The 45,113-nt window shown below is 71.0% G+C and carries 40 protein-coding genes and 1 tRNA gene; 21 read left to right on the plus strand and 20 right to left on the minus strand.

From position 1 onward, the window contains the following. On the plus strand, positions 1 to 503 hold a 503-nt coding region (locus V3T34_RS07210), incomplete at its 5' end, for a DNA translocase FtsK (protein ID WP_305079793.1). Between the two features lie 22 nt (positions 504 to 525). Here the strand turns inward: V3T34_RS07210 and V3T34_RS07215 are convergent. Together V3T34_RS07215 and V3T34_RS07220 are read right to left on the minus strand one after the other, a co-directional pair. Continuing rightward, positions 526 to 1,647: an NADH:flavin oxidoreductase/NADH oxidase gene (locus V3T34_RS07215; RefSeq protein WP_060847328.1), complete on the minus strand. Its 1,122-nt coding sequence runs from the start codon at positions 1,645 to 1,647 to the stop codon at positions 526 to 528. Positions 1,648 to 1,759: 112 nt separating this feature from the next. Further along, complete coding sequence (locus V3T34_RS07220) at positions 1,760 to 2,155, minus strand: hypothetical protein (RefSeq protein ID WP_305079794.1); 396 nt, start codon at positions 2,153 to 2,155, stop codon at positions 1,760 to 1,762. A gap of 337 nt (positions 2,156 to 2,492) precedes the next feature. Here V3T34_RS07220 and V3T34_RS07225 point away from each other — a divergent pair, with 337 nt between their 5' ends. After that, positions 2,493 to 3,740, plus strand: coding sequence for a sensor domain-containing phosphodiesterase (locus V3T34_RS07225; protein ID WP_305079795.1), 1,248 nt, complete (start codon positions 2,493 to 2,495; stop codon positions 3,738 to 3,740). Between the two features lie 42 nt (positions 3,741 to 3,782). Here the strand turns inward: V3T34_RS07225 and V3T34_RS07230 are convergent, their stop codons facing one another. Further along, the gene (locus tag V3T34_RS07230) at positions 3,783 to 5,693 is read right to left on the minus strand and encodes a propionyl-CoA synthetase (RefSeq protein ID WP_305079170.1); all 1,911 of its coding nucleotides are present in this window, start codon (positions 5,691 to 5,693) and stop codon (positions 3,783 to 3,785) included. Positions 5,694 to 5,849: 156 nt separating this feature from the next. Here V3T34_RS07230 and V3T34_RS07235 point away from each other — a divergent pair, with 156 nt between their 5' ends. Continuing rightward, positions 5,850 to 7,481, plus strand: a complete 1,632-nt coding sequence (locus V3T34_RS07235; RefSeq protein ID WP_305079171.1) for an acyl-CoA synthetase — start codon at positions 5,850 to 5,852, stop codon at positions 7,479 to 7,481. Between the two features lie 480 nt (positions 7,482 to 7,961). On the opposite strand, the gene V3T34_RS07240 is transcribed toward V3T34_RS07235, so the two are convergent. Next, on the minus strand, positions 7,962 to 8,147 hold the full coding sequence (locus tag V3T34_RS07240; RefSeq protein WP_048427332.1) for a YdcH family protein: 186 nt from the start codon (positions 8,145 to 8,147) through the stop codon (positions 7,962 to 7,964). A gap of 214 nt (positions 8,148 to 8,361) precedes the next feature. On the opposite strand from V3T34_RS07240, the gene V3T34_RS07245 reads away from it, so the two are divergent. The 4 genes from V3T34_RS07245 to V3T34_RS07260 all read left to right on the plus strand — a co-directional run bounded on the left by V3T34_RS07245 (position 8,362) and on the right by V3T34_RS07260 (position 11,469). Next, positions 8,362 to 8,580: a YdcH family protein gene (locus V3T34_RS07245; RefSeq protein WP_305079172.1), complete on the plus strand. Its 219-nt coding sequence runs from the start codon at positions 8,362 to 8,364 to the stop codon at positions 8,578 to 8,580. Positions 8,581 to 8,732: 152 nt separating this feature from the next. Next, complete coding sequence (gene purE / locus V3T34_RS07250; protein ID WP_060847323.1) at positions 8,733 to 9,230, plus strand: 5-(carboxyamino)imidazole ribonucleotide mutase; 498 nt, start codon at positions 8,733 to 8,735, stop codon at positions 9,228 to 9,230. Next, on the plus strand, positions 9,227 to 10,327 hold the full coding sequence (locus V3T34_RS07255) for a 5-(carboxyamino)imidazole ribonucleotide synthase (RefSeq protein ID WP_305079173.1): 1,101 nt from the start codon (positions 9,227 to 9,229) through the stop codon (positions 10,325 to 10,327). Before purE ends, V3T34_RS07255 begins: the two co-directional genes overlap by 4 nt. A gap of 260 nt (positions 10,328 to 10,587) precedes the next feature. Beyond that, positions 10,588 to 11,469, plus strand: coding sequence for a tetratricopeptide repeat protein (locus tag V3T34_RS07260; protein WP_091752683.1), 882 nt, complete (start codon positions 10,588 to 10,590; stop codon positions 11,467 to 11,469). 244 nt (positions 11,470 to 11,713) lie between these two features. Here V3T34_RS07260 and V3T34_RS07265 read toward each other — a convergent pair whose 3' ends face one another. From V3T34_RS07265 to V3T34_RS07280, 4 genes are all read right to left on the minus strand, one after another. Then, positions 11,714 to 12,160, minus strand: a complete 447-nt coding sequence (locus V3T34_RS07265) for a GNAT family N-acetyltransferase (protein ID WP_305079174.1) — start codon at positions 12,158 to 12,160, stop codon at positions 11,714 to 11,716. 104 nt (positions 12,161 to 12,264) lie between these two features. Beyond that, positions 12,265 to 13,263: a class II fructose-bisphosphatase gene (glpX, locus tag V3T34_RS07270; RefSeq protein ID WP_091752685.1), complete on the minus strand. Its 999-nt coding sequence runs from the start codon at positions 13,261 to 13,263 to the stop codon at positions 12,265 to 12,267. 154 nt (positions 13,264 to 13,417) lie between these two features. Beyond that, complete coding sequence (locus V3T34_RS07275) at positions 13,418 to 14,740, minus strand: homoserine dehydrogenase (RefSeq protein ID WP_305079175.1); 1,323 nt, start codon at positions 14,738 to 14,740, stop codon at positions 13,418 to 13,420. A 132-nt stretch (positions 14,741 to 14,872) separates the two neighbouring features. Then, complete coding sequence (locus V3T34_RS07280) at positions 14,873 to 15,556, minus strand: hypothetical protein (protein WP_305079176.1); 684 nt, start codon at positions 15,554 to 15,556, stop codon at positions 14,873 to 14,875. 106 nt (positions 15,557 to 15,662) lie between these two features. Here V3T34_RS07280 and xth point away from each other — a divergent pair, with 106 nt between their 5' ends. Beyond that, positions 15,663 to 16,460, plus strand: coding sequence for an exodeoxyribonuclease III (gene xth / locus V3T34_RS07285; protein WP_305079177.1), 798 nt, complete (start codon positions 15,663 to 15,665; stop codon positions 16,458 to 16,460). Between the two features lie 14 nt (positions 16,461 to 16,474). Here xth and V3T34_RS07290 read toward each other — a convergent pair whose 3' ends face one another. The 3 genes from V3T34_RS07290 to V3T34_RS07300 all read right to left on the minus strand — a co-directional run bounded on the left by V3T34_RS07290 (position 16,475) and on the right by V3T34_RS07300 (position 17,688). Continuing rightward, complete coding sequence (locus tag V3T34_RS07290) at positions 16,475 to 16,666, minus strand: helix-turn-helix domain-containing protein (RefSeq protein ID WP_331369138.1); 192 nt, start codon at positions 16,664 to 16,666, stop codon at positions 16,475 to 16,477. A gap of 21 nt (positions 16,667 to 16,687) precedes the next feature. Further along, entirely contained in the window at positions 16,688 to 17,239 is a 552-nt protein-coding gene (locus V3T34_RS07295) for a Crp/Fnr family transcriptional regulator (RefSeq protein WP_305079178.1), read from the minus strand. Positions 17,240 to 17,313: 74 nt separating this feature from the next. Next, the gene (locus V3T34_RS07300; RefSeq protein WP_305079179.1) at positions 17,314 to 17,688 is read right to left on the minus strand and encodes a response regulator; all 375 of its coding nucleotides are present in this window, start codon (positions 17,686 to 17,688) and stop codon (positions 17,314 to 17,316) included. 345 nt (positions 17,689 to 18,033) lie between these two features. Between V3T34_RS07300 and V3T34_RS07305 the strand changes: the two genes are divergently transcribed. Further along, entirely contained in the window at positions 18,034 to 18,504 is a 471-nt protein-coding gene (locus V3T34_RS07305) for a cyclic nucleotide-binding domain-containing protein (protein ID WP_305079180.1), read from the plus strand. Beyond that, the gene (locus tag V3T34_RS07310) at positions 18,504 to 18,758 is read left to right on the plus strand and encodes a DUF6894 family protein (protein ID WP_060847313.1); all 255 of its coding nucleotides are present in this window, start codon (positions 18,504 to 18,506) and stop codon (positions 18,756 to 18,758) included. The genes V3T34_RS07305 and V3T34_RS07310 overlap by 1 nt, the downstream gene beginning before the upstream one ends. On the opposite strand, the gene V3T34_RS07315 is transcribed toward V3T34_RS07310, so the two are convergent. The 5 genes from V3T34_RS07315 to V3T34_RS07335 form a co-directional block, all read right to left on the minus strand. Further along, positions 18,739 to 18,999 (minus strand): hypothetical protein, encoded by a 261-nt coding sequence (locus V3T34_RS07315; protein ID WP_060847312.1) that lies wholly within the window; start codon positions 18,997 to 18,999, stop codon positions 18,739 to 18,741. The two genes, V3T34_RS07310 and V3T34_RS07315, sit on opposite strands and share 20 nt — an antisense overlap. Before the next feature lie 52 nt (positions 19,000 to 19,051). Further along, positions 19,052 to 19,339, minus strand: coding sequence for a hypothetical protein (locus tag V3T34_RS07320; RefSeq protein ID WP_305079181.1), 288 nt, complete (start codon positions 19,337 to 19,339; stop codon positions 19,052 to 19,054). A gap of 159 nt (positions 19,340 to 19,498) precedes the next feature. Further along, the gene (locus V3T34_RS07325) at positions 19,499 to 20,380 is read right to left on the minus strand and encodes a transglutaminase family protein (protein ID WP_060847310.1); all 882 of its coding nucleotides are present in this window, start codon (positions 20,378 to 20,380) and stop codon (positions 19,499 to 19,501) included. Between the two features lie 52 nt (positions 20,381 to 20,432). Further along, positions 20,433 to 23,105 carry a circularly permuted type 2 ATP-grasp protein gene (locus V3T34_RS07330; RefSeq protein WP_305079182.1) on the minus strand — a complete coding sequence of 891 codons (2,673 nt, stop codon included), beginning with the start codon at positions 23,103 to 23,105 and terminating at the stop codon, positions 20,433 to 20,435. After that, the gene (locus V3T34_RS07335; protein WP_305079183.1) at positions 23,102 to 26,347 is read right to left on the minus strand and encodes a transglutaminase family protein; all 3,246 of its coding nucleotides are present in this window, start codon (positions 26,345 to 26,347) and stop codon (positions 23,102 to 23,104) included. The genes V3T34_RS07330 and V3T34_RS07335 overlap by 4 nt, the downstream gene beginning before the upstream one ends. Before the next feature lie 276 nt (positions 26,348 to 26,623). Here V3T34_RS07335 and V3T34_RS07340 point away from each other — a divergent pair, with 276 nt between their 5' ends. The 3 genes from V3T34_RS07340 to V3T34_RS07350 all read left to right on the plus strand — a co-directional run bounded on the left by V3T34_RS07340 (position 26,624) and on the right by V3T34_RS07350 (position 30,907). Continuing rightward, on the plus strand, positions 26,624 to 27,784 hold the full coding sequence (locus V3T34_RS07340; protein WP_305079184.1) for a zinc-binding metallopeptidase family protein: 1,161 nt from the start codon (positions 26,624 to 26,626) through the stop codon (positions 27,782 to 27,784). A gap of 551 nt (positions 27,785 to 28,335) precedes the next feature. Beyond that, complete coding sequence (ilvD, locus tag V3T34_RS07345) at positions 28,336 to 30,069, plus strand: dihydroxy-acid dehydratase (protein WP_060847307.1); 1,734 nt, start codon at positions 28,336 to 28,338, stop codon at positions 30,067 to 30,069. Beyond that, entirely contained in the window at positions 30,056 to 30,907 is an 852-nt protein-coding gene (locus V3T34_RS07350) for a tetratricopeptide repeat protein (protein ID WP_082742522.1), read from the plus strand. The genes ilvD and V3T34_RS07350 overlap by 14 nt, the downstream gene beginning before the upstream one ends. A 53-nt stretch (positions 30,908 to 30,960) precedes the next feature. Here the strand turns inward: V3T34_RS07350 and V3T34_RS07355 are convergent, their stop codons facing one another. Beyond that, on the minus strand, positions 30,961 to 31,584 hold the full coding sequence (locus tag V3T34_RS07355) for a glutathione S-transferase family protein (protein ID WP_060847306.1): 624 nt from the start codon (positions 31,582 to 31,584) through the stop codon (positions 30,961 to 30,963). 144 nt (positions 31,585 to 31,728) lie between these two features. Here V3T34_RS07355 and V3T34_RS07360 point away from each other — a divergent pair, with 144 nt between their 5' ends. Both V3T34_RS07360 and V3T34_RS07365 read left to right on the plus strand, forming a co-directional pair. Next, complete coding sequence (locus tag V3T34_RS07360) at positions 31,729 to 32,040, plus strand: hypothetical protein (RefSeq protein ID WP_305079185.1); 312 nt, start codon at positions 31,729 to 31,731, stop codon at positions 32,038 to 32,040. Positions 32,041 to 32,150: 110 nt separating this feature from the next. Next, positions 32,151 to 32,504, plus strand: coding sequence for a hypothetical protein (locus V3T34_RS07365; RefSeq protein WP_091890737.1), 354 nt, complete (start codon positions 32,151 to 32,153; stop codon positions 32,502 to 32,504). Between the two features lie 401 nt (positions 32,505 to 32,905). On the opposite strand, the gene V3T34_RS07370 is transcribed toward V3T34_RS07365, so the two are convergent. Both V3T34_RS07370 and V3T34_RS07375 read right to left on the minus strand, forming a co-directional pair. Next, on the minus strand, positions 32,906 to 33,691 hold the full coding sequence (locus V3T34_RS07370) for an AprI/Inh family metalloprotease inhibitor (protein ID WP_305079186.1): 786 nt from the start codon (positions 33,689 to 33,691) through the stop codon (positions 32,906 to 32,908). Between the two features lie 19 nt (positions 33,692 to 33,710). Next, on the minus strand, positions 33,711 to 34,667 hold the full coding sequence (locus V3T34_RS07375; protein WP_244538599.1) for a 2-hydroxyacid dehydrogenase: 957 nt from the start codon (positions 34,665 to 34,667) through the stop codon (positions 33,711 to 33,713). Between the two features lie 273 nt (positions 34,668 to 34,940). Between V3T34_RS07375 and V3T34_RS07380 the strand changes: the two genes are divergently transcribed. The 6 genes from V3T34_RS07380 to V3T34_RS07405 all read left to right on the plus strand — a co-directional run bounded on the left by V3T34_RS07380 (position 34,941) and on the right by V3T34_RS07405 (position 41,659). Then, on the plus strand, positions 34,941 to 36,032 hold the full coding sequence (locus V3T34_RS07380) for an ABC transporter ATP-binding protein (RefSeq protein ID WP_060847301.1): 1,092 nt from the start codon (positions 34,941 to 34,943) through the stop codon (positions 36,030 to 36,032). 89 nt (positions 36,033 to 36,121) lie between these two features. Next, positions 36,122 to 37,432, plus strand: a complete 1,311-nt coding sequence (locus V3T34_RS07385; RefSeq protein WP_060847300.1) for an ABC transporter substrate-binding protein — start codon at positions 36,122 to 36,124, stop codon at positions 37,430 to 37,432. A gap of 361 nt (positions 37,433 to 37,793) precedes the next feature. Continuing rightward, entirely contained in the window at positions 37,794 to 38,738 is a 945-nt protein-coding gene (locus V3T34_RS07390; protein WP_060847299.1) for a carbohydrate ABC transporter permease, read from the plus strand. Between the two features lie 19 nt (positions 38,739 to 38,757). Beyond that, positions 38,758 to 39,648: a carbohydrate ABC transporter permease gene (locus V3T34_RS07395; RefSeq protein ID WP_060847298.1), complete on the plus strand. Its 891-nt coding sequence runs from the start codon at positions 38,758 to 38,760 to the stop codon at positions 39,646 to 39,648. 415 nt (positions 39,649 to 40,063) lie between these two features. After that, positions 40,064 to 41,479, plus strand: coding sequence for a 3-isopropylmalate dehydratase large subunit (gene leuC, locus V3T34_RS07400; RefSeq protein WP_091890724.1), 1,416 nt, complete (start codon positions 40,064 to 40,066; stop codon positions 41,477 to 41,479). 95 nt (positions 41,480 to 41,574) lie between these two features. Beyond that, a tRNA-Leu gene (locus V3T34_RS07405) sits at positions 41,575 to 41,659 on the plus strand. A gap of 158 nt (positions 41,660 to 41,817) precedes the next feature. Here the strand turns inward: V3T34_RS07405 and V3T34_RS07410 are convergent. After that, complete coding sequence (locus V3T34_RS07410; protein ID WP_305079187.1) at positions 41,818 to 44,712, minus strand: patatin-like phospholipase family protein; 2,895 nt, start codon at positions 44,710 to 44,712, stop codon at positions 41,818 to 41,820. Positions 44,713 to 45,113 lie beyond the last annotated feature (401 nt).

The following is a 45,113-nucleotide window of genomic DNA, read 5'->3' on the forward strand; positions in this document are numbered from 1 at the left end:
GCACGATCAAGGCGAACTTCCCGACCCGGATCTCCTTCCAGGTGACGAGCAAGATCGATTCGCGCACGATCCTGGGCGAGATGGGCGCCGAGCAGCTGCTGGGCCAGGGCGACATGCTGTTCATGGCGGGCGGCGGGCGCACGACCCGCGTGCACGGCCCGTTCTGCTCGGACGACGAGGTCGAGCAGGTGGTCGCCCACCTCAAGCGCCAGGGCCGGCCCTCGTATCTGGAGGCGGTGACCGCCGAGGAGGGCGAGGAGGAGCCGGACGCGCCGGTCATGGACCAGGGCGGCTTCGGCGAGCCGGGCGCCGATCTCTACGACCAGGCGGTGGCGGTGGTGCTGCGGGACAAGAAGGCGTCGACGAGCTACATCCAGCGCCGCCTGCAGATCGGCTACAACCGCGCCGCTTCGCTGATGGAGCGGATGGAGCGCGAGGGCATCGTCGGCCCCGCCAACCATGCCGGCAAGCGCGAGATCCTGCTGGAGGAGCAGGACGGCTGAGGCCGCCCTGCCGGAGCCCGCCTCAGCGCTGGCCGAAGCTCGCCTCCTTGAACAGGTCCTTCAGGTGGTGGGGCTGCGAGCGCCAGTACTGCTTGGGCGCCCGGACCCGGGCGCCGAGTTCCGCGGCGGCGTGCCAGGGCCAGCGCGGATCGTAGAGCAGCGCGCGGGCGAGCGAGACCGCGTCCGCCTTGCCCTCGACCAGGATCGCCTCGGCCTGGCGCGGCTCGGTGATCAGGCCGACCGCGATGGTGACAAGGTCGGTCGCCGCCCGCACCCGCTCGGCGAAGGGCACCTGGTAGCCCGGGCCGATCGCGATCTTCTGGCGGGGCGAGACGCCGCCGGTCGAGACGTGGATGGCGGCGGCGCCCCGCGCCTTCAGGGCCTGCGTGAACGCGATGGTCTGCTCGACCTCCCAGCCCTCCTCGACCCAGTCGGTCGCCGAGACCCGGGCCCAGACCGGGTTGCCCGCGGGAAACGCCTCGCGCACCGCGTCGAACACCTCGAGGGGAAAGCGCATCCGGTTCTCGAGGCTGCCGCCGTACTCGTCGCTGCGCCGGTTGGCGAGCGGCGACAGGAACTGGTGCAGCAGGTAGCCGTGCGCGGCATGGATCTCCGCCGCCTCGATGCCGAGGCGCGCAGCCCGTCGGGCGGTGGCCGCGAACCCGTCGCGGATGCGCTTCATGTCCTCCCGGTCGAGCATGCGCGGCGCGACCTCGCCCTCGGCATGGGCGAGGGGCGAGGGCGCCTCGGTCAGCCAGCCATGGGGAGAATCCGGCGCCACCTGCTGGCCGCCGCGCCACGGCGCCTCGCTCGACGCCTTGCGGCCGGCATGGGCGATCTGGATGCAGATCGGCACCGGCGCGTAGTCGCGCACCGCGTCGAGGACTTTCGCCAGCGCCCGCTCGGTGCCGTCGTCCCACAGGCCGAGGTCGCCGTGGGTGATCCGCGCCTCCGGCGAGACCGCGGTCGCCTCCAGTGTCAGGAGCCCGGAGCCCGACATCGCGAGCTGGCCGAGATGCATCATGTGCCAGTCGGTGGCCTCGCCGTCGCGGGCCGAATACTGGCACATCGGCGCGACGATGATGCGGTTCTCGAGCTCGAGGCCGTCGAGGCGCAGGGGCTGGAACAGGGCGGGGCTGCTCATGCGGGGTCTCCGGGTGGGGATGGCCGCAATGTGGCGCGCCCCACCCGCGCGAACCAGCGCAGGCGCTGCAGGGCGCCTGCGCGTTAGCGCCTGATCGAGAAAGGCCGGTCGGTCACCAGCCCCGGCCGAGGCTCATGGCGATCCGGCTCGGACGGGTTCCGACCAGGGCGGCGGCCAAGCGCTTGCGCGCCCGGGTCGCGGCGCCGCGCGCGGCCGCGCGCGAGCGCAGCGAGGTGTCCTCGATCTCGGCCAGCCGCTCGCCCGCGCTCACCACGCGCTCGACCGCCTGCAGGGTCCTCGGGTCGGCCTCGGTGAGGGCGCAGATGTCCGACAGGCTGCTGCGGAGCGCGTGCATCGCCTCGCGCGGGTCGGCCCCCCGGGCGAGGTCGAGGATGCCCTGCTCGATGCGCTCCAGGAGTACCTTCAGCGGCTCCGGCACCACGGCGGCGACCGCGACCGGTCCGGCGCCCTGGCACGACGGCTCCCCGTAGATCCCCGAAACGAGCATGGCGACTCCTCTACGCGCGGAGACCGGCCGCAGATCACACGCCATGGTGCCAAACCCGTCGAGGCAATTCAACCACTTGTGCGAGCCCAACGGCTCGGTTAGATATCCAAGTTCTTACTACAATCCATTGCACCAAGATCGAGCCTCAGGCCAAAGATGTCGAACTGTATCTTTCCTGATCCTCGGCCATTCCATTGCAACATTTCCGCCGATACCCGCCCTCGAAGACATGTACTGTTCGGGCCGTCCTCACCCTGAGGACGCATCTAGAATATTCGCAAATACATATAATATACCATCGAGCGCATCACCGAAACTGACGAAGCCGGACTGAACGATGCCCCTGCGTCCCATTTTCGGCGATCATCCCGGCAACACCGGCGACCAGGTCCTGTCCCTGCTCCGGGCGGTCCGCCGCCACCTGGCGATGGATGTCGGCTTCATCTCGGAATTCGTCGCGGGCGATCGGATAATCCGCTTCTCGGATGTCGGGGGACCGGCCCCGAATCCCGTCATGGTCGGCACCTCGGCGCCGCTGGAGCAGAGCTTCTGCTACTACGTCGCCAAGGGCCTGATGCCCGGGCTGATGCCGAACGCGGCGGACGATCCCGTCGCCGCCGCCATGCCGGTCACCCGCGACATGCCGGTCGGCGCGCATCTGAGCGTCCCGCTCCGCCATGCCGACGGCGAGGCCTTCGGGACGCTGTGCTGCTTCAGCTACGCGCCGGATCGCAGCCTCACCGCCCGCGACCTCGGCCTGCTGCGCCTGTGCGCCGAGATGGTGGAGGCGATCCTGGCCCGCGACCACGGCGCTGCGCGCGAACGCGACGCCAAACGCCGGCGCATCGCCGCCCTGCTCGAGTCGGACGCGATCGAGATGGCGTTCCAGCCGATCTACCGCACCCAGGACGGGAGCCTCGCCGCCTTCGAGGCGCTGGCCCGCTTCCCGTCGCCGCCCGGCCAGGGCCCCGACATCTGGTTCGCCGACGCGGCGGAGGTCGGCCTCGGGGAGGAGCTCGAACACCTCGCCCTGCGCAAGGCCCTGGCGGCATTCCCGGCCCTTCCCGCCGGGATCAAGCTGTCGGTGAACCTGTCGCCCTCGGCCCTCGCCTCGCACCGGCTCGTCGAGGCGCTGGGCGACGTTCCCTCGGAGCGGCTGGTGATCGAGCTGACGGAGCACGCGGCGGTGGCGTCCTACGAGGAGCTGCGCGCGGTGCTCGATCCGCTGCGCGCCCGCGGCCTTTTCCTGGCGATCGACGACGTCGGGGCCGGCCACGCCACGCTGCGGCACGTCCTCGACCTCGCCCCCGAGATCATCAAGCTCGACATGAGCCTGATCCGCCACATCGACACCCATTCCGGCCGCCGCGCGCTGACCGAGGCGCTCACCGGCTACGGCCGGCGCATCGGCTGCGAGATCGTCGCCGAGGGGGTGGAGACCGAGGCCGAGTACGCGGTGCTGCGGGGCATCGGCGTGACGCGGGTGCAGGGCTTCCTGACCGGCCGGCCGATGACGCTCCAGGCCGCCGCCGCGCTCCCGCCGTTCGGAACGGTCGCCCGCCGGGAGGCCGCGGCGACCGGCTGACCGGGCCGGATCGGGGCGTCGCGGATCGCGCGCGCGATCCGCTCAGCCGAGGCCCCGCTCCCGCAGCGAGGCGCCGATCTCGTCGAGCACGGCGGGATCCTCGATGGTCGGCGGCATCGTCCAGGCGTCACCGTCGGCGATCTTCTTCATCGTGCCGCGCAGGATCTTGCCCGAACGGGTCTTGGGCAGGCGCCCGACCGTGAGGGCGAGGCGGAAGGCGGCGACCGGGCCGATGCGCTCGCGCACCAGCGCCACCAGCTCGCGCTCGATGACGTCCGGCGCCTTCGCGACGCCGGCCTTCAGCACCACGAAGCCGCACGGCGCCTCGCCCTTGAGGGCGTCCTTGATGCCGATCACCGCGCATTCGGCGACCGCCGGATGGGACGCCAGCACCTCCTCCATGCCGCCGGTCGAGAGGCGGTGGCCGGCGACGTTGATGATGTCGTCGGTGCGGCCCATGACGTAGACGTAGCCGTCGCGGTCGAGGAAGCCGGCATCCGAGGTGTTGTAGTAGCCCGGATAGGTCGCGAGGTAGCTCTCGCGGAAGCGCTCGTCCTGCCGCCACAGGGTCGGCAGCGCACCGGGGGGCAGCGGCAGCCTGATGGCGATCGTCCCCATCGTGTCGGCGGGCACCGGCTTGCCGGATTCGTCGAGCACCTGCACGTCCCAGCCCGGCATCGGCACCGTCGGGCTGCCGTGCTTGACCGGCAGGGCCCCGAGCCCCACCGGGTTGGCGGCGATCGGCCAGCCGGTCTCGGTCTGCCACCAATGGTCCACCACCGGCACGCCGAGGATCCGCTCGGCCCACGCCACGGTGTCGGGGTCGGCCCGCTCGCCGGCGAGGAACAGGGTGCGGAAGCGCGAGAGGTCGTGGCCCTGCATCAGGCGGGCCTCCGGATCCTCCTTCTTCACCGCCCTCAGCGCCGTCGGCGCGGTGAACAGCGCCACCGCCCCGGTCTCGGCGATCACGCGCCAGAACGCCCCGGCATCGGGCGTGCCGACCGGCTTGCCCTCGTACAGCACCGTGGTGCAGCCGTGCAGCAGCGGCCCGTAGACGATGTAGGAATGGCCCACCACCCAGCCGACGTCGGAGGCGCACCAGTAGGTCTCGCCGGGGGCGACGCCGTAGAGGTTCGGCATCGACCAGGCCAGCGCCACGAGGTAGCCGCCGGTGTCGCGCACCACGCCCTTGGGCTTGCCGGTGGTGCCCGAGGTGTAGAGCACGTAGAGCGGATCGGTGGCGGCGACCGGCACGCAAGGCGCGGCGCGGCCCGCGGTCCTGGCCTGCGCCACGGCCTCGGCCCAATCCCGGTCGCGCGCCTCGACCATCTCGGCGACGGCTTGCGGCCGCTGCAGGATCAGGCAGGACTCGGGTTTGTGCGAGGAGAGCCGGCAGGCCTCGTCGAGGAGCGGCTTGTAGGCGACGACCCGGGCCGGCTCGATGCCGCAGGAGGCGGCGAGCACCACCTTGGGGGCGGCGTCCTCGATGCGGGCGGCGAGCTCGCGGGCGGCGAACCCCCCGAACACCACCGAGTGCACCGCGCCGATGCGGGCGCAGGCCAGCATCGCGAACAGCGCTTCGGGCACCATCGGCATGTAGAGCACCACCCGGTCGCCGCGCCCGACGCCGAGATCCTGCAGCACGGCGGCGAGCGACGCGACCTCGTCGAGAAGCTCCGCGTAGGTGATCCGGCGCTTCGTCCCGGTGACGGGGGAATCGTACAGGATCGCCGCCTGCTCGCCGCGGCCGGCCGCGACGTGGCGGTCGACCGCGTTGTGGCAGGCATTGACCTCGGCGCCCACGAACCAGCGGCCGTAGGGTCCTTCCCCGGGGGAGAAGACCCGGGAGGGGGGCGTCACCCAGTCGATCGCCTGCGCGGCGTCGCCCCAGAACGCCTCCGGGTCGCGCTGCCAGGCGGCATAGGTCTCCGGGTAGCGGCTCGGGCTGGCCATGGCGTCGTCCTCCGGTGCCGACCGTCTCGGGGCGGTCGTGCGCCTGGGATAGAGCAGCGGCCGCGGCCTCCGGAAGTCGAACTTTCGTAAGGACCGAGATGGATTGATCGCGCCGTCCTCGCGGGTACTGTGGCCGGACAGGCAGCAGGACGACCCATGACCGGCGCGACGATCTACGATCACGGCCTCGACCGGAACCCGGCGAACCACCAGCCGCTTACGCCGCTCACCTTCCTGGAGCGGGCCGCCGCGGTCTTCCCGGACCGCACCGCGGTGATCCACGGGGGCCTGCGCCGCAGCTACCGCGACCTCTACGCCCGCTGCCGGCGCCTCGCCTCGGCCTTGAGCGCCCACGGCATCGGGCGCGGCGACACGGTGGCGGTGATGCTCGCCAACACCCCGGCGATGATCGAGTGCCATTACGGGGTCCCGATGGCCGGAGCGGTGCTCAACACCCTCAACACGAGGCTCGACGCGGCGATCATCGGCTTCTGCCTCGATCACGGCGAGGCCAAGGTGGTGATCACCGACCGGGAATTCGCCCGCACCATGGGCCCGGCCCTGGCCCAGGCCGGGGTGACGCCGCTCGTCATCGATTACGACGACCCGGAATACGACGGCCCGGGCGAGCGGCTCGGCACGATCGAGTACGAGGACTTTCTGGCCGGGGGCGATCCCGCCCATGCCTGGACGATGCCGGGCGACGAGTGGGACGCCATCAGCCTCAACTACACGTCGGGCACCACCGGCGACCCGAAGGGCGTGGTCTACCACCATCGCGGCGCCTCGCTGCTCGCGGTCGGCAACGTGGTGGCGGGCAATCTCGGCCGGCACCCGGTCTATCTCTGGACCCTGCCGATGTTCCACTGCAACGGCTGGTGCTTCCCCTGGACCCTGTCGGTCGTGGCCGGCACTCATGTCTGCCTGCGGCAGGTCCGGGCCAAGGCGATGTACGACGCCATCGCCGATCACGGGGTGACGCATCTGTGCGGCGCGCCGATCGTGATGTCGCTCCTCATCAACGCGCCGGCGGCCGAGCGCCGCGACCTGCCGCGCCGGGTCTCGTTCCTCACCGCCGCCGCGCCGCCGCCGGAGGCGGTGCTCGCCGGGATGGCGGAGGCCGGGTTCGACGTCACCCACGTCTACGGGCTGACCGAGACCTACGGCCCCGCGGTGGTGAACGAGTGGCACGCCGACTGGGATGCCTTGAGCAAGGACGAGCAGGCCGCCCGCAAGGCGCGCCAGGGCGTGCGCTACCCGCCGCTCGAGGCCCTGGACGTGCTCGATCCCGAGACGATGGAGCCGGTGCCCGCCGACGGCGAGACGCTCGGCGAGGTGATGTTCCGCGGCAACGTGGTGATGCGCGGCTACCTGAAGAACCCGAGCGCCACCGAGGCCGCCTTCAAGGGCGGCTGGTTCCACTCGGGCGACCTCGGGGTGAAGCACCCGGACGGCTACATCCAGCTCAAGGACCGCTCGAAGGACATCATCATCTCAGGGGGAGAGAACATCTCGTCGATCGAGGTCGAGGAGGCTTTGTTCAAGCACCCGGCGGTGGCGGCCGCCGCGGTAGTGGCCAAGCCCGACGAGAAATGGGGCGAGACGCCGTGCGCCTTCGTCGAGCTGAAAGGCTCCGAGACGGTCTCGGCCGAGGAGCTGATCGGCTGGTGCCGCCGCTCGCTCGCCGGGTTCAAGGTGCCCCGGCACGTCGTCTTCACGGAACTGCCGAAGACCTCGACCGGCAAGGTGCAGAAGTTCGTGCTGCGGGAGATGGCGAAGGCCCTGTGACGGGACCCCGGCGATTCGGGCCGGACGCCGGGCATCCAGGCTTCGCGCCATTCAAGCCCGCTCGGCCCGAATTGGAGACGACCTCCTGACCTCGACCTCATCCTGAGGTGTCAGTTCATCGCAGATGAACTGACCTCGAAGGAGGGCTCCAGAAGTCTCGCGATCCCTGCAGCCCTTCTTCGAGGTCAGCCGGTCACGGATCGACCAACGCCTCGGGATGAGGATGGGAATCGGATCGAAGATCGTCGCCCTGTGAGCCCGGTTCGTCGAACGGGCACCGGGGGCCTCGGCGCGAGGTACCGGCGGACGGGCTTCTCCATAAAGTAAACGACCGCCGAAACGGCGCCGGCGGGACCCACCCCGCGTCGCGCAGTCTGCGCTATCCATCTCGCGGGAGCAGAACCCGCCGGTCGTCTTGAGCAATGAGGGAGGACCGCCGCGTCGATACGCCGACGCGGCGGCGCGCTGAATTCTGCCGGGCTAGTGCATCACGCGGGTGGACGTCGTCCGCAGGCGACTGATCTCATCCTTCAAGTGAAGCTTGCGCCGCTTGAGTTCGACTATTCGCAAGTCGTCGGTGGAGAGGTGGGTGCAGGCGTCCTGAATCTCGCGCTCCAGGGCTTCGTGCTTACGCTCGAGCTCGGTGAGATGCGTGTGCAGCGACATCAGCCATAGCCTCCTGTCATGTAGGTGACACACGAAGCCTGCCACAGGCCGCGGCCGATGTCTAAGGCATTCCGTATTGCAATTGCGTAATGTGCGCCGCAGCGCGAGGCCGCCGAGGAGGCGGTACAACCCTGCCGGCGCCCTTGCGACACCCTTGCCGGAGGGCGGGGCCTGGTTCATGCTTCACCGCATTGTCCAAGGGCTTAGGGCGGCGATGGCGTTCGAGTTGAGTGCGGAATCGACGGCGGAGTACGAGAGCGAGCTGGCGCGGCTCCGGGAGGAGCATCGCGACCTCGACGACGCGATCGAGGCGCTGGCGGGCGTGATGGCCGGCGACCGCCTCCAGCTCCAGCGCCTGAAGAAGCGCAAGCTCGGGATCCGCGACCGCATCTCCTACCTGGAGGACCAGCTCACGCCGGACATCATCGCCTGAGGGCGGGGTCCGGCGATCGAGGACGTCCCCGCGGTTGAGGACGTCCCGCGGCGGCTTGCGGGAGCGCGGGCGCGCCGCTACTGCGGATGAATGACCGGTCGCGGCCCGTTCGCGCGGCTTTGCGGCGCTTTTGCGAGAGGATGCGCTTGACGATGGCGGCATCGCCCCCCGTCGCAGTGATCATGGGCAGCCAGTCCGACTGGGCCACCATGCGCCACGCGGCCGAGACCCTCGACGCCCTCGGCATCCCCTACGAGGCCCGCATCGTCTCGGCCCACCGCACCCCGGACCGCCTGGTGGCCTTCGCCAAGGGCGCCAAGGCGGCGGGCGTCAAGGTGGTGATCGCGGGGGCCGGCGGCGCCGCCCACCTGCCCGGCATGGCCGCCGCGATGACGCCGCTGCCGGTCTTCGGCGTCCCGGTCGAGTCGAAGGCGCTGTCGGGCCAGGACAGCCTCCTGTCGATCGTGCAGATGCCGGCCGGCATCCCGGTCGGCACGCTCGCCATCGGCCGGGCCGGCGCCGTCAACGCGGCCCTGCTCGCCGCCGCCGTCCTGGCGCTGACCGACGAACCCCTGGCCGAGCGGCTCGACGCCTGGCGCGCGCGCCAGAGCGCGGCGGTCGCCGAGCATCCGGACACGAGCGCCCCGTGAGCACGCCCCCCATCGCCCCCGGCGCCACCATCGGCATCATCGGCGGCGGCCAGCTCGGCCGCATGATCGCGGTCGCGGCGGCGCAGTACGGGCTCAAGGCCCACATCTACTGCCCCGATCCCGACAGCCCGGCCTTCGAGGTGGCGGGCCGCCGGACCGTGGCGGCCTACGACGACGCAGCGGCGCTCCAGGCCTTCGTCGAGTCCGTCGACGTGGTGACCTACGAGTTCGAGAACATCCCGAGCCGCACCGCCGAGATCCTGGCCGCGCACCGGCCGCTGCATCCGAGCGCCTCGGCGCTCGCGACGACGCAGGACCGGCTGACGGAAAAGAGCTTCGTCGCGGGCCTGGGCATCCCGGTGGCGCCGTTCCGGGCGGTGGACGACGCCGCGGGCCTGGCCGAGGCCGTCCGCGAGATCGGCCTGCCGGCGGTGCTGAAGACCCGACGCTTCGGCTACGACGGCAAGGGCCAGGTCATGCTGCGTGATGCGGGCTTCGACCCCGCCGCCGTGATGGCCTCCCTGAACGGCCAGCCCTGCATCCTCGAGGGCTTCGTGCCGTTCGAGGCCGAGGTCTCGGTGGTGGCCGCCCGCAACGCGGAAGGGCGCTTCTCGGCCTACGACCCCTGCGCCAACGAGCACCGCCACCACATCCTCGCCCGCACCGTCGTGCCGGCCCCCGGCATGACGCCGGAGACCGCCGCCGAGGCGGTCGCGATCGCCCGCACCATCGCGGAGGCGCTGGGCTACGTCGGCGTGCTCGCGGTGGAGATGTTCCTGGTCCGCGGAGCCGACGGGCGGGCGGGCGTCGTCGTCAACGAGATCGCGCCGCGGGTGCACAATTCCGGCCACTGGACCATCGAGGGAGCCGAGACCTCGCAATTCGCCCAGCACGTCCGGGCGATCTGCGGCTGGCCGCTCGGCAGCGCCGCCCTGACCGGCCGCTCGGTCGAGATGCTGAACCTGATCGGCGACCAGGCTGACGACTGGACCCGGATCCTCGCCGAGCCCGGCACCCACTTGCACCTCTACGGCAAGGGCGCGGCGCGGCCCGGCCGCAAGATGGGCCATCTCACCCGGGTCGCGACCGGCGCCTGACCCTGCGCCTCGCCCGAACGGGTGAGGCCGCGCGGCCACACCCGTGGCCCCGGAGCGCCCTCCCCTGCTGCAACGGCGCCGGGAGCCACACCTTCGCCACATCGTCCCGCACAAGCGAAGAGGCGCACTGCCTTTAAGCCGGCCTTCACCGCGATCGGAGAAGGGTCGTCCGGCGCCGGGACCGCTTCGAGGCGGGGCGCGCGTGCGGATTGCGAAGGTGCGCGGCGCAGCGAAGATGCGCCGCCCCGGGGGAGCGGGTGATGAACAACGTGATCGGCTGGAGCCGTGTGACACCGGCGGCCCGGATGCTGGGGGCGACCGTGCTGGCCGCGCTCTCGCTCGCCGGCTGCGACACCGTCAGCCGGGCCACCGCGACGCGGCAATTCGCGGTGGTCGAGGCCGACAAGTCCGGCGCGACCGAGGTGAACATCGCCTCCCTGTCGGACGTGATCCAGCGCAACCCGAGCGACGCGGCGGCCTACAACACCCGCGGCGCGGCTTACGCCCGCGCGGGCAACTTCGATTCGGCCATCGCCGACTTCACCAAGGCGATCCAGCTCGACCCGAACTCGGCCTCGGCCTACGGCAACCGGGCACTGGCCTACCGCCAGTCGGGCCGCAACGACGCGGCGCTGCAGGACTTCAGCAAGGCGGTCGCCGCCGACCCGAACTACACCGCCGCCTATATCGGGCGCGCCAACCTGCAGCGGGCGCAGGGCAACTACGAGGCCGCCTACAGCGACCTGAGCCAGGCGATCCGCCTGACCCCGGAATCGGCCGAGGCCTACCACGCCCGCGGCCTGGTGCGGCAGGCGCAGGGCCAGCACCGCTCCGCGATCGGCGACTTCGACGCCGCCATCGACCGCAACCCCTTCGTGGCCGCCCCCTACGCCGCCCGCGGGCAGAGCCTGATCGCCACCAACCAGTACGACAAGGCGATCGAGGACTACAACGCGGCGCTGAACGTCAACAACAAGGACGCGGATTCCTGGGCCTATCGCGGGCTGGCCTACGAGAAGTCGAACCGCCGCCAGGAGGCGCTGGAGAGCTACCAGCGCGCCGTCGCCATCGACCAGGGCAACGCGATCGCCAAGCAGGGCCTGGGCCGGATGCAGGGCGGGGTGGCGTCGCTGTTCCGGTAGGAACGACAGGATTCCAGGATGAAAAGAGCCTCCGGCAATATGCCGGGGGCTTTTTTCTTGGGAGTACACGCGCGCTTGAACTCTCCCCCTCTGCCGAAGAAGGTCGCCCCGCGGAGTGGAGGCGGGAGAGGGACACCACGCTTCGGACTGAGACCGAAACCGTTCTGGCGAGCTGTCTCCTGGACCAGCGTCGCGCTTCCCCGCAGAGGCAGGAGCGTTCAGCCGCGGCCCGCTCCGCGAGAACTCACAGCACCTTGCGGTACTGGATGAAGCCCGGCCGGTCGGCGAGCGTGTCGTAGAGGGCCCGCGCGGTGACGTTGGCCTCCTGGGTCAGCCAGTAGACCCGGCTCGCCCCCGCCTCACGGGCGGCGGCGTAGACCGCCTCGATCAGGGCACGGCCCACCCCCTGCCCGCGCGCGGCCTGCGCGGTGAACAGGTCCTGCAGGTAGCAGTAGGGCCCGGCGGTCCAGGTTGAGCGATGGAAGATGTAGTGCACGAGGCCGATCACGGCGCCGTCCCGCTCGGCCACGAGGGCGTGCATCGGCTCCGATGCGTCGTGCAGGCGCGCGAAGGTGAGGTCGGTGACCTCGGGCGCGACCGTGGCGCCGTAGAAGGCCAGGTAGCCCTGCCAGAGCGGGTCCCAGGCGGCGCGCTCGTCGGGGCGCAGCGGACGGATCGTGGGGGTCGTCATGGCGCGGCGGACCTCGTGGGGAATCGCCGCCAGGGTCGCGGGGAAAGCCCCCCGGATCAAGGGGGCCGCACCGGGATTCCGGCGCGGCCCCGCTCGGAAGAATCCTACTTCAGGTGGAACTTGTCGAAGTCGCGGTGCTCGGCCTCGATCCGGCGCACGGTGCCGGTATGCGAGCGGTAGACCACCGTCTCGGTACGGATGGTGTTGCGGCCGAACTTCACGCCCTTGACGAGCGCTCCGTCGGTCACGCCGGTCATCGCCACCACGACGTCGCCGCGGGCGAGGTCCTCGAGGGAGTAGAGGCGGTTCGGATCGGCGACGCCCATCTTGGCGGCACGGTCGCGCTTCTCCTCGGTGTCGAGGATCAGGCGGCCCTGCATCTGGCCGCCGATGCAGCGCAGCGCGCCCGCCGCCAGCACGCCCTCGGGGGCGGCGCCGATGCCGAGATAGATGTCGATGCCGGTCTCCTCCGGCATGGTGGTGAAGATCACGCCGGCGACGTCGCCGTCGGAGATCAGGCGCACGCCGGCACCCGTCCGGCGGATCGCCGCGATCAGGTCGGTGTGGCGCGGCCGGTCGAGGACGAGGGCGGTGATCTCGGACGGCGGCACGCCCTTGGCCTTGGCCAGCGCGTGGATGTTCTCCTCGGGGGAAGCGTCGAGGTGCACGGTGCCGACCGGGTAGCCCGGGCCGATGGCGATCTTGTGCATGTAGACGTCGGGGGCGGCGAGCAGCGTGCCGCCCTCGGCCATCGCCATCACGGCGACGGAGCCCGGCATGTCCTTGGCGCAGAGGGTCGTGCCCTCGAGCGGGTCGACCGCGATGTCGACCTTCGGGCCCGAGCCGTTGCCGAGGGTCTCGCCGATGAACAGCATCGGGGCCTCGTCGCGCTCGCCCTCGCCGATGACGACGGTGCCGTCGATCGGCAGGCGGTTCAACTCGCGGCGCATCGCGTCGACGGCGGCCTGGTCGGCGGCCTTCTCGTTGCCCTGGCCGCGCAGGCGCGCCGCGGCCACGGCCGCACGCTCGGTGACGCGCACCAGCTCGAGGGTCAGGATGCGCTCGATGACCTGGCTCGGCCCCGGCTTCTTGGCGTCCGACATGCGTTCGTAATCCCCGTACTGGTCCTTGGGGCCGGGTCTTAGAGGAGAAACCGGCGCCGCTGAACTGAATTCTGTCGCTCGCCCGGCCGATCACCGGTGGATGGCGCGGGATCGGCGGGCGTCCGTGACTTGTGAAAACCCTCGCGGGCCGACCTCACTCGCGCTCGATGCGGATGAGCTGGGGCGGCTCGGACAGGAGCCCGTCCGCCGCCATCGCGTCGAGGCTCTCGCGGATCGCGGCTTCCGTCGCCGCGTAGGTGATCAGCACCAGCGGCACCGGCAGGCCGGAGCGGCCGTGGCGGTCGCGCGCCGCGGCGCTCTCGGAGCGGTGCTGGAGGATGCTCTCGAGCGAGATCTCTCGCTCGGCCATCTTGGTCGCGACACCGGCGGCGACGCCGGGACGGTCGTGGACGGTGAGGCGGATGTAGTAGCCGCCCTCGTGGCGCTGCATCTCGGCCCGCACCGGGGCGGTGAGGGTCGCGACCGGGCGGCCGAAGGCCGGGGGCGTGCGGCCCGCCGCCACGTCGGCGATGTCGGCGACCACCGCCGAGGCGGTGGCCTCGCCGCCGGCCCCGGGGCCGATCAGGGTCAGCTCGCGCAGTGCGTCGGTGTCGATAGTGACGGCGTTGGTCACACCCATCACCTGGGCGATGGCCGAGGATTTCGGCACCATCGTCGGGTGGACGCGCTGCTCGATGCCGCCCGCCGTCGCCTCGGCGACGCCGAGCAGCTTGATGCGGTAGCCGAGCTCGTCGGCCATGCGCAGGTCGAGCGGGGTGATCGCCGAGATGCCCTCGACCAAGACGCCCTCGGCGTCGAGCTCGGTGCCGAAGGCGAGGCTGGTCAGGATCGCGAGCTTGTGGGCGGTGTCGAAGCCCTCGACGTCGAAGGTCGGGTCGGCCTCGGCGTAGCCCAGCGCCTGCGCGTCCTTCAGGCAGGCCTCGAAGGTCAGGCCCTCGAGCTCCATCCGGCTCAGGATGTAGTTGCAGGTGCCGTTGAGAATTCCGTAGACGCGGGAGATCCGGTTGCCGGCCAGCGCCTCGCGCAGGGCCTTGACCACCGGGATGCCGCCCGCCGCCGAGGCCTCGAAGGCAAGCGCAGCGCCCGAGGCCTCCGCCGCGCGGGCGAGCGCCGGGCCGTGCTTGGCGAGCAGCGCCTTGTTGGCGGTCACGACGTGCTTGCCGGCGGCGAGCGCCGCCTCGACGGTCTCGCGCGCCTTGCCCTCCGCGCCGCCGATCAGCTCGACCACGCAATCGACCTCCGCGGAGCGGGCGAGCGCCACGGGATCGTCGAACCAGGTCGCGCCGGAGAGATCCAGGCCGCGGTCGCGGGAACGGTCGCGGGCCGCGACCGCGGTCACGACGACCGGCCGGCCGGCGGTGGCGCCGATCGCCTCGGCGCGGCGCGCGACCATGCGGACGACGGAGGCTCCGACGGTGCCGAGACCGGCGATGCCGAGGCGGAGGGCTTGAGTCATGGCAAAAATCCGGGGCGAGCGATCCGGGCAGCGGGCGCCGGGCGCCACGGACGGCGCCCTGGCGGCGGCGTTCTTCTGCAACGGTTTCGGGACCCGTGCAAGGAAGCCGCGGCGAGGTCGGCTTCCGGCGCGTCAGGCGGCCGGGCCGGGGCCCGGTTCGCGGGCGCGGCGGGCGGCCCGCACCAGGGCGTAGAGCACACCGGCGTTGAGGAGGTGCCAGAGCCAGTGGGTGCCGAAGGGCACGACCGGGCAGAGGGCGGCGTCCAGGGTGCGGGCGGTGAGCGAAACCATGAACAGCCCCCCGATCCCGATCAGGGCGGCGCCCTCCCGCCGGCCGAACCGAAGCGAGGCGATCCCGACGCCGAACAGCGCCAGGATGGCCGGCGCGTAGGCGATCGAGCCGTTGCCGAGCGGCCCGAGCGGCCGCCCGGCGAGCCAGGACGAGGCGGGCTCGAACAGGGCGGCGGCGAGCGCGAAGGCCAGCGTGCCGGCGAGCGCCGCCGGGACGGAGAGCCCGAGGAAGCGCCCGAGCGCCAGGAAGAAGTAGGCGTGGATGAACAGCGCAATCGGGATCACGTCGGCGAGCATCGCCCACTGCACCGCCAGGGTGTGGAAGAGCGCGCTGCCGATCCCGATCACCCCGACCAGCGCCGCGAACCCGTCGGCGACCGGGTCCGGCGCCCGGCCACGCCGCAGGAGCAGGACCGCCGCGACCACGAAGGCGGCGTTCGAGACCGCGTTCAGCGGCTCGGCCAGAAGCTCCGGCCCGGTGCGCTCGCAATAGTCGCGCACCGGCTCCCACCATCCCGCCGCCATGCCCGGTCCCCAGTTCACACGCGGCCTACGGCTTGCCAGCGCGGCGCGAAACCCCGATGACGGGAGCCCTCCGTAGAAGTGCGGTTCACGAGCGGCGCGGGACGCGATGCGGATCACCACCTGGAACGTCAACTCGGTCAAGCAGCGCCTGCCCCATCTCCTGGCCTTCCTGGCCGAGGCGCAGCCCGACGTCGTCTGCCTCCAGGAGCTGAAATGCGTCGACGACGCGTTTCCCCGCACGGAGATCGAGGAGGCCGGCTACGTGGTGGCGACCCACGGCCAGAAGGCGTTCAACGGCGTGGCGCTGCTGGCCCGCCGGCCGCTGCCGCTCCAGGAGATCCGCCGCGGCCTGCCGGGCGACGCCGCCGACGAGCAGGCGCGCTACATCGAGGCGGTGATCCCGACGAGCACCGTGCCGGTGCGGGTGGCCTCGATCTACCTGCCGAACGGCAACCCCGTCGGCACGCCGAAATACGACTACAAACTCGCCTTCATGCGCCGCCTCCAGGCCCATGCCGTGGCCCTGCGGCAGAAGGAGGAGATCCTGGTGCTCGCCGGCGACTACAACGTGATCCCAGAGCCCGAGGATGCCGCCGATCCGGCCGCCTGGGCCCACGACGCGCTCTACCTGCCCCAGACCCGGGCGGCGTTCCGCGCGCTCCTCACCGAGGGCTTCACCGACGCCCTGCGGGCCTGCGACGGGCGGGCGGGCGTCTACAGCTTCTGGGACTACCAGGCCGGCTGCTGGCCGCGGAACCAGGGCATCCGCATCGACCACCTGCTGCTGGCGCCCCAGGCCCTCGACCGGCTGGTCTCGGCCTCGGTGCAGAAGCACCTGCGCGGGCTGGAGAAGCCGTCCGACCACGTCCCGGTGACGGTGGAGCTGGCGGTGGAGCCGGCCTGAGGCGGGGCGGCCGATCAGGCGCCCGTCGGCCGCAGGTACCCGTCCTGGAACTCGGCGACGCGGCGCAGGCCGGCCCGGTCGAGCACGTCGACCCGTCGGCCGCCGACCTCGACGAGCCGCATCAGGCGCAGCTGCCGCAGCACCCGGTTGACGTGGACGTTGGACAGGCCGGCGGTGTCGGCGATGTCCTGCTGGGTCAGCGGCAGGTCGTAGCCCGCCCGCGTCGCTCAGCCGACGGTGCCGAGCCGTGCGTGCAGCTCGCACAGGAGATGCGCCACCCGCTCGATCGCGGAGCGGCAGCCGACATTCACCAGCCATTCGCGCGTCGTCTCCTCCTCGGCCAGCTTGGCGAGACGCAACGCCCGGGCGATGCCGGGATGCCGGGCGGTGAGGCCGGCCAGCACCTCGCCGGGCACCCGCGCCACCCGGCACGGCCCGAGGGTGCCGATGCTGTGATTCATCCGGCCGAGATGGACGAGGTCGGGGTCGCAGAGGTCGCCGGGCAGGAGATGGCCGGTGATCTGGCGGGCACCGTTCGGCCGGTGGCGGTAGCGGCAGGCCACGCCCTCGACGATCAGGACGGCGTGATCGGGCGCGGCGCCCTCGGTCACGAGGTCCTGGCGCCCTTCGACGCATTGCGCGCCGGCGCCGAGATCGGCCAGCGCCGCTTCCTCCGCCGCGCTCAGGGGACCGAAGGCCGCGAGCTTGCGCACGATGGGATGCAGCAGGCGCGGCGCGTGGTGTCCGCATTCCGGCGGGGCGAGCGGATTCGCCATCATGGTCGGCGCAGTGGGCCACGTCCCGGATGTCGCCGTCGCCGATACCGCCGTTGGTGGGGTCATTCTGGGCACGGTCATTCCGGGCGTACCTCGCGGGCGAGCTGGTCGAGCACGAGGACGAGGTCCCGGTGCCAGGCCGGCTTGGTCAGCCGGGGAGCCAGGCTGAGCTCGGTGCAGGCGTCGGCGCTGCGATCGGCATGGACGAGGAACGGCACGCCCCGGGCCCGCAGGGCCCGGGCGAGCCGGCTGCCGTCGCCGTCCCGGAGGGGGGGGTCGATGACGGCGAGGTCGGGCACGCGGCCGGCCATCCAGGCGAGCGCCTGGGCCTGCGTCGCCAGGGGCCCGGCGACGCGGTAGCCGGCTTCCGCCAGCGTCTCGCCGACCGCGAGGCCGACGAGCGGATCCTCCTCGATCAGCAGCACCGTCGGATGATGGTCGTCCCGTCTCACGATGGGGCCCTCCGTGTCCGTTCCGGGCCGGCCCGGCAAGCTGCTCGGCCGCCCGCGAAACCGCGATGGCGCAAAGAGTTATCGACGCGATCCACCTCGCCGCAAGAATTCGTTACGCTCGTTATTGTATCGAACCAATTGCACCCGGCGATCTTGGTTCCCGGCATGACGAAAATTACCGTAATCAACGAAGCGTTAGCATGACCGATTTCTGGACTATCATTTGTTATATTGCTTGATTTCGTTGAATTCTCTCTTTGATTTCATGACGAAAACTGATAGTGGACGACCGCCGCTCGCGGTCGGACAGGGCGCCTCGGCCGTCGGGTCAGCGAGGAGGGAGCCGTGTCGCATCTCCGGCAATCGACCACCCGCAACCGCATCCTCAGGGCGATGGCGCCCGAGGACCTCGCGCTGCTGCAGCCGCATCTCGATCCCCTGCCGCCGCAGCTGCGCGAGGTGCCGATCTCCCCGTACACGCCGGTCGACGAGCTGTTCTTCATCGAGAGCGGCATGGTCTCGATCTCGACCGCGCACGACGAGCGCCGGATCGAGGTCGGCATGGTCGGAAGCGAGGGGCTGGTCGGCGCGGTCACGGTCGCCCTCGACTGCCTCAGCACGCCGCAGGGCTACTTCGTCCGGCTGTCGGGCGAGGGTCTGAGCATTGGCCGGGACGCGCTCTGCGCGGCGATCGGCGAGAGCCCGGCCCTGCGCCGGCGGATCGGGGTGCTCGACCGCGCCAGGCTCCTGGCACTGACGAACGGCCGCTACGGCACGCCGGAGGGCGAGTATGCCCGGCTGATCGAGGGCGCCTGATGCCGCGCTTCTTCTTCCACCTCCGGCACGCCCCGGGCCCGGACGGCCTGGCCCGCGACCCCGAGGGGGATGCCCTGCCGGGCCCCGGCGAGGCTCGCGCCCACGCCCTCGCGATCGCCCGCGGCCTGATCGCCCGGACGCGGGTTCACGCGGTGCGGGACTGGTTCGCCTGCACCTTCGAGGTGACGGACGAGGACGACCGGCCGGTGATGGCGGTGCCGTTCTCCGACACGGTCATGGCGGACGAGGACTAGGCTCGGCGGCGAGCCGCCGGGCGATCCAGGTTTGCGCCGCGTCGAGATCGGCGAAGGCCGCCGGCTGGTGCGACGCCAGGGGGCCGAACCCCGCCTCCAGGAACCAGGAGCCGGCTTCGTCGCCGTAGGCATCGGAGAGGCAGACGAGCACGGCCGCGAGCGCGCCGCCCGCGAAGACCAGCAGGCCCCGCTCGTCCTCGCTGCCTGTCCTGACGCGCACGGGCTGGAGCGTGAGATCCATGGCTGGGCAACGGCGCGCCGCTGCGATGGTTCGGGCGGGTCCGGCGAAGTCTTCACGCCGAGCTTTTCTCGCCGAGTTTCCCGCGATGCGTCGTGCTCGCCGGCGGCGGCACGGAGCAGGCGGCGGCCGGGATCGCGGCCGCCCGGGGCACGGGCAGCCCGGATGCCGGCTGCGGGGAGACCGCGGTCGCGCGCTCGCCCCGCGCGATCGTCGGCCATGCCGACGGCGCTGACGCAGCGGGGATCTCGGCGCCGGGGGATTTCACCGGGCGAATCGTCCGGATCGGGTAAATCGCCGGAGATTGATCCAAGTTGAGGACGCGGGCGGCGAACCGGCCCATGGTCCCCCTCGCCACGCCGGCCCTGTCCCGTCCCATCGACGGCACTCGGTTGGTGTCGCGACCCGCGGGCCGGGACATCTCTCCTCGGCGTTCAGCGCATCGCCCGGCCCGCCCATTCCCCTCGCCGAACGTTCCCCCGCGCATCGCCACGCGCGGCGTTCAGGCGATCTCGTCCTCCGGCACCACGTCCACGGCGACCCGCAGGCTCTGCGCGCCCGACCCGGCGATGATGCCGGCGACCGGCGCCACGTCGGCGTAGTCGCGGCCGCGGGCGACCACGATATGGTCGTCCCGGACGCCGATGCCGTTGGTCGGATCGAGGCCGATCCAGCCCTCCCCGCACCAGACCGCCACCCAGGCGTGGCTCGCATCCGCCCCTTCGAGCCGCGGCTGGCCCGGGGGCGGCAGGGTGCGCAGGTAGCCGCTGACATAGGCGGCCGGCAGGCCGAGGCCGCGCAGCGCCGCGATCATGATATGGGAAAAGTCCTGGCACACGCCGCGCCGGCCCGCGAAGGCCTGGGCGAGCGGCGTGCCGACCTCGGTCGCCTCGGCGTCGAAGGCGAAGTCCGCGCGGATGCGGCGCATCAGGTCGAAGGCCCCCGCATAGGCACCGCCGCCGGGGGGGAAGCTCGCCCGCGCGTAGTCCGTGACCTCCGGCAGGAGCGGCACCCGCCGGCTCGGCGCCGTGAAATGGGCCGGCGCGTCGGGATCGAGGCCGGGCCGGGTCAGCACCCGCTCGCGCACCTCCTCCCAGGCCGGGCCGGATTCCGGCTCCGGCAGCGGCGGCCGCTCGACGCGGACGCGGGACTGCGCGTCGATCCGGAAATCCCGGTGCGGCGTCTCGACGGTGAGCGACACCGTGCGGTTGCCGAAGAAGTCGCCGCGCTCGGTCGCGGTGCGGGGCGCGGGCTCGACCACGACCTCGTGCGAGAGCGGCACCTGCCCCTCCCCCGCCGCCGGCGCGAGGCGCAGGGTGCAGCGGGCATAGCCGACCGGGTTGCGGTAGGCGTAGGCCGTGAGGTGGCGCAGGCGGTAGAGCATCGCAGCCGATCGATCGTCCAGAGTGCCGGGCCCGGGGCCCGGGTGCCGCGGCTCAGGCCAGGGTGGCGAGGGTTTCCGGCCGCGCGGCATCCGACCCGCCGGGGAAATAGCGCGCGGCGACCGCCTCGGCGATCTCCCACAGGCGGGTCTCCCAGGCCGCCACCGCCTCGAGCGGCAGCGTGCCGGCCTCGGCGCCGGCGACCTCCCCGGCGAGGCTCGCGACGAGGCGCACCGGCGCCTCCGCCACCCCGTCCTGGCGCAGCGACGGCAGGCCGGCCAGGCGCTCGGCCAGGCGCTCGACCTGGAAGGCGAGGGAGCGCGGGTTGTAGGGATCGAGCAGCACCATGTCGCGCACCGGCGCCAGGGCGACCCCGAGGATGTAGCGCGCCCCGTAGGAGATGCGGGAATCGGAGAGCTCGAGCAGCACGCCGAGGTCGTCGGTGCTGGCGCCGGCCGCCCCGAACTCGAGGGCGAAGCGGCAGGCATGGACCGCGCGCTCGACCCGCCGGCCCAGGTCGACGAAGGCGAAGCCCCCGGCCCGGTTCATGTTCTCCTGGGCCAGGCCCGCGAGCGCCGCGGTGAGCGAGAGGGCGCGCTCGGCCCGGTCGAGGAGGGCGGCCTCCGAATCGGTCCCCTCGGCCGGGGCCTCCAGCACCTCCCGCAGGGACGAGAGCGCCCGCCAGGTCTCGCCCGACAGGCGCTCGCGCAGCGATGAGGCGTTGCGCCGGGCCGACAGGGCGTGGGCGAGCGCCGAGCCCCACATCCCCCCGTCCGAGAGGGCATGGTGGGCGAGCCGGGCGGCCGGCCCCTCCGTCGCCGGCACGGCGCCCCAGGCGTGCAGCAGGGCACGGATGCGAGCCGAGGTGGCGCGATCCTCGGTCGCCATCGAGACGCTGCCGGCTCCGTCGAGCAGGCAGGCGGTGAGGCGGATCACCGCCTCGGCCCGCTCCAGGTGGCGGCCGAGCCAGAACAGGTTGTCGGCGGCCCGGCTCGGCAGCAGGCCGGGCACCCGGCGCACCGCGACCCGGTCGCTCGGCGGCAGGAGGCTCGCCTGCGCGGCGGTTGAGCCGTCGGAGAGCACCCAGACGTCGGCGGCGCGCACCCCGGCCCCCATCGCCACCGGGCGCACGTCCGGCGTCTCGGAGATGCGGCAGAAGCCGCCGGGCATCACCCGCCAGCCCTCGGGCGTCGCGGCTGCGAAGACCCGGAGCACGAAGGGGCGCGGCACCAGCCGGGTGCCGTCCCAGACCGGGGCGGTGGAGAGGCGCACCGGCTCGTGGGCGACGAGGTCGCCGGGCCGGTCGCGCAGCACCCCGCGCAGGCGCGCGGTCTCGGCCGCGTCGCGTCCCCCGCCGAAGGCGCGGCTGCTGAACGCCCCCTGCGCCGGGGCGGCGGCCGGGCGGAAGGCCAGATAGTCGAACCGCTCCAGCACGGCGTCGCGCTGGGCGGGGTCGCCGCACCACCAGGTCGGCAGGCCGGGCAGGCGCAGGGGCTCGCCGAGGAGGTGCCGGCACAGCGCCGGCAGCGAGGCGGCGAGCCAGGCGCTCTCGACGAGGCCGGTGCCCGGCATGTTGCCCATCGCCACCGCACCGGCACGCAGCGCCTCGACGAGGCCCGGCGCGCCGAGGCGCGAGGCGGGGTTGAGCTCCAGGGGATCGACGAAGTCGCCGTCGATGCGGCGCCAGAGCACGTCGACCCGCTTGAGGCCGGCCACCGTGCGGATGAACACCAGCCCGTCGCGCACCAGGAGGTCGTCGCCCTCCACCAGGGCGAAGCCGAGATAGCGGGAGAGCACCGCCTGCTCGACATAGGTGTCGCTGTAGGGCCCCGAGGTCATCAGCCCGATGCGCGGCTCCTCGCGGGAGGCCGTGGCGGCGAGGCCGTCGCGAAACGCCTGGAAGAACGAGGCGACGCGCTCGACGTCGAGCGCGGCGTAGACCTCCGGCAGGGCCCGGGCCATCACGAGCCGGTTCTCCAGGGCGTGGCCGGCGCCCGACGGCGCCTGGGTCCGGTCGGCCAGCACCCGCCAGGCGCCGTCCGGCCCGCGGGCGAGGTCGGCGGCGTAGAAGTGCAGGTGGCGCCCGCCCGAGGGGGGCACACCGACCAGGGGGCGCAGGAATTCCGGGTCGCCCGCGACCGCCGCCGCCGGCACGAGGCCGGCCCGGGCGAGGGCACCCTCGCCGTAGAGGTCGCCCAGAACCGCCTCGAGCAGCTCGGCGCGCTGCGCCACCCCGGCGGCGATCGCCTGCCACTCGGTCCTCTCGATCAGGAGCGGCAGGGCGCCGATCGGCCAGTCGCGCTCGGTCGTGTCGCCGTAGGCCCGGTAGGCGATGCCGGTGCCGTGGATGTGCCGCCCCGCCGCGGCGAGCCGGGCGGCGATCTCGCAATCCGGCAGCCCGGCGAGGTGGCCCAGGAACCGGGCCCAGGCCGGCCGCAGGGCGCCGTCCGCCGAGACCAGCTCGTCGGGCAGGCCCGGCTGGGCGGCGTAGCCGGCGGTCCAGCGCGCCAGGCGCGCCTCGGGGTCGTCCTCCCGGGCCGGCTCGATCCAGCCCAGGCAGTCGCGGTCGTCCGGATCCCCGCCCGACGCGCCTCGCGCCGGGCCGCCCTGCGCCGCCGGGCCGTCGGCGACCGGCCCCGAAGCCCCGGGCTCCCCGTCGCCGGGATCCCGGTCGACGAGCCCGTTCCCGGGGAGCGTATCGCCCGGCGCCGTCCCCGCCGCGCTCATCGCGGCGCGGGCGTGCGCAGGTCGAGGGTGAGCGGGAACTCGCGCCGGGGCTCCTCCGGCGGCGTGCCGACCCGGCCCGGGGTGTGGCCGTTCTCCTGGAAGCGGGCGAGGCGGCGGCCTTCCGCCTCGTAGGTGTTGATCGGGAAGGTCTCGTAGTTGCGCCCGCCCGGATGGGCGACGTGGTAGACGCAACCGCCGAGGGAGCGCCCGCTCCAGCTGTCGAGCACGTCGAAGGTGAGCGGCGCGTGGACCGGCAGCGTCGGGTGCAGGGCCGAGGCCGGCTGCCAGGCCTTGAAGCGCAGGCCCGCCACCGCCTCGCCGGAGCGGCCGGTATCGGTCATCGGCAGGCGCCGCCCGTTGCAGGTGACGACGTGCCGGCTCGGCACGTAGCCCGTCACCTTCACCTGCAGCCGCTCGACCGACGAATCGACGTAGCGCACGGTGCCGCCGATGGCGCCCTCCTCGCCGAGAACGTGCCAGGGCTCCAGCGCCTGGCGCAGCTCGAGCTTCACGCCGCCGCGCTCGACCTCGCCGTAGCGCGGGAAGCGGAACTCGGCTTGCGCCTCGTACCAGGCCGGATCGAAGGCGTAGCCGGCCCGGCCGAGATCGGCGAGGACCGAGGAAAAATCCTCCCACAGGAAGTGGGGCAGCATGAAGCGGTCGTGGAGGGCCGTGCCCCAGCGCACGAACCCGCCCTCCTGCGGCTCGCGCCACAGCCAGGCGACGAGGGCGCGCAGCAGCACCTGCTGGGCGAGGCTCATCCGTGCCTCGGGCGGCATCTCGAACGAGCGGAACTCCAGGAGGCCGAGCCGCCCGGTCGGGCCGTCCGGGGAGTAGAGCTTGTCGATGCAGATCTCGGACCGGTGGGTGTTGCCGGTCACGTCCGTGAGGATGTTGCGGAAGAGCCGGTCGACGAGCCAGAGCGGCACCTCGGGCCCGCCCGGCGGCGGCACCTGGGCGAGGGCGATCTCGAGCTCGTAGAGCCCGTCGTGGCGCGCCTCGTCCATCCGCGGCGCCTGGCTGGTCGGGCCGACATAGAGTCCGGAGAACAGGTAGGACAGGGACGGGTGGCGCTGCCAGTAGAGCACCAGGCTCTTCAGCAGGTCGGGCCGGCGCAGGAACGGCGAATCCGCCGGGGTCGAACCGCCGAGCACGACATGGTTGCCGCCCCCCGTCCCGGTATGGCGCCCGTCGGTCATGAACTTCTGCGCGCCGAGCCGGGTCTGGCGGGCATCCTGGTAGAGCCCGGTGGTGATCTCGACGGCCTCGCGCCAGGTCGCGGCCGGCTGGACGTTGACCTCGATCACGCCGGGATCGGGCGTGACCTTGATCACCGCGAGGCGCGGATCGTAGGGCGGCTCGTAGCCCTCGACGTGGAGCGGCTGGCCGATCTCGGCGGCGGCCTCCTCCAGGACGGAGAGGAGCGCGAGGTACTCGTCCACCCGCTCGATCGGCGGCATGAACACGCACAGCACGCCGTCCCGCGGCTCGATCGCCAGGGCGGTGCGCACCGCGACGCCGACCGGGGCGGGCTTGCGCGCAGGCTTGACGCCGGGCCTGAGGGGCCCGCGCTGCTCCACGGGGTCCTGGGGCACGTAGTACGGGTAGGCGCCCGGCGGCACGTAGGGCAGCGAGGCGAGCGGCAGGCGGAAGCCCGCCGGGGAATCGCCCGGCACCAGGTAGATCGCGCCGCGCTTGAGCTGCCAGGCCTCCGACACCCAGTGCCGCTCGGGGCCGACCGCGACGTTGGCGAGCGGCAGCACGTAGCCGACGGCCGTCTCGAGACCGCGGGTGAAGACCCGCGCCATCCGGGCCTGCGATTCCGCGTCGCCGACCTTCGGATCGAGGGGCGTGACGTTGACCGGCAGCTCGGCGAGCTTGCGCTCCCAGTGCTCGGGATCCTCGAAGAGCGGCTGGATGTAGGGCGAGAGGCCGAGCCGGCGGGCGAGCCCGCGCATCAGCGCCTCGGCCTCCTCGAGGCCGGCCTCGCGCGGGCCGGTCTCGGAGGCGATGAGGTCCGGGTCGCGCCAGACAGGCGTGCCGTCCTTGCGCCAGTAGAGCGCGAAGGCCCAGCGCGGCAGGCTCTCGCCCGGGTACCACTTGCCCTGGCCGTAATGCAGGAACCCGCCGGGGCCGAAGCGGTCGCGCAGGCGCCGGATCAGCTGGTCGGCCAGCCCCCGCTTCGTCGGGCCGACGGCGGCGGCGTTCCATTCCGGCGATTCGAAGTCGTCGACCGACACGAAGGTCGGCTCGCCGCCCATGGTCAGGCGCACGTCCTGCCCGGCGAGATCGCGGTCGATCCGCTCGCCGAGCGCGTCGAGGGCGGCCCAGGCCTCGTCGGAGAAGGGCTTGGTCACCCGCGGCGCCTCGGCGACCCGGGTGACGGTCATGGCGAAGTCGAACGCGACCTCGGCCGGCTCGGCGAGGCCGGAGATCGGCGCCGCCGAGCGGTAATGCGGCGTCGCGGCGAGCGGGACGTGGCCCTCGCCGCACAGGAGGCCCGAGGTCGCGTCGAGCCCGATCCAGCCGGCGCCCGGCACGTAGGCCTCGGCCCAGGCGTGGAGGTCGGTGAAGTCGGTGGTGGTGCCGGCCGGCCCGTCGACCGCCGTGGTGTCGGGCACCATCTGGAGGAGGTAGCCGGAGACGAAGCGGGCGGCGAGACCCAGGCGCCGCAGCACCTGCACCAGCAGCCAGGCCGAGTCGCGGCACGAGCCGCTGCCCTTCCTGAGCGTCTCGGCCGGGGTCTGCACCCCGGGCTCCATCCGCACGACGTACGACACCGTGTCCCGGACGAGCGCGTTCAGCGCCACCAGGAACTGCACGGTGTTGGGCTCGGCCGGCAGCCGCGCCATCAGGGCGTCGACCTCGGGTCCCCCCTCCTCGACCGCGAGGTAGGGGCCGAGCTCGGCCTTCAGCTCGTCCGGATAGGCGAAGGGCCGGGTCTGCGCGTAGTCCTCGACGAAGAAGTCGAACGGGTTGATCACCGACATGTCGGCGACGAGGTCGACCTCGACGCGGAATTGCGTCGTCTTCTCGGGGAAGACCAGCCGGGCGAGCCAGTTGCCGTTCGGGTCCTGCTGCCAGTTCACGAAGTGGTTGGCCGGGGTGACCTTGAGGGCGTAGCTCTCGATCCGGGTCCGCGTATGCGGCGCCGGGCGCAGGCGGATCACCTGCGGCCCGAGGGAGATCGGCCGGTCGTAGGTGTAGGACGTGACGTGGTGCAGGGCGGCCTTGATCGACACGACGACTCCGAACCTTGATGCTGGAAGAAGGGGCGCCCGCCGGCCTGTCCGCGCGTTCGAGGGCGTTTTACACCTTGGCCGGGCCCGCGTCAGCCGCCGCGTCGCGGGCGTCAACCGGTGTCGCGTCTCTCTACGTCATCGCGAGGCCTCGTCCCGGGCGGCTGGCCGAAATTAAGGCAAGTCCCGTGCCGTCGGCGGCGGAACTTCCGACCGGTATCCGTCCTTGGTGAGCCATGGCCCCGCTCGGCATCCGGCCGGGGCCCGCCGGACGCCGCGATGAAGATCTTCCAGTGCCAGGCCTGCGCTCAGCCGGCCCATTTCGAGGCCGATGCCTGCGAGAGCTGCGAGTGCCGCCTCGGCTACGACCCGGACCTCGCCGACCTGACCGCCATGGTCCCGGCCAGCTCGCGCTGGCGCGGGCTGGCCGACGCGCGCCGCCGCTACCGCCCCTGCGCCAACCGCGAATCGGGGGGCTGCAACTGGCTCGTGCCCGCGGGCTCGGCGGAAACGTTCTGCGTCGCCTGCCGGCACAACCGGGTGGTGCCCGACCTGTCGATTCCCTGGAACCAGACTCGCTGGCGCGAGGTCGAGGCCGCCAAGCGCCGGCTGTTCTACGCCATGCTGCGGCTGCGCCTGCCGCTCGCCTCGCGGCGCGAGGACCCGGCCGGCCTCGCCTTCGACTTCCTGGTCGATCCGGCGGAATCCTACCTGATCGGCCCGCCGGTGCTGACCGGGCACGACAACGGCCTCATCACCCTCAACATCGCGGAGGCCGACGACGTCGAGCGCGAGCGCCGGCGCACGCAGTTCGGCGAGCATTACCGCACATTGCTCGGGCACTTCCGCCACGAGATCGGGCATTATTTCTGGAACGTGCTGGTGCGGGCCGATCCCTGCCTCGAGGCGTTCCGGGCGGTGTTCGGCGACGAGCGGGCGGATTACGGCGCCGCGCTCCAGCGCCACTACGCGCACGGCCCGGCGGAGGGCTGGCAGGAGACCTTCGTGTCGACCTACGCCACCTCCCACCCCTGGGAGGACTTCGCCGAGACCTGGGCCCACTACATGCACATCGTCGACACGCTGGAGACCGCCAGCCAGTTCGGGGTGCGGGTGCAGCCCAAGCTCCAGGCCGGGCCGGCCCTGCACGCGCCGATCACGCTCGCCGCGAAGGTCGATTTCGATCCCTACCGCAGCCCGGATTTCGGCCGGCTCATCGAGGCCTGGCTGCCGCTGACCTTCGCGATGAACTCGCTCAACCGCAGCATGGGCCAGCCCGACCTGTATCCGTTCCGGATGACCCCGGCGACGATCGGCAAGCTCTCCTTCGTCCACGACCGCATCTACGCCCGCACCGACGCGACGGAAGCCGAGGCCGGCGCGCTCCGGGCGGTGATCGCGGGACTGCGCCACCCGGTGGCGGCGCCGCGCTCGGCCTGAGAGGCAGATTTCGCGGAGGCGGCATCCGGTTCTGCGACGAAAATCTGCGACGAAACAAGGGTCTAAGCAGGCGCGCGGCCCGCACCGGGCACGAAGCGACGGCCCGTCGGCCGCCCGCAGCGGGGGGGCCGCGGCGCCACGAATGCCCCGTCCCGGCCCCGACATCCGCACGAACCCGCCTCAAGCCGGGCACAAACGGCCGCCATGTAGAGGCCGGCTTCCGACGGACATCCCCACCCCCCGCCGGACGTCCGCCGCAAGCTTAGCTGTGGCGAGGTCGCAACACCCCGAAAGCATCCCAGGTTTGCCTCAGACCGCACTTTGCTCCGCCGCGTTCCCGCCATAAACCGGCGGCACCTCAACGGCCACGTTAAGCGATTGTCCCTACAGCGCTTTATCGCGGTCATTCGGGGGTTGCCGGAGATCACGGGCGGCGCTGGCGGACCGGCCCTCGGGTGGCATCGTTTCGCGCACGCCGTCCCGGGACGGCGCAGGGAGCGGGACCGGGGCAAAACCGGCCTTTCAAGAAACCACGGGTACGGGACAGGGCCATGGACGCGCGTCACACCACCGACAAATCGAAGCTGCCCAGCCGCCACGTGACCGAGGGTCCCGACCGCGCGCCGCATCGCTCGTACCTGTACGCCATGGGGCTGACCCGCGAGCAGATCCACCAGCCGCTGATCGGCGTGGCGTCGTGCTGGAACGAGGCGGCGCCCTGCAACATCTCGCTGATGCGCCAGGCCCAGGCCGTGAAGAAGGGCGTGGCCTCGGCCGGCGGCACCCCGCGCGAGTTCTGCACCATCACGGTCACCGACGGCATCGCCATGGGGCATCGCGGCATGCGCGCCTCGCTGCCGTCCCGCGAGGTGATCGCCGACTCGGTCGAGCTGACCATGCGCGGCCACGCCTACGACGCGCTCGTCGGCCTCGCCGGCTGCGACAAGTCCCTGCCCGGCATGATGATGGCGATGGTGCGCCTCAATGTGCCCTCCGTCTTCATCTATGGCGGCTCGATCCTGCCCGGCACCTTCCGGGGTCAGCCCGTCACCATCCAGGACCTGTTCGAGGCGGTCGGCAAGCACTCGGTCGGCGCGATGAGCGACGACGACCTCGAGGAGCTGGAGCAGGTCGCCTGCCCGTCGGCCGGCGCCTGCGGCGCGCAGTTCACCGCCAACACCATGGCGACCGTCTCCGAGGCGATCGGCCTGGCGCTCCCGTACTCGGCCGGTGCGCCCGCCCCCTACGAGATCCGCGACCGGTTCTGCGCCACCGCCGGCGAGATGGTGATGGAGCTCCTGGCCAAGAACATCCGCCCGCGCGACATCGTCACCCGCCGTGCGCTCGAGAACGCCGCGACCGTGGTGGCGGCATCGGGCGGCTCGACCAACGCCGCCTTGCACCTGCCGGCGATCGCGCACGAATGCGGCATCGAGTTCGACCTGTTCGACGTCGCCGAGATCTTCAAGCGCACCCCCTACATCGCCGACCTGAAGCCCGGCGGGCGCTACGTCGCCAAGGACCTGTTCGAGGTCGGCGGCATCCCGCTGCTGATGAAGACGCTGCTCGACGGCGGCTACCTCCACGGCGACTGCCTGACGGTGACCGGGCGGACCATCGCCGAGAACCTCGCCAAGGTGGCCTGGAACGCCAACCAGGACGTGGTGCGGCCCTCCAGCCAGCCGATCACCGCGACCGGCGGCGTGGTGGGCCTCAAGGGCAACCTGGCGCCGGAGGGCGCGATCGTGAAGGTCGCCGGCATGCCGCCGGAGAAGCAGACCTTCGCCGGCCCGGCGCGCGTCTTCGACACCGAGGAGGCCTGCTTCGAGGCGGTGAAGAACCGCACCTACAAGGAGGGCGAGGTCCTGGTGATCCGCTACGAGGGCCCGCGCGGCGGCCCCGGCATGCGCGAGATGCTGGCGACCACCGCCGCCCTCTACGGCCAGGGCATGGGCGACAAGGTGGCGCTTATCACCGACGGGCGCTTCTCGGGCGCCACCCGCGGCTTCTGCATCGGCCATGTCGGGCCGGAAGCGGCGGTGGGCGGCCCGATCGGCCTGCTCAAGGACGGCGATCTCATCCGCATCGACGCGATCCAGGGCACGCTCTCGGTCGACCTCTCGGACGAGGAGCTGGCCCAGCGCCGCGCGGCCTGGCAGCCGCGGGCCAACGATTCGACCTCGGGCTACCTGTGGAAATACGCGCAGACCGTCGGCCCGGCGGTGAACGGCGCGGTGACGCATCCGGGCGGGGCCCAGGAGACGCTCTCCTATGCGGATATCTGAGGCCGGCCTGCCCCGTCGGGCGGGCCGCCGGTTCCTCCTCGCGCTTCTCGGCCTCGTCATGGCCGGGGCCGGCCCGACCGCGGCGCTCGACGCCGCGGTGCGGACCCCGGTGCCGGCCGCGACGGGCTACCGCAACGCCCGCGAGGCGATGCGGACGGGCATGCGCGACTACAATGCGGGCGACAAGGAAGGCGCCGCCCGCGCCCTCGAATACGCCGCCGGGCAGGGCCACGCGCTGGCCCTGTGGAAGCTCGGCCGCATGTACGCGGAGGGCGACGGCGTCCCGCACGACGACCTCAAGGCGTTCGAGTTCTTCTCGAAGATCGCCGACGAGAACGCCGACGAGGGCCCGGAGGCGCCGAATGCCGGCGTGGTGGCGAGCGCCTTCACGGCGCTCGGCCGCTACTTCCTCGACGGGATCAAGGGCTCCTACGTGCGCTCGAACGTCGAGCGCGCCTACGACATGTTCAACTACGCGGCGACCTACTACGGCGACCCGAACGCGCAGTACAATCTCGCCCGGCTCTACCTCGACGGCACCGGCGTGACCCAGGACCCGCGCCAGGCGGCGCGCTGGTTCAACCTCGCCGCCGAGAAGGGGCATCCGGCGGCCCAGGCGCTGCTCGGCCAGCTCCTGATCAACGGCCAGGGCGTCACCGTGCAGCGCGCCCGGGGCCTCGCTTGGCTGACGCTGGCCCGCGATGCGGCGGACGGGCCCAAGGACCAGTGGATCGTCACCCTGCAGGAGCAGGCAATGGCGGCCGCCAACGAGCGCGACCGGGCCGAGGCCCAGTCCCAGGTCGACGGCTTCTACCGCCGCAGCGCCAAGGGACGATGATGAAAGCCGGGCGCTGAGCGAGGGGACGGCGTCCCGCCCCCTCGCCTCCCGCCTCAGCCCTGGCGGGCCGCGATCGCCGTCTTGAACGACGGGCGCTCCAGGATGCCGGTCACGTAGGCCGCGAGGCGCGGCCAGCGCCCGGCATCGACCGTCTCGCCGGCGAGACGCAGGTTGTGGAAGCTCGTCGCGACCGAGATGTCGGCCAGGCCGAACGCGCCGCCGACAAGGAACTCCCCATCGATCTGCCCCTCCAGGTAGTCGTAGAGCCGCGGCAACTCCTCGCCGAGGCACTTGGCCACCACGGCCTCGTCGCAGGGCTGGTTCATCATCTTCGGCCGCAGCACCCGCTGCACGAACGGCTTGATCAGGACCGGGAACAGCTCGGTATCGCCGAACTCGTCGAACCAGATCGCCCGGCCGAGATCCCGGGCCTCCGTCGGCAGCAAAGCCGGCGCCGGATGCTTGCGCTCCAGGTAGTGGATGATCGCCGAGGAATCGGCCAGCAGGAAGCCGTCGTCGTCGAGCGCCGGGATCTTGCCGAGCGGGCTCGCGGCCTGGAAGCGCGGATCGGGGTCGTGGAAGCGCAGCGGCACGTGCTGGACCTCGACGCCCTTCTCGGCGAGGACGACCAGCACCTTGCGGACGAAGGGCGACAGGCTGGTGCCGTAGAGTTTCATCGGGTGTTCTCCCTCGCGGCCGGGAGGCCGCCGAGGCGGATATCGCGCCCGGCCGGCCGGTTGACACCCCTCCCCGGCCTGGAAACCGCGGGGCCGCGCGGCCATACTCCGCCCCGGCCGTTCCCGGCCCGGAAAGGCCGATCCGTGGACGATACCTTCGAACTGCGCGAGCGCCTGTCGCGCGCCTGGCGGGCGGTGTTCGACAACGCCGTCGCGGCCGGCACCCCGCCCGATGCGGTGGTCGAGACGATGACGGCGGTGGCCCATGCGCGCTTCGCCGAATTGTTCGGCACCGCCGCCGCGGCGAGCTACCTCGCGCTGCTCGCCGAGCAGATGCGCGACGTCGATCATGACGAGGCCGAGATCCTGATCCGCGGCGAGGCGCCCGGGCCGGCGCCGTTCGACGAGGCGATGCCGGCGATGGATCCGGTCTGGATCGAGCGCGATCCGGCCTGACGCAGGCGCGTGCGCTCGCGCACATGACGGGGGGTGGGCTCGGGAACGCCGAGCGGACTCGGCGCTTCCGTCGGGCAGGATCAACCCCGTGCCCTTGCACGAGCGCAGCCATGATCGTTCGGCCACTTCTCGTCGCCGCTGCCTGGGCGGCCTTCTGCTTCACGGCCCAGCCACACCGGGAGCCGGCCTCCCCGCAGGATCCGGTGCTCCTCACCGGCATCGAGGCCGATCTCGCCAGCCGCCGCTGCGACGGCGTGCGGATCGACGCGGAGCATTTCCGGACCTTCTCGTCGCAGGTGCAGCTCAACCACGCCGACTTCTTCCAGAAGACCCGGTCCGCCCGCCTGCAGGCCGCCCTCGACGACCTCGACGGCCGGCTCCGCACCGACCGCCAGGCGGCCTGCGCGGCGATCTGGGTGGCGTACGGGCCCGGAAGCCCGTTGCAACTGTTGCGGCGGGGGTGAGGCAGGACTGGATTAAGACAAGAGAATCCGAGAGCGTGTCATGCACTGTTTCTGACATGCCTGATCCGCACAAGTCGGCGTCCCGACCTGGCTGCGGTCATCCTCGTTCCCCGGCATGACGCGTGGCACCGCCAGGTGCACCGGCGTGTCCACCGTCCTTCGATCGCGACTGCGACGTTCGGGTCAGATCCTCTCCGGATATGGGACCTTGGCGGCGTCCTCCCCCGGAATCACGGCGAGGCTGCCGACCTCGTTCGCAGCCGCGACGGCAACGGACGTCGAGGGCATCCACTGGCCTCGCTCGTGGAGCGTCGGGCACGGCCAGCGTGGACCGCAGGACCGCTGCTTCGAGGGCACGGCCCTGAGCGCCGACAGGCACCGGGGGACCTTCTGATGCGCCCTCACGGCTCCACCCGCCGGAGCAGGAAGGTGGTGCCGATCTCGGGGTCGCGGCGCCAGCGCCCCTCCCCCACCGGGATCAGCTCGACGCTGTGGCCGCGTCGCGCCACGAGGGTGAGGCGGCCGGCCTCGTAGTGCCAGGCGGTCGGATCGAACAGGGCGAGGCCGGGGTCGCGGCAGCCCTCCTGCACCTGGGCGGTCACTTGGGCGGTCACTTGGGCGGTCTCGGCCCGGAGCACCACCCGGCAGACGTCCTTCTCGACGAAGCGGTCCAGGGTGTAGAGCCCGGCCACCGAGGCGGCGGTCGAAGGTGCTCCGGCCCAATTCTCCGGACCGGCTCCGCGCAGGCTCGACGGGGTCGTCAGCGCGGCTTGCGTCACCAGCGGCGCTGCGGGCCGCGAGCTGGTCGGGATCGTGCCCGCCTGAGCCAGGCTGTAGCGCTCGCCGCCGGGGGTCTCGGCGCTGCGCGGGCCGTCGCCCTCGGGGCCCGCGAAGGCCAGCACCGGCTGGCCCTCCCGGTCGAGGAGCTGGATCATCTCCCCCTCCTGGCGCCAGCCGACGATGCCGTTGATCAGTGGCAGCGCCCGCCGGCAGCCGGCGGGGAAGCGCAGGGCCCGGCCCACGCTCCCGGGCTCCGCTCCCAGCATCAGGCCGCAGCGGCGGAAGCTGCCGTCCAGCGCCAGCTCCCACGGCCCCGCGACATCCGGGGGCGGGCTCGCCTCCTGCGCCGCCGCGCATCCCGCCCAGGTGAGGAAACCGAGGACGGGGAGGAGGCGGCGCAGGCGCATGGCGTGGCTCTCGGGTTCGTCAGGCCTTCCAGGGTGTCTCGGCCACCGGCGTCACCGGACCGTTGCCCTGGAACCAGGAGGTCAGGTTATCAACGACGAGCTGGCCCATCGCGTTGCGCGTATGGTGCGAGGCCGAGCCGACATGTGGCAGAAGAACCGCATGTTCCTGCCGGATGAGGGCGTCCGGCACCTTCGGCTCCTCGGCGAAGACGTCGAGGCCGGCGCTCTGGATCGTGCCGTCGGCCAAAGCTGCGGCGAGCGCGTCCTCGTCCACCAGCGTGCCGCGGGCGACGTTGACCAGCACGCCCTCAGACCCCAGCGCCTCCAGCACCTCGCGGCCGACGATGTTCTTCGTCTCGGGACCGCCGGGCGCCACCACCATCAGCACGTCGCAGGCCTTGGCCATCTCGATGAGCGAGGGGAAGTACTCGTAGGGTACATCCGACTGCTTGGTGCGGCCGTGATAGGCGATCGGCAGCCCGAAGGCGACGAGGCGGTGGGCGATCGCCCGGCCGATGCGGCCGAGCCCCAGGATGCCGACCTTGCGCCCGCGCAGCGTGCCGGTCAGCGGGTAGGGTTTCTCCAGCCACTTGCCCTGGCGCAGGTAGCGGTCGACCTGCGGGATCTGCCGCACGGTGGCGAGGAGCAGGCCGACGGCCAGGTCGGCGACCTCGTCGGTGAGCACGTCGGGCGTATTCGTCACCATCACGCCGCGCCGGCCGCAGGCCGCCGCGTCGATCGTATCGTATCCGACGCCGAAATTGGCGGCGATCTCGAGCTTCGGCAGCCGGTCGAGCAGGGCGTCGTTCACGTGGACATGGCTCACCGCCATGCCGCGGATCTTCGGCCCGACCTCGTCGAGGAAGCGCTCCTTGTCCTCCGCCAAGTCGCCGCGGTGGAGGGTGAAATGCCTCTCCAGGCTTTCGGTCACGAGCGGCGACATCGGCCGCATGATCAGAACATCTGTGGACTTCAAGCCTGTCTCCCGGTCTTTTCTGGCCATCCGACGATGGGCGCATGGCGAGGGCGCTTGATCTTGCGCCCCGCGCGCCCGATGATGGCCGCCAACACGAGAGGCGGCAAGACAGGCCGCCCCGTTCGACGGGTCGAGGAAACACCCCAATGAGCGCCAGACACCCTGATCGGGGCCCGCCTGTCGTGTGTTCGTCGTCTGCCTGTGGCAGCGCTGCCGTTTCGGTCCGCGCGCCGCGCGCGACCCTATTCTCATAGACACGACCACGAGGAGCCGATGGCCGGGCTGGAAATCAGGAACGTGCGCAAGTCGTTCGGGGCCACCCCGATCCTGCACGGCGTGTCGATCGACATTCAGGACGGGGAATTCGTGATCCTGGTCGGCCCGTCGGGCTGCGGGAAATCGACCCTGCTGCGCATGATCGCGGGGCTGGAGAACATCACGGCGGGCGAGATCCGGATCGGCTCGCGCGTCGTCAACGCGGTGCCGCCCAAGGAGCGCGACATCGCCATGGTGTTCCAGAACTACGCGCTCTACCCGCACATGACCGTGAAGGACAACATGGCCTTCTCGCTCAAGCTGAGGAAGGCCGCCAAGGAGGAGATCGAGAGCCGCGTCGGCCGCGCCGCGGCGATCCTGGGGCTGGAAAAACTCCTCGACCGCTATCCGCGCCAGCTCTCGGGCGGCCAGCGCCAGCGCGTCGCGATGGGGCGGGCGATCGTGCGCGATCCGCAGGTGTTCCTCTTCGACGAGCCGCTCTCCAACCTCGACGCCAAGCTGCGGGTGGCGATGCGGGCCGAGATCAAGGAGCTGCACCAGCGGCTTCGCACCACCACGGTCTACGTCACCCACGACCAGATCGAGGCCATGACCATGGCCGACAAGATCGTGGTGATGCATGACGGCGTGGTCGAGCAGGTCGGTGCGCCGCTCGAACTCTACGACCGGCCCGACAACATCTTCGTCGCCGGCTTCATCGGCTCGCCGTCGATGAACTTCCTGAAGGGCAAGATTTCGGGCGACACGTTCCGCACCGACAGCGGCCTGACCCTGCCGCTGCCGACCCGCGGCGCGCGCCCCGCCGACGGCATGCCGGCGGTCTACGGCCTGCGGCCGGAGCATGTCCGCCTGGCGGAGGGCGGCGTACCGGTCGAGGTCGCCGTGGTGGAGCCGACCGGCTCCGAGACCATGGTGCTGGTGCGCCCGCCCGGCGGCGGCACCCAGGCCATCGCCAACGAGGTCGCCCGCGACATCGCCTGCGTGTTCCGCGACCGGATCGGCGCCGGCCCGGGCGAGCGGATCGGCATCACCGCCGATCCCGCCCTCGTCCACCTGTTCGACGCCGAGAACGGCCGCCGGCTGAACTGAGCCGAGGACTTCCGGCCGGCGGCGGGACGCCATCCCGCCGCCGGCCGCGACCGATCAACGATCAGAACAATCCCGGGAGACACGCCACGATGTCAGCCTTCGATCGTCGCCAGATCCTCAAGGCGGGTGCCGCCCTCGGCCTCGCCTCCGCCGCGGGCCTCGAGGGCTTCGCCCGCGCCTGGGCCCAGGAGAGCCAGTGGAAGCCCGAGGCCGGCGCCTCGCTCAAGCTCCTGCGCTGGAAGCGCTTCATCCCCGCCGAGGACGAGGCCTTCATGCGCCTCGTCGATGCCTTCACTAAGGCCACCGGCGTACCGGTGAGCGTGACGAGCGAATCCTTCGACGACATCCAGCCCAAGGCCTCGGTCGCGGCCAATACCGGCCAGGGCCCGGACATGGTCTGGGGCCTCTACTCCTTCCCGGCCCTCTTCCCGTCGAAGTGCCTCAAGGTCGGCGACGTCGCGGACTATCTCGGCAAGAAGTACGGCGGCTGGCTGCCCACCGCCGAGGCCTACGGCAAGGTGAAGGGCGAGTGGATCGCCATTCCGATGGCGTTCAACGGCGGCTACCTCAACTACCGCATCTCGGCCATGAACAAGGCCGGCTTCCAGAAATTCCCGGAGGACCTCGACGGCTTCCTGGAACTCTGCAAGGCGATGAAGAAGAACAACACCCCGGCGGGCTTCGCGCTCGGCCACGCCACCGGCGACGCCAACTCGTGGATCCACTGGGCGCTGTGGTCGCATGGCGGCAACCTGGTCGACGCCAACGAGAAGATCATCATCAACTCGCCGGAGACCGCCAAGGCGCTCGAATACGTCAAGGCACTCTACGAGACCTTCGTGCCCGGCACGGTGTCGTGGAACGACTCGTCCAACAACAAGGCGTTCCTGTCGGGCGACCTGTACCTGACCAACAACGGCATCTCGATCTACGCCGCGGCGAAGAACGAGAAGAAGGACATCGCGGCGGACATGGACCACGCCGCCTACCCGGTCGGCAAGTCCGGCAAGCCGACCGAGTTCCAGCTCGCCTTCCCGATCCTGGCCTACACCTACACCAAGGCGCCGAACGCCTGCAAAGCCTTCATGGCCTTCGCGCTCGAGGCCCAGAACTACAACGCCTGGCTCGAATCGGCGCAGGGCTATCTCTGCCACCCGCTGCGGGCGTATTCCAACAACCCGATCTGGACCGCCGACCCGAAGAACAAGGTGTTCGGCGAGGCCTCGACCCGGACGCTGGCCGCCGGCGGTCTCGCCCCGGTGAGCGAGAAGGTGGCCGCCGTGCTCGCCGACTTCGTCGTCGTCGACATGTTCGCCTCCTACTGCACCGGCCGCGAGGACCTGAAGGGCGCGATCCGCACGGCGGAGAAGCAGGCCCAGCGGATCTTCCGGTCGGCCTGATGCGCTCACCCCCTCGTTCGAGAGGGCCGACAGCGTCACGCAGCGATCCGTGCGCATTCCCCTCTCCCCGCGGGTGGGGAGAGGGCTTTGGTGGCCTAGTCGTCACCAAAGCGAGGCGGTAGCCGAAGGTGAGGGGGTGTTCCCGGGTGAGACACCTCCGGGAGCACCCCCTCACCCTCGCTCCGGCTCCGCCTGCGCTCACTTCATCGACGACAAGGTCGATGAAGTCCTCTCCCCGCCCGCGGGGAGAGGAGAAACCCGCGTCTCATGCGGCGACGGATGAGTGCGGCAGTCCGATGATGCCGCTCTCGTCTGCCCCGAGACAGCCCGAGAACGAAAACACACCCGGAGGAGGCTCCCCGTGGCCGACATCGCCCTCGCCCGCCCCGCCGCGGCGGCGTCCACGACCGGCTCGGCCTGGAGCCGGCTGCGGACGAGCCGCGGCTGGCTGGGCTTCTGGTTCATGCTGCCGGCGGCCGCGATCCTGCTGCTGTTCCTGGCCTATCCGCTGGCGAAGGGCATCTGGCTCTCGCTCACCGACACCCGCATCGGGCGCGGCGGCAACTTCGTCGGGATCGAGAACTACGAATGGCTGTGGGACGACAGCGTCTTCTGGCTCTCGGTGTTCAACACGCTGGTCTATACGGGCTTCGCCTCGGTGGCGAAGTTCGGCATCGGCCTCTACCTGGCGCTGCTGCTCAACAAGCGGCTGCCGTTCAAGGCGCTGATCCGCTCGATCGTGCTGATCCCGTTCGTCGTGCCGACCGTGCTGTCGGCGCTGGCCTTCTGGTGGATCTTCGACAGCCAGTTCTCGATCATCTCGTGGTCGCTGCGCCATCTCGGCCTGCTCGACCACAACATCGACTTCCTGGGCGATCCGACCATGGCGCGGATCTGCGTGACCTTCGCCAACATCTGGCGCGGCGTGCCGTTCATCGCCATCACGCTGCTGGCCGGCCTCCAGACCGTCTCGCCCTCGCTCTACGAGGCGGCGACGATCGACGGCGCGACCCCGTGGCAGAACTTCCGCCACATCACCCTGCCGCTCCTCACCCCGATCATCGCCGTGGTGATGACCTTCTCGGTGCTGTTCACCTTCACCGACTTCCAGCTGATCTGGGCGATGACCCGCGGCGGCCCGGTCAACGCCACCCACCTGATGGCGACCCTGTCCTACCAGCGCGGCATCCTGTCGGGGAATCTCGGCGAGGGCGCGGCCATCGCCACCGCGATGGTGCCGTTCCTGATCTTCGCCATCGGGATCTCGTGGTTCGGCCTCCAGAACCGCAAGTGGCAGACCGGCTGACAAGAAGGATCGAACACCCATGGCCGCGACCACGACCGCCCACACCCCCGACGACAGCGAAGGCATGGCCTATCTCGACACGCTGCCCAAGCGCGTCGTCACGGTCTACCTGCCGCTCTTCGTCATCCTGGTGGTGCTGCTCTTCCCGTTCTACTGGATGGCCTTGACCGCCATCAAACCGGACGACCAGCTCATCGACATGGAGACCTACAACCCGTTCTGGGTGGTCTCGCCGACGCTCAAGCACATCACGAAGCTCTTGTTCCAGACCAACTATCCGCTGTGGCTCTGGAACACGATGATGATCTCGGTGGCGGCCACCGTGCTGTCGCTGTTCGCCAGCGTGCTCGCGGCCTACGCGATCGTGCGGATCCGCTACAAGGGCGCGGTGGCGGTCGGCGCGGCGATCTTCCTCGCCTACCTGGTGCCGCCCTCGATCCTGTTCATCCCGCTCGCCACCATCATCCAGGCCTACGGGCTCTACGATTCGCCCTTCGCCCTGGTGCTGGTCTACCCGACCATCCTGATCCCGTTCTCGACCTGGCTCCTGATGGGGTACTTCAAGACCATCCCCTACGAACTGGAAGAGTGCGCGCTCATCGACGGGGCGAGCCGCTGGCAGATCCTCGTCAAGATCATCCTGCCGCTGGCGGTGCCGGGGCTGATCTCGGCCGGGATCTTCTCGCTGACCTTGTGCTGGAACGAGTTCATCTACGCACTGACCTTCCTGTCCTCGACCCAGAACAAGACCGTGCCGGTGGCGGTGGTGAGCGAGTTCGTCGACGGCGACATCTACCGCTGGGGCTCGCTGATGGCGGGCGCACTCGTCGGCTCGCTGCCGCTGGTGATCCTCTACTCGTTCTTCGTCGAGCACTACGTCTCGGCCATGACCGGAGCGGTGAAGGAGTAAGACTCCGCTCAAGATCTGAAGGATGCGCTGCAGGATACGCTCCACCCCACCCGCGACCTCATCCTGGGGTGCGACCGAAGGGAGCCTCGAAGGAGGCCTCCGGAAAACGCACAGACGTCTGGAGGCCTCCTTCAGGGTCAGTCGATTCTCAATCGGCTGACACCTCAGGATGAGGTCGTGGGTGGGACGAGACCTGCCAGCGGCCAAGCATATTCCGACGCTGCCGGGGCCCCCGAGAGGCCGCGCGGCCGAAGATGGCGGTCGGGTCTCGGCGCCCTTGCGACGCCTGCATCCCCTTGCGGCGCCGCGGGGTCTACCCGTCGGCGGTTCAGGCGGTTACATGACGGGTCCGCCGCGTGCGCGCGCCACGCGCCCGGCCCTACCGTCAGGTCTTCGTGACAAGGCAAACACCCCGATGACTGCCCCTCGCACCCTCTACGACAAGATCTGGGACGACCACGTCGTCGATCGTCAGCCGGACGGCACCTGCCTCCTCTACATCGACCGTCACCTCGTCCACGAGGTCACCTCGCCCCAGGCCTTCGAGGGGCTTCGTCTCGCCGGGCGCCGGGTGCGCCACCCGGAGAAGACGCTGGCGGTCGTCGACCACAACGTCCAGACCTCGGATCGCAGCTTCGGCATCGAGGATCCCGAGAGCCGCACGCAGATCGACACGCTGGCCGAGAACGTCCGCGAGTTCGGCATCGAGTATTACGATGCCCTCGACAAGCGGCAGGGCATCGTCCACATCATCGGGCCGGAGCAGGGCTTCACCCTGCCGGGCCAGACGATCGTCTGCGGCGATTCCCACACCTCGACCCACGGCGCCTTCGGGGCGCTCGCCCACGGCATCGGCACCTCGGAGGTCGAGCACGTGCTCGCCACCCAGACGCTGATCCAAAAGAAGGCGAAGAACATGCGCGCCGTCGTCGACGGGCGCCTGCCCGCCGGCGTCGGCGCCAAGGACATCATCCTGGCGATCATCGGCGAGATCGGCACCGCCGGCGGCACCGGCCACGTGCTGGAATATGCCGGCGAGGCGATCCGCGGGCTCTCGATGGAGGGCCGGATGACGATCTGCAACATGTCGATCGAGGGCGGCGCCCGCGCTGGTATGGTCGCCCCGGACGAGACCACCTTCGCCTACATCAAGGACCGGCCGAAGGCACCGAAGGGCGAGGCGTTCGAGCGCGCCCTCGCCTACTGGCGCAACCTCGTGTCCGACGAGGGTGCGCATTTCGACCGCGAGATCCGGTTGGATGCCGCCAATCTCCCGCCGATCGTGACCTGGGGCACTTCGCCCGAGGACGTCGTCTCGGTCCAGGGCCGGGTGCCGGATCCGGCCTCGATCGAGGACGAGAACCTGCGCGTGTCGAAGGAGAAGGCCCTCTCCTACATGGGCCTGACCCCGGGCCAGAAGATCACCGACATCGCCCTCGACAAGGTGTTCATCGGCTCCTGCACCAACGGCCGGATCGAGGATCTGCGGATCGTCGCCCGCATGGTCGAGGGCAAGACGATCCACCCGAACGTGTCGGGCATGGTGGTGCCGGGCTCGGGCCTGGTGAAGCAGCAGGCGGAGGAGGAGGGTCTGGCCAAGATCCTGATCGCCGCCGGCTTCGACTGGCGCGAGCCGGGCTGCTCGATGTGCCTCGGCATGAACGCCGACCGCCTCAAGCCTCACGAGCGCTGCGCCTCGACCTCGAACCGCAACTTCGAGGGCCGTCAGGGCCACAAGGGCCGCACGCACCTCGTCTCCCCGGCGATGGCGGCGGCCGCGGCGATCGCGGGCCACTTCGTCGACATCCGCGAGTGGCCGACGGGAGCCTGATCCTGTCTCGCGAAACGGCGGAGTTCGGCGTTGACGCCGGCTCCGCCGCCGACTAAACGACTGACACCGGGGCGCCGCCAAGGCGACGCTCTAGGGCCCAGGTGGCGGAATTGGTAGACGCGCTGGTTTCAGGTACCAGTGGTGCAAGCCGTGGAGGTTCGAGTCCTCTCCTGGGCACCAACACCCTTCGAGGGTGTTGATGCCGCCTCGCGTAGGCGATCGAGCGATCTTTTTTATTAGCATCTCTGTTCGGGTCGCTTGATATGGCGACATCTCGGGGGTCATCGCATCGCTCGATGCGCCCGCCCCGTCGCCTTCGACGGAGCGGTGCACGAGCGTCAAGCGGATGCGTTGTGCAACCGCTCGGCTCCGAAGAAGACCCGCTCGAGGCCGGACACCTTCGACGCGACCTGGCCTAGCCCTGCCTCGGCCGCTATCTTGGTCTTCTCCAGCATCTGGTCCGCGAGATAGTCTCCGAGAGCACGGTAGCTCTCGAAATCGGTCTCGGTAAAGAACTGGTTCGCCGTCGTGTCGTGCGGGAAGTTCGCCTTGAGTGCCTGGAAGGCCCGCAGCGGCGCCGGTGCGTCCCCGGGAAGCCACGACTTGAGGTAGATGATCGAGCCGGTGACCGCTGGCTGATCCTGCGTCTCTGGGTAAGCCACTGATGCATAAGCGCCCTGGAGCGGCAGAGCGGGCTTGCCGACGGCAACCGACTGCAGGAAATTGACCTCGATTCCGAAATCGATCCTGGCCCGCTGCAGTACAGTGCCGAGGTCGTAATAAGCGTAGGCCTCGTCCTGTGCCGCATCGACAACGACGATACGGCTGCACCGCCGCCGCAGCATCTCGTACAAGCCGAGATTGTCGAAATGTCCGCCATCCGAGAGGTACACGAACGAGCTGTCGTCACTCGACATTCCGACGAGCTCCGACAAGATCGTCTTCACCCCATTGCGCGGGCCGCTCTGCAACGCGCTGTGCTTGTTGGTGACGGTCGCCGGGTTGGGAAGCCACGCCCCGAGCCGGACGTTGAACAGCGTCATCAGGAACGCGATCAGCGGCGAGGAATGATAGCCCATGTTGGGACTGACGGCCGCGCCCGAGAGCGTCACCACAGTGCCCAGCCGGATGCCGCGGCTGCTGTCGTCCTCGCCCACCTCCTTCTCCGAGCCGGCGTAGTCGCCGGTGCGCACGTAGGCCCCGTCTTTCAGCCAAGGCTTCCCCTTCTCGGTCCGCAGCAGGGAGGCGCCGCCGCATCGCAGCGGCGTGATCGTAAACGAGACCGCCTTGCGCGCCGCGCGTGCGGTGTCCTTGCCCGTCGTCCGATTGAGCGCGACGTTGATCACCGGAAAGAGCCGCCGTGCCGGGCCGGTCCGGTCGAACGCGTCGGCCACCCGCAGGTCGTCGAGCGGGTCGAAGCTGGTGTAGCGATCGGGCTGATGGTCGTGCCGGGCCGATCCCATGAAGGCCCGCACGATCCGGTTGCGGTACACCGCGTGCATCGAGAAGCGATTGAGATTGATCCGGCGGCCGACGAAGGCAATGATCAGGGCCATCACCATGATCAGGGCCAGGATGGCGGCGAGGGCCGCCCGGATCGGCGCGTTCGCGCCCGGCGCGTCGCCGATCTCCCGGGCTGCCGTGCTCCCGAGATACTCGACGGCGTTCCCGAGCACCGTCATGATCGTGACGCCAAACAACACGGCCGCTGCGACGAGGAGCCAGTCGAACGGCATCTTGGCGGCCTTCCCACCAGCCTGGCGGGAGCGCGAGAAGAGCGTGGTCGCGCTCTTGCCGAGAAGGGCCGCGACCGGCCCGGAGACCAGCGCTGAGACGGCCGCCGCCAGCGATCCGAACGTCGTTCGGCCGGAGAAGATCACCCACGGCAGCACGACCGTCACGACGCCGAGGACCGCGAAGGCGAGGACGAACCGCAGCTTGTTCGCGCTCAGGCGAGCCAGCCATTCCCGGTCGAGGTCGCTGCGCAGGCCATCCTGCCGGAAGGCGACGTAGAGCGCCGAGCGCAAGATCTCCATGACGACGATCCCCAGTGGCGCCGCCAGGGCGAGCCAGGCCGCGTCGGCTCCGACCACCAGATGGATCCCGGCCCCCAGCAGCAGGGCGGATACGGCCGCGCTGCCGATCCAGGCTAGCCAATTGGCGCGCAGGACGGCGAATCTCGCAGCCGATGTGATGCCCATGCCGACATACGCGGCGACGGCGACGAGGAAAGCGCCGACAGGCGCCAGCCAGAGCAGCATGGCGGGCCACGTCGTGCTCAGCTCCGGCAAAGAGTGAGAGTTCTGGGTCCGGCACTGGGGCGCGACCGTGACAGACGACTCGGCCGGGCAGGACCGATCGAGGATCTGCGCGACGGTCTGCATCGCCTGCGGACGGTGCAGGACCGGAGCGAGCGCCAGGGGCAGCAGGAAGGCCCAGACCAGCACCGGGACGACGATCCGGAATCGAATGGCACTGGCGCTCGCGCCGAATTTTTTCTCGACCGGCCGCGCCCGTCCGGCACGGATCTCGGGCGCCGCTGCCGCCGCCGCCACCGCCGTGGGGTCCACTTCCGGCTTCTCGTAGCTCGGCAGTTCCCGCAGCGTCACGCAGACGGACACGAGAAGCCCCAGCAGGGCGATGGCGAACAGCAACCAGGCCGGCAACCAGGCGGGCATCGCATCCGGGCGTGCCATCGCGCAAACCAGAGTGAAGTACAGGACCGGCACAGCGGCGATCGACAGCATCACCGGCAGGAAGAGCGTCCAATTGATGAACGTGTTGCGCAGCCACAGCACGATGCCCGCCCACGTATCGAGAGAGGCAAGGCCGGGGTTCGGGGTCAGGAAATTGGTGAAGCGGCGCAAGCGGTCGAGTTCGGGTTGCCGCGAGGCGACCTTCTCGGCGAGGATCGCCTGCGCCCTGACAATACCTTCGCTCTTTCCGGAGCCTCGATCACGGTCGTTTTGATCCGCGATCAGGCGCGTCAGCCAGCCCCCGGTGTAGCCGCCGCCCGAGACGGTCGACAGATAGTGGAATTCCGGCAGCAATCCGCGCCGCGCGAACGCCTGCAGGACTCCGAGGCACACGGCGGCACTGCGAATCCCGCCCCCGGACAGGCAGAGCGCCGCCGGCTGCTCGCTCCCAGCCAGACCAAGCGCATCGCGCTCTTCCTGCAGCGCCGTCTCGGCATCGACGACGAGCGCGTTCTTGTCCTGACCGGGGACGTTCATCGGCGTCCTCCGTTCGAAGACGGCGCCCGGCGGCCACGCGCCGCCGACGAAGCTACGATAATCATCGCAGAGTCCTCCCTGGTACGTACGATCTTGCCGCAAATATAATTCGATGAGGGCGCGCGACCGCGATCAGCAGATACTGCCGCCACACGCTCGCGCCGACACAATCCTACCGATACCCGCACCCGATCCGGTAGGAGCATCCCGATTACGGATTTCTTGAATTCCAGACTTACTCGTCGCTACGGTACGCCTAAGATTAACCACTTTTCTGATCAGCCCCCACGGGGTGGCCCGAGTGGAATGTTAGTGAACCGTGGGCCTTTCCACCACGGGTAGCTTGGCCGGCGGAGCCGGTCGGGCGAGCGCAGCCGGCCAAGCGGTTAAAGCTGGCACGA

The organism is Methylobacterium ajmalii, from assembly GCF_036448855.1.
Classification (GTDB): Bacteria; Pseudomonadota; Alphaproteobacteria; order Rhizobiales; family Beijerinckiaceae; genus Methylobacterium; species Methylobacterium ajmalii.

Excerpts from the sequence above, each read along its gene's own strand:
- V3T34_RS07295 (WP_305079178.1), bottom strand. The coding sequence starts at position 17,239 with ATGATGGCGAATCCGCTCGCCCCGCCGGAATGCGGACACCACGCGCCG.
- ilvD (WP_060847307.1), top strand. The coding sequence starts at position 28,336 with ATGGACGCGCGTCACACCACCGACAAATCGAAGCTGCCCAGCCGCCAC.
- V3T34_RS07385 (WP_060847300.1), top strand. The coding sequence starts at position 36,122 with ATGTCAGCCTTCGATCGTCGCCAGATCCTCAAGGCGGGTGCCGCCCTC.
- V3T34_RS07245 (WP_305079172.1), top strand. The coding sequence starts at position 8,362 with ATGGCGTTCGAGTTGAGTGCGGAATCGACGGCGGAGTACGAGAGCGAG.
- V3T34_RS07260 (WP_091752683.1), top strand. The coding sequence starts at position 10,588 with ATGAACAACGTGATCGGCTGGAGCCGTGTGACACCGGCGGCCCGGATG.
- purE (WP_060847323.1), top strand. The coding sequence starts at position 8,733 with ATGGCGGCATCGCCCCCCGTCGCAGTGATCATGGGCAGCCAGTCCGAC.
- V3T34_RS07355 (WP_060847306.1), bottom strand. The coding sequence starts at position 31,584 with ATGAAACTCTACGGCACCAGCCTGTCGCCCTTCGTCCGCAAGGTGCTG.
- V3T34_RS07340 (WP_305079184.1), top strand. The coding sequence starts at position 26,624 with ATGAAGATCTTCCAGTGCCAGGCCTGCGCTCAGCCGGCCCATTTCGAG.
- V3T34_RS07215 (WP_060847328.1), bottom strand. The coding sequence starts at position 1,647 with ATGAGCAGCCCCGCCCTGTTCCAGCCCCTGCGCCTCGACGGCCTCGAG.
- V3T34_RS07370 (WP_305079186.1), bottom strand. The coding sequence starts at position 33,691 with ATGCGCCTGCGCCGCCTCCTCCCCGTCCTCGGTTTCCTCACCTGGGCG.
- V3T34_RS07235 (WP_305079171.1), top strand. The coding sequence starts at position 5,850 with ATGACCGGCGCGACGATCTACGATCACGGCCTCGACCGGAACCCGGCG.
- V3T34_RS07320 (WP_305079181.1), bottom strand. The coding sequence starts at position 19,339 with ATGGGCCGGTTCGCCGCCCGCGTCCTCAACTTGGATCAATCTCCGGCG.
- V3T34_RS07410 (WP_305079187.1), bottom strand. The coding sequence starts at position 44,712 with ATGAACGTCCCCGGTCAGGACAAGAACGCGCTCGTCGTCGATGCCGAG.
- V3T34_RS07380 (WP_060847301.1), top strand. The coding sequence starts at position 34,941 with ATGGCCGGGCTGGAAATCAGGAACGTGCGCAAGTCGTTCGGGGCCACC.
- glpX (WP_091752685.1), bottom strand. The coding sequence starts at position 13,263 with ATGTCGGACGCCAAGAAGCCGGGGCCGAGCCAGGTCATCGAGCGCATC.
- V3T34_RS07275 (WP_305079175.1), bottom strand. The coding sequence starts at position 14,740 with ATGACTCAAGCCCTCCGCCTCGGCATCGCCGGTCTCGGCACCGTCGGA.
- V3T34_RS07220 (WP_305079794.1), bottom strand. The coding sequence starts at position 2,155 with ATGCTCGTTTCGGGGATCTACGGGGAGCCGTCGTGCCAGGGCGCCGGA.
- V3T34_RS07230 (WP_305079170.1), bottom strand. The coding sequence starts at position 5,693 with ATGGCCAGCCCGAGCCGCTACCCGGAGACCTATGCCGCCTGGCAGCGC.
- leuC (WP_091890724.1), top strand. The coding sequence starts at position 40,064 with ATGACTGCCCCTCGCACCCTCTACGACAAGATCTGGGACGACCACGTC.
- V3T34_RS07330 (WP_305079182.1), bottom strand. The coding sequence starts at position 23,105 with ATGAGCGCGGCGGGGACGGCGCCGGGCGATACGCTCCCCGGGAACGGG.
- V3T34_RS07350 (WP_082742522.1), top strand. The coding sequence starts at position 30,056 with ATGCGGATATCTGAGGCCGGCCTGCCCCGTCGGGCGGGCCGCCGGTTC.
- V3T34_RS07240 (WP_048427332.1), bottom strand. The coding sequence starts at position 8,147 with ATGTCGCTGCACACGCATCTCACCGAGCTCGAGCGTAAGCACGAAGCC.
- V3T34_RS07365 (WP_091890737.1), top strand. The coding sequence starts at position 32,151 with ATGATCGTTCGGCCACTTCTCGTCGCCGCTGCCTGGGCGGCCTTCTGC.
- V3T34_RS07225 (WP_305079795.1), top strand. The coding sequence starts at position 2,493 with ATGCCCCTGCGTCCCATTTTCGGCGATCATCCCGGCAACACCGGCGAC.
- V3T34_RS07395 (WP_060847298.1), top strand. The coding sequence starts at position 38,758 with ATGGCCGCGACCACGACCGCCCACACCCCCGACGACAGCGAAGGCATG.
- V3T34_RS07325 (WP_060847310.1), bottom strand. The coding sequence starts at position 20,380 with ATGCTCTACCGCCTGCGCCACCTCACGGCCTACGCCTACCGCAACCCG.
- V3T34_RS07315 (WP_060847312.1), bottom strand. The coding sequence starts at position 18,999 with ATGGATCTCACGCTCCAGCCCGTGCGCGTCAGGACAGGCAGCGAGGAC.
- V3T34_RS07265 (WP_305079174.1), bottom strand. The coding sequence starts at position 12,160 with ATGACGACCCCCACGATCCGTCCGCTGCGCCCCGACGAGCGCGCCGCC.
- V3T34_RS07310 (WP_060847313.1), top strand. The coding sequence starts at position 18,504 with ATGCCGCGCTTCTTCTTCCACCTCCGGCACGCCCCGGGCCCGGACGGC.
- xth (WP_305079177.1), top strand. The coding sequence starts at position 15,663 with ATGCGGATCACCACCTGGAACGTCAACTCGGTCAAGCAGCGCCTGCCC.
- V3T34_RS07280 (WP_305079176.1), bottom strand. The coding sequence starts at position 15,556 with ATGGCGGCGGGATGGTGGGAGCCGGTGCGCGACTATTGCGAGCGCACC.